This window comes from Candidatus Phytoplasma asiaticum (assembly GCF_015100165.3).
GTDB classification, from domain to species: Bacteria; Bacillota_I; Bacilli_A; order Acholeplasmatales; family Acholeplasmataceae; genus Phytoplasma; species Phytoplasma citri.
Genome location: NZ_CP097206.1, coordinates 519042 through 576712, shown reverse-complemented (window position 1 = coordinate 576712; position 57671 = coordinate 519042). Strand labels below are relative to the sequence as shown.

The following is a 57671-nucleotide window of genomic DNA, read 5'->3' as shown; positions in this document are numbered from 1 at the left end:
CGTCTCGGTCCGTTAATGTTTCGTCGTGTTTTACCTTTCCCCTTTTTAACCAATTATATTCATGTCCGTATTCTTTGGCTTTCGCTTGGGGAATCTGGATTTGAACTTGGCAGTTTAAGGAATTCTTTGTGGATTTCCTTGTACGGTTTTTATTGGCGGGATTTACCTTTACCATGTAGGATAGAAACCTAGTTCCTTTGCTGGCTTTAACAATCTTTGACTTATTCTTACTGATAGTAAGTTTTAAATCTTTTTCTAGCCATTGTGTGACTTGATTTTTAATCCTTTCGGCTTTGTTATACTCGCCTTTGACACCAATGATAAAATCATCAGCGTAACGGATGTATTCGACTCTAAGTTTTGGATTTAGATTAAGAGAACTATCAATCCTCAGTTGATGGTGCTGGTTTTTAAGCCATGCTTTCCCATAATCTGGGTTACCCTTCTTAATTGGTTTCCCTTCCTTAATTAGTTCTTCCATTTTCAGGTCGATGTAATGTAAGTATACATTCGCCAGCAAAATGGACATTATTCCTCCTTGGGGAGAACCGGATAAGGATTCGTATTTGACCCCATCTTTCATGAAGCCGGCTTTCAACCATTTGTTAATGGTTGAGAGGACTTTATTCTTTCTGATGAACCGATTTAAGGTTCTTATGAGAATCTCATGATTGATGGTATCAAATTAGCTTTTTAGGTCGATTTTGATAATGTAATCAATTCTTTTAAATCTTGGTTTGACGCGTTTGATCGCATCATGGCAAGATTTTTTGGTTCTGAATCCAAAGCTCCATTCTGAAAAAATATTTTCAAAATAGGGAGTTAAGAGATGTTTGAGACATTTTTGTATCAGCCGGTCCCTAATAGTAGGTAATCCTAGGGGGTTTGGTTCTTTTATTATCATTAGGAATGAGAATTCTTTTAACTGGTTTGGGGTTATAACCATTATTGACGTATTCCTGATGGTATCTTTCTAGTCTTTCTAGATTAATCCCATCAATGGTTTCATTGTCAACACCTGGCGTGCCCGCCCTTTTGTTAGCAGCAATTTTATTAAATGCTGTTAACGTATTATAAAAGTTATTCATTCCCTGCTGTAATTCTCTTTTTAAAGAGTAACCGTTTGATGAACGATGTTGAATTCTCTTCAATGTTCGCGAAAGTTTAGTTTCGAGTGAAACAGTTGTTGACATAATATCAACCCCTTTCTTGATGCCACTGAATAAATAGTAAATTACTTTCTTCTTTCGCCCTATAAGAGTGATTAACTCTCTTCTCGGTAAGCCATTCCAAATTTAGGTTTACCCTTACGACTACTAAAAAGATTCTTTATCCTTGACCATCCGGGCTTTTATTTCCGGATTAGTAAATTTAATTACTTCGTTTTAGGATTATCCAAGTTACACTAAATTTCGACCTTAATTCTTTAGGGGAAGTATCCTCTTTAGCGAGGCTGATTCCAGGTTTTCTTTAGTTGATAAACTACTCCGTACTTTTGGTATATACTAGTAGACTCTGGACTGTTCGTACAAGCAACTTCCGAAACAGGTTTTGTAATTACATCGGGTTTTCCTTCTTAGGCCATCTCAGGCTTGTCCATGGAATTATTAGGTGGCGGAGTCTTATTGATTAATTTGCTTTCGTCGCAACCCGCTTTTATGGTTTGCTATAATTTGACATTCTTTCGTTTGCCAAACCAACCATATCCTTTCAGAGATTATCGGCTCTGGCTATTGGTTAGATAGCGCGAAATTTAGGCCTCTTTGGCGCCCAATAATTTAATATTGTTAATTTGTTTGTTAGTTCTTTGACGATGACAAACCTGACAAAGGGTTATGGTTTTTTATTCATAATGTTTCTTCAACGATAATCTCTAACGGTTTCGGCATGATGAAATTCTAGGAATTTATTTTCTTAATGGCAAACTTCTTATTTTGATGCCATTAGCCTTTCAGTTAATTTAGTTTTTTCTTGGAAGAGATTGGGATTGATAATTATCTTGGTTAATTTCTTTTGATAATTTCTCATTCCTTGAATTCTTTTCCAGGATAAACTCTCCCATTACTCGAAATATGGAATAATTCTTCGGATAATGTTTTCGTATGTCTTGATGATTTTTGATGGTTTCTGATAGATTAGGTTTTGGTCAGGTATTGTTTCCCTCCTTTTGTTCTACTAACCATAATTATGGAAATATTCTTTGAAGATCTCTCGGGGTAACAGTATATTAACTTTCATATTCAAAGAATTTTTCTTTTAGGATTTTCTAAGTTATTCTAAATATTATTAAATCCGGGGGATTTGGGAATATCAACCGGAAATTTAAAAAAAAATCTAAAATTTTGATTAATCATCATTTTTCTTCGGGTCAAAAAAATTAACATTTATATTAAGGGTATATAAAGTTTAAAGTTTATCTTTAATTAAAAAAACCTTTTACAAAGCTAATACGTTACGCGTTAATTAGCTCTGTGCTAAAACCTCCCCATATAAAATATCTCTGTTATGTGAAAACTTTATCGTTAAAAAAAATAAATAAATTTATGCAAAATATTAAATAATTTTAGAAATACAGAATGATGATAATCAAAAAAACTCAATAACTTATGTCAAAACATGAGTCTTTTAAATAAGTTACATTATGATAAAAGTTGAATGATGGGAACTTTGGTTTTCTGATTTAGATTCGAATTTCTTTTTAATAAAAAACAATTTAATGATAAATTTATTTATTGAAACAGGAACAAATTATGGATATAAATTATTCCTATTATAAAATTTGGGTATATGAAAGAAGAAAATTATTGTATGTTAAATATCGAAGAAATTCAAAATATTTTTAATTTATCTTTGGGAGAAGGAATTGATTTTATTGAATTTTTTTTCGAAGATACTTTGTCTAACTTATGGAAAGTTATTGATCAAAATGTAGTAAGTTCTATAGAACATCATATTTATGGTTTAGGTATTCGATTATTAATTAATAATCAAGAAATTTATTTATATACTAATGAAATAATTTATCAACATATTGTAGATTTAATTTTGAAATATAAAAATTTATTAAAAAATAAAACTAAAATTTTTTCTAAAAATTTTGATTTTGAACCAAATATCTCACAAAAAATTTGTGATGATATCACTTGGCAACAAAAAATTGATAAAATGCTATATTGTTCTCGTGTAATTCGTCAGACAGACTCTCGAATAATTAAAAGTTTAGTGAATTTAGAAGATAAATTCCAAAAAGTTTGGATAGTAAATAGTCGAGGTATTTCTCGTTGTGATAATCGTTATTATGTTAATTTAAGTTTAACTTCTGTGGCTCAAAATGATTCTAATATACAAGAATTTAGCAGAAGTTTCGGAAAAGGGTCTACTGGATTTTTTTTAAATTCTTTAAATTTACAAGAAATATCTCAACAAGTAGCAAAACAATCTGTTGAAATGTTATCGGCACAAGAAATTAAGGCTCAAATGATGACTGTTGTGATTAATAATGGTTCAGGCGGAGTTATTTTTCATGAAGCATGCGGACATTCTTTAGAAGCAACATCAGTTGCTAGAGGATTATCACCTTTTTCTAATAAAATTGGCAAAAAAATAGCTTCTTCTCTGGTGACCGCTGTGGATCATGGTTGTATACCTGGAGCTTGGGGGTCAACCAAAATTGATGATGAAGGTAATTTGACGCAAAAAAATCTTTTAATTAGTAATGGTATTTTGAAATCTTATTTAGTAGATATTCGTAATGGTTATAAATTAAATATACCACCTACAGGTTCTGGTCGACGAGAATCTTATAAGTATCCTCCTACTTCGCGTATGAACTCTACTTATATTGCTGCAGGACCGCACGATCCTGAACAAATTATTAGAGACACAGATTATGGTTTTTATGCTAAATATTTGGGAGGTGGAACTGTTGATCCCAATACAGGAGAATTTAATTTTATGGTTAATATTGGTTATTTAATTAAAAATGGTCAACTTACGACTCCTATTAAAGGTATGATGTTGATTGGCAAAGGACAAGATATTTTATTGAAAATTGATCGTGTTGGCAAAGATGTTCAATTAGCGCAAGGTTATTGTGGATCTATTTCAGGAGATGTTCCTGTAGATTTAGGGCAACCAACTATTCGTATAAAAGAAATGTTTGTTAGTGGCAATTGATTAAAGGTGAAGATATGATTAATTACCAGAAATGGTTTCAAAAAAGTAAATTACAAGGTTTAGATGGATTAGAGATTGTAATATATGAAAACAAAAAGTTTAGTATTAATTTAGAAGATGGACATATAGAACAATTTACAGCTAATCATTTAACTAGTTAGGGCGCCAAAGATGCCTAAATTTCGTGTTATTTAACCAATAACCAGGGTCGATAAACTCTGAAAGGGTATGGTCGGTCAGACAGATGAAAAAATGTCAGATTATAGCAGACTATAAAAGCGGGTTGCGACGAAAGCAAATTAGTCAAGAGGACTTCGCCACCAAATAATTCCATGGAGAAGCCTGAAATGGCCTAAGAAGGGAAATTGAGGTAATTTAAAGACCTGTTCGAAAGTTGCTTAAACGGACAGTCCAGAGACTACTAATATAGATAACTAGTATTGAGTAGTTTATCAGATAAAGAAACCTGGGATCAGCCTCGTCAAAGAGGATACTTCCCCTAAAGAATTAAGGTAGAAATTTAGTGTAACTTGGAGAATCCTAAAACGAAGTAATTAAATTTACTAATCCGGAAATAAAAGCCCGGACGGTCAAGGATAAAGCATCTTCTTAATAGTCGTAAGGGTAAACCTAAATCTGGAATAATTTAGTTAATCGTCTTACCAAGAAGAGAGTTAATTACTCTTATAGGGCGAAAGAAGAAAGTAATTTATTATTTATTCAATGACATCGAGAAGGGAGTTGATAAATTATGTCAACAACGGTTTCACCAGAAACTAAACTTTTGCGAACATTGAATAAAATTCAATATTGTTCATCAAATGGTTACTCTTTAAAAAGAGAACTACAGCAGGGAATGAATAACTTTTATAACACGTTAACGGCATTCAATAGAATTGCCGCTAACAAGGGAGCGGGTACTCCAGGAATTGATGATAAAACCATTGATGGGATTGATCTTGAAAGATTAGAAAGATACCATCAGGAATACGTTAACAATGGTTATAACCCGAAACCAGTTAAAAGAGTTTTTATTCCCAATGATAATAAAAAAACCAGACCCCTGGGCTTACCTACCATCAAGGACAGGTTGATACAAAAATGCCTGGAACAACTCTTAACTCCTTATTTTGAGGGAATTTTCTCGGAATGGAGCTTTGGATTCAGAACCAAAAAATCTTGTCATGAAGCCATCAAACGCGTCAGACAAAGATTTCAAGGAATCGATTACATTGTCAAAATCGACCTAAAAGGTTACTTTGATACGATCAATCACGAGATTCTCATGAGGACCTTAAATCAGTTCATCAGAAAGAATAAAACCCTCTCAACTATTAACAAATGGTTGAAAGCCGGTTTCATGAAGGACGGTATTAAGTACGAATCTTTATCAGGTTCTCCCCAAGGAGGAATTATTTCCCCTTTGTTGGCGAATGTATACTTACATTACATCGACCTGAAAATGGAGGAACTGATTAAAGAAGGGAAGCCGATTAGGAAGAAAAATCCGGAATATCGGAAAGCATGGTTTAAAAACCAGCACCATCAACTGGGGATTGATAGTTCTCTCAATCTAAATCCAAATCCAAGAGTTGAATATATCCGCTACGCTGATGATTTATCATTGGTGTTAAAGGCGAGTATGACAAAGCTGAAAGGGTTAAGAATCAAGTCACGCAATGGCTAGAACAAGATTTAAAACTTACGATCAGTAAGAACAAGTCAAAGATTGTTAAAGCCAGCAAAGGAACTAGGTTTCTATCCTACTTGATAAAGGTAAATCCCACCAATAAAACTCGTACAAGGAAATCTACAAAGAATTCCTTAAACGGTAAAGTTCAAATTCAAGTTCCCAAAGCAAAAGCCGAAGAATATGGATATGAATACAATTGGTTAAAACAGGGAAAGGTGAAACACGACGAAACATTAGCGGATAGAGACGAATTAGAAATAATCCGTACCTATAAAACAATTGTCCGAGGAATTACCCGATACTTCTGTTTAGCTAACAATCTAGGTGTTTTAACCCATTTAAATTATCTAGCTGAAGATAGCTGTTTGAAAACATTGGCAAGAAAACAAAAAACGTCAATTGCCAGAGTTCGAAAGAAACTCAATAGAGGTTCAACTTGGGCTATTTCTTACCTCAGTAAAAGGGAAAATCCAATACGAACCATGGGAAGTTCACTCTTGGAATAAAATTAAAAAAATGCGTAACTATAAGGAAAATCCGGATGTTATCATTAATAAATATATATTCCATGGTCGTACGAATCTAACTGACCGTTTAAAGGCGGAACGTTGTGAAAACTGCGACAAAACAACCCAACTTCAAATTCATTACGTTGGGACGATTCGTAACGCGCATCGCCACAGGATCATGAATAAAAGTACCGAGGTATTGTGTAAGGTTTGTCATCGGAAGATAACCAAACAACAAATACATGATATCAGAAAAATAAGAACAATAAGAATAAATAGCTAATCAACCGTGAGGGGAAATTAGTTCTCGAAAGAGAGTAAATTATGGAAAGCGGTGTGCTTGGAAACTTGCTCGCACCGTTTGGACGGGGGCTGATCGTAAATAAAAAAGCAAATACAAATCGCTGGATAAAACGCGATTAATCTATCCGTATTCTTATTTATGGTTTATTTAAAAATAAAAAAAATTCTATTTATTTGGAAAAAATAGATGATTTAAATGATGATGTTGTAATAGATAAAATTTTAAATCGTTTAAAAGAAAAAATAAGGATTTTAACTTTTAATGAACAAGATTTTTTGTTTTCAGGATCTCCACAATATAATACTATTACAGAAGATAATTTTAATTTTGATTCAATACCTTGCGATAATAAAATTAAATTATTGCAAAAATTTTATCAACAATTATTAGTTAGTCAGTATTTTACTAAAAAATGTAATTTATTGTATAGTGAAATTTTTTGGTGTCAAAAAATAGTTAATTCTTTAGGATTAAAATTACAACAACGCAATAGTTATGCTTTATTAGAAGCTAATTGTATTTTTGGGGGCGCCAAAGAGGCCTAAATTTCGCGCTATCTAACCAATAGCCAGAGCCGATAATCTCTGAAAGGATATGGTTGGTTTGGCAAACGAAAGAATGTCAGATTATAGCAAACCATAAAAGCGGGTTGCGACGAAAGCAAATTAATCAATAAGACTCCGCCACCTAATAATTCGATGGACAAGCCTGAGATGGCCTAAGAAGGAAAACCCGATGTAATTACAAAACCTGTTTCGGAAGTTGCTTGTACGAACAGTCCAGAGTCTACTAGTATATACCAAAAGTACGGAGTAGTTTATCAACTAAAGAAAACCTGGAATCAGCCTCGCTAAAGAGGATACTTCCCCTAAAGAATTAAGGTAGAAATTTAGTGTAACTTGGGGAATCCTAAAACGAAGTAATTAAATTTACTAATCCGGAAATAAAAGCCTGGATGTCAAGGATAAAGAATCTTTTTAGTAGTCGTAAGGGTAAACCTAAATTTGGAATAATTTAGTTAATCGTCTTACCCAGAAGAGAGTTAATCACTCTTATAGGGCGAAAGAAGAAAGTAATTTACTATTTATTCAGTGGCATCAAGAAAGGGGTTGATATTATGTCAACAACTGTTTCACTCGAAACTAAACTTTCGCGAACATTGAATAGAATTCAACATCGTTCATCAAACGGTTACTCTCTAAAAAGAGAGCTGCAACAAGGAATGAATAATTTCTATAACACGTTAACAGCATTCAATAGAATCGCTGCTAATAAAGGAACGGGTACGCCAGATGTTGACAATGAAACCATTGATGGGATTAATCTAGAAAGACTAGAAAGATACCATCAGGAATACGTCAATAATGGTTATAACCCCAAACCAGTTAAAAGAATTCTCATTCCTAGCGATAATAAAGGAACCAGACCCCTGGGGCTACCTACTATCAAGGACCGGCTAATACAAAAATGTCTCGAACAACTCTTAACTCCCTATTTTGAAAATATCTTTTCAGAATGGAACTTTGGATTTAGAACCAAAAAATCTTGTCATGACGCTATAAAACGCGTTAAACAAAGATTTAAAGGAATTGACTACATCGTCAAAATCGACTTAAAAGGCTACTTTGATACCATCAATCATGAGATTCTCATGCGAACTTTAAATCGGTTCATCAGAAAGAATAAAGTCCTCTCAACTATTAACAAATGGTTGAAAGCCGGCTTCATGAAAGATGGGATCAGATACGAATCTTTATCAGGTTCTCCTCAAGGAGGAATCATTTCTCCCTTGTTGGCGAATGTATATTTACATTACATCGACCTTAAAATGGATGAACTAATTAAAAAAGGAAAGCCAATTTGGAAGAAGAGCCCAGAATATGGGAAAGCATGGCATAAAAACCAACACCATCAACTGGGGATTGATAGCTTCATCAATCTAAACCCAAAGACAAGAGTTGAGTACATCCGCTATGCTGATGATTTTATCATTGGCGTTAAAGGCGAGTATGACAAAGCTGAAGGGATTAAGAATCAAGTAACGCAATGGTTAGAACAAGATTTGAAACTTACCATTAGTAAGGACAAATCAAAAATTGTGAAAGCTAACAAAGGCACAAGGTTCTTATCCTACATGATAAAGGTAAATCCCACCAATAAAACTCGTGAGAGGAAAACTGCAAAGAATTCCTTAAACGGTAAAGTTCAAATCCAGATTCCCAAAGCGAAAGCCAAAGAATATGGACACGAATATAATTGGTTAAAAGTGGGGAGGGTGAAACACGACGAAACATTAGCGGATAGAGACGAATTAGAGATAATCCGGACCTACAAAGCAATCGTTAGAGGAATTATCCAATACTTTTGTTTGGCTAACAATCTCGGTGTTTTAACCTATCTAAACTATCTAGCTGAAGATAGCTGTTTGAAAACACTGGCAAGAAAATGGAAAACATCGATTGCCAGGGTACGAAAGAAACTCAATAGAGGTTCAACTTGGGGGATCTCCTATATTAACAAAGGGAAGACTCAATACGAACCATGGGACGTTTACTCTTGGGATAAAATTAAAAAAATGCGTAACTATAAGGGAAATCCGGATATTACCATTAATAGATATATATTCCAAGGTCGTACGCACCTTAACTGACCGCCTGAAAGCGGAACGTTGTGAGAACTGCAATAAAACAACCCAACTTCAAATTCATCACATTGGGACAGTTCGCAACGCGAACCGCCAGAGTATTATGAATAAAAGTACCAAGGTATTATGTAAAGATTGCCATCGCAAGATAACCAATCAACAAACACATGATATCAGGAAGAATAGAACGATAAGAATAAATAGCTAATTAACCGCAAGGGAAAATTAGTTCTCGCAAGAGAGTAAATTATGGAAAGCCGGATGCTTGGAAACTTGCTTGTCCGGTTTGGACGGGGGCTGATTGTAAATAAAACAGCAAATACAAATCGCTGCATAAAACGCAATTAATCTATCCGTATTAATAATCAAATTCAAGAAGAAGTTGATAAATCTTTTCCTGTTAAAAAATTCGAAGATTTTGAACTTTCTATGTATGTCAAAAATATATTAACATTAGGAGAAAATCAAATTGGTGCTAAAACTTTACCATCTAAATTTTATCGTGTAGTTTTTTCAAATGAAGTTTTTGCGGAATTATTATCAAATTTTCAAAATGTTTTTAGCGCTTTATATGTTTATCGGAATTTAAGTAAATATCGACATAGCCAAGGTAAATTAGTGGCTAATCCTAAAGTAAATATTATAGATGATCCTTTTATTTCGACAGCTTTTTTTAATCCGGTTTTTGACGATGAAGGAGTCGCTTGTCGAGCTAAACATATTATTACTAAAGGAATTTTAAATAATTTTATTCATAATTTGCAAACTGCTAAAATTTTTAATGTATTACCGGAAGGGAATAGTTTTAACGGTTCTATTTCTATGAGTAATTGTTATTTAAAATCAGGGAATAAATCTTTATCTGAATTATTATATGCCGTTAAGAATGGTATTTATGTTAATTCTATAGTAGGTTGTCATGCAGGTATAGATGAGATAAGTGGTTCATTTAGTTTGCAAGCTTCAGGTTTTTGTATTCAAGATGGTTTTATAAAAAATCCTTTTAATATGGTGGTTATTTCTGGTAATTTTTTTGATTTATTAAACAATATTCAAGATATTGCTAATGATTTTAAATTTCAAATTTCTGGATTTGGTAGTTCTAGTGTATATGTTGGTTTTTTAAATATATCAGGTAGTTAAAATTCTATATATTATATTTAAATAAAATAAAAAAAACTATTTATAGCTTTTTAAGGCTATAAATAGTTTATTTATGTTAAGTTATTTTTTTATTTATGCGTTGTTTGTTAAATCTGAGATAGCTTTTTGTACTTTTTGTGATATGTAAGTATTTGTAAGTATTTTTGTAATTGAATCTGAGTAAGTAGGATCTGCTTTATCGTCAATTAATTTTATGACTTTTGTTACATAATAAGTTTGTATTTCATTAGGTAATATACTTGAGTAATATGTACTTGGTAAATCTGCATCGCAATCAAACACAGCGAATTTAGAAAAATCTGGATCATTGTAATCCCATTCTTGGATTCCGAAAATGTCTTGGAATACTGTGGTTAAGAATTCGCTTAATGCTCCTTTAACTGCGGGTGATATTTTTTTACTATCTTTTATTATCAAATATTGAGTTAAAGATAAAACTTTTTCTTTTTTATCATTAGATGCTTTTGAAAATTGGTCGAAATATAAACCCTCATCATAAGCTTTTATAGACATTTTGGCATTGTTTATAGTGAAAATGGTTAATAAACAAGCTAAACTAACTGAGAAGAATAAAATACTATTTTTTATAATTTTTAACAAAAAAATAGCCTCCTTTTTTTAATTTTAATTCTTCTAGTATTATTTTTATCTATGGACAATTTAATTTTAACATTTTTTATTTTTAAAGTAAAGAAAATTATTATTTTGTTGTTGCGATTTAATAAAATTTTTTCCAAAAAGGCTAATTGTTATTTGATTATTTTTATTGTAAATAATATAGTTATTTTTAAAAGCTTGTTCTATACATTTGTTAAAAATTTTATTATTCCATTGTAAATCTTTTTGTATAATGGTTAATTGTTTTTTAAATGGTTGATTTTGATGATTTTCTAAATGAATTAATAAATTTAACATTAATAAATTTTTTTTCTGTTTATGATTTTGTATAATTGTCATTATTATACCTTTTCTTTTTTCACAAATTAAAACTAATAAGAAATGTATTAAGGTAATAATAGCTATTAAACTAGCTATTGGTATATCCCATAAGATTCCTAAAAAGTATCCTAAATAAGTATTTATTAAACTGATCCATAAAGATAGCAAAAAACCAGACAATAAATTAGATGTTAAGAGAATAGCGGTCATAGCTGGCCCTATCATACAAGATATTACCATAATAGAACCAACAATATCAAAACAAACAACTACTGTTACAGAAACTAAAGTCATTAATAAGTAATTAATAATTATTGTAGAAAATCCTAATAATGCACATAAGCATGGGTCAAAAATAAAAATTTTAATTTCTTTAAAAAATAAAAAAATATAAATTATATTAATGATAAGAATCGGAAATATTTTATATATTTGTTTTATATGAATTAATTCTACATTTCCTAAAAATACTGCATCTGTATCTATATGTACGTTACGTGTATAATTATTGATTATAATAATAGCTATGGAAAATAAAAAAGTTAAAATTATGTTAATAGCTCCGTCTGATGAAATTTGAGCATGTTTTTTTAGTATTTCTGTGAAAATAACAGTAATTAAACCGGTTAAAATAGCTCCTATAATTAATAATGGTGAATTTAAGTTTTTAGTTATTAAAAAAGCTAAAACGATACCTAATAATACTGTATGACTGATAGCATCCACTGTCATAGTCATTTTTTTTAAGACTAAAAAAATACCTAAACTAGCTAAAGCTAGGGAAGTTATGGTTAAGATTAAAAATACATCCCATTCAAATTTTGTAGCGATTTTATTTAAAAATTGTATTATCATTTATTAACATTCCTTATTGATTAATTTTTGAATAACTTTTTTACCTTTTGAAGTAATCATAATTTGTTTATTTATACAAATAAGATATTTTTGTTGGAATAAAAATTTTTCTAAATTAAGATCTTCGCTACATTTATTTTTTAAATAAATATTAATTAATGATTTGAATTTTTTAAGATTTTTGAGATATTTTTTTTGTTTTATATATTTTGTAATTAAACTTTTTTTTGGAGCTAATAAGAGTGTAGCTATGATTAAAATATCAGTAATTATGATAATAATAGGTCCTGTAGGCATATTTGGTATTTGGTAACTAATAAAAATACCTATTAAGCTTACGATAGCAGTTATTATGGCTGATAAAATAGCGTTAATATTAAGTTTATTACTAAATTTTAGAGAAATGATTCCAGGTAAAGTTATAAATGAACTAGTTAAAACAACCCCCATTAATTTCAAACTAATTATAATAATACTTATTAACAATATATTTAAAATAAAATTGATTAATTTAATATTAAAGCCAATACTACGCGTAAAGATCGGATCAAAGATAAATATTTTAAATTCTTTCCATAAAATTATAATAATTATGCTAGTAATAATAGTAACTATTGTTATATAAATGACATTATTATAAGAAATAAGAGCTATTTGTCCTAATATAAATTTTTCTAAAACAGCAATTTTGTTATTGGCAGATATTTTTTGAGCTAGAGATATTAAAATATTACCTAATCCGAATAAAGAGGATAAAATTAGTGATAAAATTGCATCTATTGGCAAGCTAGAATATTTTTTGATTAATTCTATTAATCCTATGGCCATTATTGAAGATATAAAAGCTCCTATCCACAAAACCCATTCATTTGTTTTTTGAGTCATCAAATACATTACTACAATTCCAGGCAAAATGGTGTGCGCGATAGTGTCACCTAATAAACATTGTTTGCGAAAAATCATAATAATACCTATGATTCCCGAAGCACAACCCAATAAAGAAGCACCTGTCAAAAGCTTTATATTAGTATAGTTCCAAAACGTTGTAATATTCATAATATTTTTGTTATTTTCCGTCCTTTCGAAGTATTTCGAAAAGTTTTATTTATATTATCTAATGTAAAACATTTTATAGTTTCGCCACTTGCTATTTTATATAAATTAAGCAAAATAATATGATCAAAATATTGTTCAACTGTTGTTAAATCGTGGTGTATTGCGATAATTGTTTTACCTTCTTTTTTTAATTTTTGCAAAATGGAAATGATTTTTTTTTCTGTTTGTATATCGATCCCTTGTAGAGGTTCATCTAATAAATAAATTTCTCCTTGTTGTGCTAATGATCTAGCTAAAAAAATTCTTTGTTGTTGTCCTCCCGATAATTCTGAAATTTGACGGTTTTGAAAAGATAACATATCTACTTCTTTTAAAGCTTGTTTAGCAATGTTTTTATCTTTTTCGGTTGGCCTTTTGAACCATCCTAGATGTCCGTATCTTCCCATTAAAACTATATCTAGAACTGTTGTAGGAAAATTCCAGTAAGCTTCATTTCTTTGCGGAACATAAACTATTTTTTTTTGTAGATGTTTATATGGTTTGCCAAAAAATAAAATTTCTCCCGAGAGCTTTGGAATTAATTCTATTATAGTTTTTATTAAAGTTGATTTACCGGCTCCGTTAGGGCCTAATATAGCGGTAAAAGATCCTTTTTTAATTTCTAAATCTATATCCCATAGAACAGGTTTTTGATATTGATAAGAAACAGTTAAATCTTTTATTTGAATTGCTATTTCTGACATTTTCATTTTATGTTAACTCCTGACTAATAATATCGATATTATGCAAAAAAGCTCCTATATAACTGGACATTTTAAAATATTGATTTGTTTCTGGCAATTGTTTATAATTTAAATCTTCTCGGGTACCTAACGAATCAGAATATAATTCTTGGTCACTAATTTTTATTTTAAAAACAGGTTTACGATTGGTTACTGCTTCTATTAAACTATCGAGATAGTTATGTGGAACCGAAGATTCTATAAAGATAGCTTTAACTTTGTATTTTATTATAATGTCAGCTATTTTTTCGATATCACGAGGAGAAGTTTCGGTTTGTGTTGATATTCCTTGTATAGAATATAATCCTTTAAATTTATTTTCTTTAGCTAAATAAGAAAAAGCATCATGAGCTGTAATAAGTATAATATCTTTATTTTCGAATTTTTTTTTAGTATTTTCTTTTAAATAATTTAATTGTTTCATATATAAATTAAAATTATTTTCTAGTAATTCTCGATCTTGTGATTTAGATAATTTTGATTTTAATTTTTCTTTTAAATTTTTTAATACTTGTTGCCATAATTCAATACTAAACCAAATATGAGGATCTTTTTGGTTTGTTGTTTCATCTATAATTAATTGATCATCTTTAATAGCTTGAGAAGCGTACCATATGTTAGATTTAGGAGTGATTAAAGGAAAGGAATCTATCATTTTAGATTCTAAGTGTAATCCGTTAGTTATAATTAAATCAGCTTTTTTTATAGCTATTCTGTCGGATTGTTTCATTTTATAATTGTGAGGATCTACGCCTGGTCCCATTAAAACATAAGTTTTAATATTTTCGATTTTTTGATATTTTTTATCTGGTGGATTTTCTTTTTCATCTACATTTCCTATTAAATGATTAACTAAATCATCTAATAAATTAGTTGTAGAAGTGATAATTATTTCTTCATCTATATTTTTATTAGGATAAACTGAAATTGAGTAAAAAACAATATAACCGGTTATTATAGTTATGAAAAACATAAATATAAACCAAATACGATTATTTTTAGGTAAAAAATTTTTCATTTTTAATCTGAACCTAAATTTAATTTTTTAAATTTAATAAACCTTTCTAAATTTGATTATTAATTTTGTGTTACAAAATTTATATTTAATTTAATTTTTTTTATATTATTAATTTTTTAGATATTTTCATTGTATATTATTAATTCTAAATTTATTAAATTTTTAAAAAATGATTTTGATTATATCAATTTTTATATTATTATTTGTTTAAAATATTAAAATATCCGTTTATACTATTATAGTTTATAGTTATTTTGAATTAAAAATAAAACTATAACATTTTTTTAAAATAATTTTAACATATATCTATGTTAATGTCAAATTTCATTATATTATCATTTTAGAATTTTATTATGTTTAAACATTTATTAATTATCAAAATATATCCGGAAATAATTATTTTTATAAATATATAAGGGAATATTATTTTTCAATTTTGGAGTTATTTTTGAAAATTATTAGACTATAAATATGGTATAATTTAATTGTTCTATAATTTATAATTTTTATGTAATATTTGGAGAAAAATTCTTTTAAATTATTCTAATAAATTTTTATTTAAAATCAATAACTCGGTAACTTTATTATAATTTTTTAAAAAAATAAAAATGTTTTTTCAAATTTTCTTAAAAAATTTCATATTATAATTAAAATATCTCATTTATACAATAATATTCTGGGAAAAATAATTATTTTTTTCGTTTTTATTTTTGTTTAATTAAAAATATTGTTAATAGATAAGAGGTTAAAAAATGATTTTAAAATCTAAAAAAATAAATCATTTTTCTGGTTTTATAGTTGTTTTATTAATTATTTTTTTGTTTTTTGCTATAATTTCTGTTATCAATTTTGTATCTAAATTGTATTATGCTAAAAAAAATTTACTAAATAAATCTTGGAATGAATCATATTTATCTAAACATATCGATAAACCTCAAGTAAATCTTGATAAACCTGATGAATCTTTAGATAAAAATGTTAAAAACTTGAATAAAATAAATGAATCATCTATTTTAATTAGAAAAATTAATGGAATTGATATTGAATTTAAGTTTTTAGGTTATGTTAACGATATAGATGCAAAAGGTAATACTAATATCATGTATGAGGATGTTGATAAAAATTTTAGGCTTAATCGTTATGTTAATGTTAAGACTGGGCAAGAATTAGAAGAAAGCTTATATCAAAATTTTCCTCAAGAAAATAAATGGAAATTATTAAAAATCGAATATTTCCCTGTTCAAAAAAAATATTTAGTTTAAAACAGATTATGAGATTTTAGAAATTTAAATATTAATTATATAATTTTTGGCTATTTTAAAATAGCCTTTTTTCATTTGAGATAGATTAAATTGTATTTATATAAATTATTTATATAAATAAGTTTTTCATATTTTAAAAGAACAATTAATTTCTTATGAATTAAAAAATAATATAAATTTTATGGAAATTATTAATATATAATTATAAATGATAAAATATTTTAAATTTAAAAAATATTTATCGAAATCGATGGATTAAGGCCTAAATTTTCTGCTATTTAACCAATAGTCATGGTTGATAAATCCTTAAAAAGAAGATAGTCAGTTTTGCAGACGAAAGAATGTCAGATTAGAGCAGACCATAAAAGCGGGTTGCGACGAAAGCGAATTAGTCAAAAAGACTTCGCTACCAAATAATTTCATGGAGAAGCCTGCAACGGTCTAAGAAGAAAATGATTTAATTTCGAAATCTGCTCGGAAAAAGGTATTGTGTAAAGATTGCCATCGGAAGATAACTAACCAATAAATACATGATATCAGAAAGAATAAGAACAATAAGGATAAATAGCTAATTATCCACAAGGCAGAATTAGTTCTCGAAAGAGAATAAATTAGGGAAAGCATTGTACTTGGAAACTTGCTCACACCTTTTGGACAGGGGCTGATTGTAGATAAAATAGCAAAAATAGAAAATAAAATTGCTGAGTAAAACGCAATTAATCTATCCGTATATTAAAAATAATTAGTTAATTATGTAAATTTAATTCATTGTTAATTTTTTTTGATTTTGTTATTATTATATTTAAGAGTTATTTTTTTTACAATAATTAATTATAAAACAATAAATAGAAAGGTTTTTTAAATATTTATTAAAATGATTAGACGAGATAAAAATTTTATTTTAACCAATATTATTAATGTTTCTAAAACTCAAATGAAAAATAATTATTTTACAAGTGATTATTCTACTAGATTAGGCATTGTTATTAAAACTTTGTTTTTGCTTATGATTAGTTTATTTAGTGGTCTATCGTATTTTTATTTTTTATCTATTTTTTCAGTACCTATTCAGTTAAGTGTGTCTTTTTTGTCTATATCTATATTATCTTTTTTTGGTATAATTTTGGGTTTGGCTTTTTATAGTGGTTTTGTTAAATATAATAGTTTGAAAAAAGTTTCTATTTTATCTGCCTTATTTCAAGGAATGTTTATGGGTAGCTTTTTTCGTTTAGTAAATATTAATTATTCGGGTTTGTTATTTATTTTGGCATTTGCTTTAATGTGTGTTTGTGTTTTGTTTGTGTTTATGAATCTTTTATATTCTTTAGGAGTTGTAAAAGTTAATTATAAATTAAAATTTTTTCTAATTATATTAACTATCTTGTTAATGTTTTTTGTGAGTATAAATGCTTTTATAAACAATAGTTTTTTAGGATTCTTAATTTCTATTGTTAGCATTTTGATTGGTTCTTTAGAGTTGTCTAGAAATTTTGCTGCAGTAGAATGTTTAATTAAAAAACGTTTAGATAAACAGTATGAGTGGGCTTTGGCTTTTTCTTTTCACATAATTTTAATTCATTTATTTCTAGATTTTGTTGTTTTGTTGTTGAGATTTATCAATTCTCTAAGAAAATAAAAGATAAATTATTTAATAATTTATAATATTACTAACATTTCAATATTCATTACTTCGGATAGGTCGCCAAAGAGGCCTAAATTTCCTGATATTTAACCAATATCCGGGACCGATAAATTCTGAAAGGATATGGTTGGTTCGATAAACGAAAGAATGTCAGATTAGAGCAAACCATAAAAGCGGGTTGCGACAAAAGCAAATTAGTCAAGATGATGCCGCTACCGAATAATTCGATGGAGAAGCCTGTAATGGCATAATAAGGAAAATTGATGTAATAATAACAATCTAGCTATGTTGACCTATTTAAATTATCTAGCTGAATATAGCTGTTTGAAGATACTGACAAGGAAACAGAAAACTTCAATTGCCAGAGTTCGGAAAAAATGCAAAGATAGGTTTGACTTGGTGTGTTTCTTATCTTAATAAAGAAAAAACCCATTACGAACCGTGGGTTGTTTATTCTTGGGACAGAATTAAAAAAATGTGTAATTATAAGGGAAATCCGGATATTAGCATTAATAGATTTATATTCCAAGGTCGTACGAATTTAACTAACCGTCTAAAAGCGGAACGTTGTGAGAACTGCGACAAAACAACCCCACTGCAAATTCATCACATTGGGATGATTCGTAACGCGCATCGCCACAGGGTCAGGAATAAAAGAACAAAAGTATTGTGTCAATATTGTCATCAGAAGATAACCAATTAACAAATACACGATATTAGAAAACAAGAACAATAAGAATTAAATAGCTAATCAACCGTGAGGGGAAATTAGTTCTCGAGAGAGAGTAAATTAGGGAAAGCCGGATGCTTGGAAACTTGCTTGTCCGGTTTGGACGGGGGCTGATTGTAAATAAAACAGCAAAGATAAATCGCTGCATAAAACGCAATTAATCTATCCGTATTATTATAAAAACTATCGGTAAGGAATTCTTGTTTGAGCTAATAGCCAAAAAAAGTAAAAACCAGAATAAAAAAACAGGAATATTTATGATTGGAGATTATAGAAAAGATATAAATTATTTTTAATCACGATATCTTATTAGCTAGAACTATCATCATCAAGAGCATTATTCAATAATATTTGATATTAAATAATCTAAGAAACAAAGAATGATTATCAATAAACAGCTATGATTGGTAATATTGAATTAAGTCTTTAACCAAGGCAAATTATATTAAGATGAATGCAAGGAAATTTGCTTTTCCGGTTATTGTTTGTAATAGAAAACCGTTTGTTGAAACGTAAATAATCTATTTATATTAGTAAAATTATTTTTATTTTGTTTAGATGAGGCGTTTTTATTAATTGATATCGCAAAAAAATTCTGTTATTGAAACAAAATTAATTTATTATTGTTGTTTAATTCATAGATACATTGTTTATTAATAAGTTAATTTGAATAATTTACTAAAAAATTGTTAAAATTATTATTATTAATTTAATTTATATAAAAAAATAAAAGGAGTAAATATTAAATGGCCAAATGTTATTTAACAGGTAAAGCTATTTTATGCGGTAATAAACGTAGTCATGCTATGAATGCTAATAAAAGAAAATGGAAGGCTAATTTACAAAAAATTCGTATTATTGATGATAATGGTAAAATTAAAAAAGTGTTTATATCTGTTCGTGCTTTAAAAAAAATGAATTTGCAAAGAATATAATTTTTCGTATATTATAAGTGTTTTTTATTTTTAATAAACTTAATAGAATTAAAATGTTTTGGATTAATTAAGGATAAGGCTAATTATTTTATACAATTTTCAAGATTTTTGATCTTGTTTTTAAGATATTAGGTTTCACTTTTTGTATTATTTCCTGCAAAATATTAAAATTAATAATAATCTGTTAATATGATAGATCAATTTTTTTAGTTGATCTTTTTTTATTTTTTTGAAAAGAAATAAAAAAAATCTTTTTTTATATTTTATTTTGATCTCGATTATAAAAAATAAAAAAATTTAAATTATTAAAATTCAAAAAATAACAACTTAAATTAGCTTATATTAATGATTAAATTAGATTAAAAAATGTAAAGAAACATACTAAAAATACTTTCAAGATAATTTTTCTTTAGTGATGAAAAATTTAAAAAAATATTCAGAAATAAATTATGAAATTACTAAAAAAAATAATTTACAAATTCATTTTTTTTAACTTTTAACTTAATTTTCTTTATACAATTATCTGAGCTTAGGAATAAATAATCAAAAATAATTATAAGTTAAAAAAATGATATAAATCGAAAAATAGATTAAATCTTTTATTATTTTTTTAATTAATTTTGTTTAAGATGATTCTTTTTAATTAATATTAACCGAGTTATGGCTGATTTCAAAACAAATGATAAATGTAAATAAATTTATTTCTCTTGAGAAAAAAACTAAAAAGATATATCTTATTTATTTGTTAAACAAACTTCAACTTTATCCGGTTTAATTAAACAATTTTAATTGGGATTCATCATTAAAAATAATTAAAATTTATTAAATTATTTTCAAAATTCGATTTAATGCTTTATGGGTATTTGATTTTACACTTAAAAATTTCAAATTTAGTTATGATGGTGGTCGTTAATTGTTGATTAATCATCATTTTTTTGATCCAAACGGGATTTATTCTCCATCATTATTTTGTAGAATTAATTTATTGTCTCTAATATCGAGTACTTCATTAATTTAATTTCTTATGCGGTTTAATTATATTAAAAAAGCCATTTCGGATACCAAAATGGCGATTTTTACATGAAAGATTTTTGGATGTTTTACAAAGTGTTTTAACGATAACAAATTAATAATATTAGCGGGGTTCGTTTGCAGTTAGTAATATCCTTTCTTTTTTTATCATAAATTTTTTCTTCTAAACTTATTGTAAAAAATACTAACAAAAAGGGATAAATGTAAATTCTCTAAATATTCAAAAAACTTGATATTTTGAATACTTAGAAGTGGGCGCCAAAAGAGGCCTAAATTAACCAATAGCCAGAGCCGATAAACTCTGAATGGAGATGGTCGGTTTGACATGCGAAAGAATGTCAAATTATAGCAGACCATAAAAGTGGGTTGCGACGAAAGCAAATTAGTCAAGAAGATACCGCCACCGAATAATTCGATGGACAAGCCTGAGATGGCCTAAGAAGGAAAATTGATGTAATAGTATAACCTGTTCGGAAGTTGCTTAAACGGACAGTCCAGAGCCTACTAATATATAACTTCGGTATTGAGTAGTTTATCACATAAGAAAACCTGGAATCAGCTCTCCAGAAAGAGGATACTTCCCCTAAGGAATCAAGGTAGAAATTTAGTGTAACTTGGAGAATCCTAAAACTAAGTAATTAAATTTACTAATCCGGAAATAAAAGCCCTGATGGTCAAGGATAAAGAATCTTTTTAGTAGTCGTAAAGGTAAACCTAAATTTGGGATAATTTAGTTAATCGGCTTACCGAGAAAAGAGTTAATTACTCTTATAGGGCGAAAGAAGAAAGTAATTTATTATTTATTCAATGGTATATCAAGGAAGGAGTTGATATACTATGTCAACAACTGTTTCACTAGAAACTAAACTTTCGGGAACATTGGATAAAATTCAATATCGTTCAGCAAATGGCCACTCCTTAAAAAGAGAACTTCAGCAAGGAATGAATAACTTCTATAATACGTTAATAGCATTTAATAAAATTGCTACTAACAAAGGGGCGGGAACACCGGGTATTGATAATGAAACCATCGATGGGATTAATCTAGAAAGACTAGAAAGATACCATCAGGAATATGTCAATAATGGTTATAACCCCAAACCAGTTAAAAGAATTCTTATTCCTAGCGATAATAAAAGAACTAGACCCTTAGGGCTACCTACCATTAAAGATCGGTTGATCCAAAAATGCCTGGAACAACTCTTAACTCCTTATTTTGAAAATATCTTTTCAGAATGGAATTTTGGATTTAGAACCAAAAAATCTTGCCATGACGCTATTAAACGTGTTAAATAAAGATTTAAAGGGATTGACTATATTATCAAAATTGACTTAAAAGGTTACTTCGATACTATCAATCATGAAATTCTCATGCGAACCTTAAATCGGTTCATCAGAAAGAATAAAGTCCTCTCAACCATTAACAAATGGTTAAAAGTCGGCTTCATGAAAGATGGGGTCAAATACGAATCTTTATCAGGTTATCCTCAAGGAGGAATCATTTCTCCCTTGTTGGCGAATGTATATTTACATTACATCGATCTTAAAATGGATGAACTAATTAAAGAAGGAAAGCCAATTTGGAAGAAGAGCCCAGAATATGGGAAGGCATGGTCTAAAAACCAACACCATCAACTGGGGATTGATAGCTTCATCAATCTAAACCCAAAGACAAGAGTTGAATACATCCGTTACGATGATGATTTTATCATTGGCGTTAAAGGCGAGTATGACAAAGCCGAAGGGATTAAGAATCAAGTAACGCAATGGCTAGAACAAGATTTGAAACTTACGATCAGTAAGGATAAGTCAAAGATTGTTAAAGCCAACAAAGGAACAAGGTTTTTATCCTACATGATTAAGGTAAACCCCGCCAATAAAACATGCGAAAGGAAAACCACTAAGAATTCCTTAAACGGTAAAGTTCAAATCCAAATTCCTCAAGCGAAAGCTGAAGAATATGGATATGAATACAATTGGTTAAAAAAGGGGAAGGTGAAACATGTGATGAAGCTTTAGCGGATAGAGACGAATTAGAAATAATCCGGACCTATCAAACAATTGTTAAAGGAATTATCCAATACTTTTGTTTGACTAACAATCTCGGTTTTTTAACCCATCTAAATTATCTAGCTGAAGATAGCTGTTTGAAGACACTGGCAAGAAAATGGAAAACATCGATTGCCAGAGTTCGAAAGAAACTTAATATAGTTTCAACTTGGGCTATTCCTTATCTCAATAAAAGGAAAACCCAATATGAACCATGGGTTGTCTACTCTTGGGACAAAATCAAAAAAATGCGTAAATACAAGGGAAACCCTGATATTACCATCAATAGATTTTTATTCCAGGGTCGTACAAATCTAAATGACCGCCTAAAAGCGGAACGTTGTGAGAACTGCGATAAAACAACTCAACTCCAAATTCACCACATTGGTACAGTTCGCGATGTGAGCCGCCATAGTGTCATGAATAAAAGAACAAAGGTATTGTGTAAAGACTGTCATCGAAAAGTGACAAATCAACAAATGCATGATATCAGAGAGAATACGAACGATAAGAATAAATAACTAATTAACCGCAAGGGGAAATTAGTTCTCGCAAGAGAGTAAATTATGGAAAGCCGAATGCTTGGAAACTTGCTTGTCCGGTTTGGACGGGGGCTGATTGTAAATAAAACAGCAAATACAAATCGCTGCATAAAACGAAATTAATCTATCCGTATTATCAAATATACTTTGCAAAAATAAAACTAAAATACTAAAATTTCTATAATCAGGAAAAGATAACAAAAAAAGAAATACTAAAGAAGATTAAGGTTCGATAATTAATGTTTCTTGTATCTGAGTTTGAATAATATTGCAAAAAATTTCAGATTAATGTTAGAGAAATGTAGGATTATTTTAATCAGTAATTTTTTTAAAGAAAGACATGAATTGCAGACAAATAACAATTGTAATTAAATAGCGTAGCTAAATTATCTTGTCATGATAACGTCAATTTGTTAACTAAACAATGATATTTTAAATAATTTAATTTTAATAAAATAAAGAACGATAATAATTAAAAATTAACCAGTGGTTTCATAAAATTATTCTGCGTAAGAAGGTCACTTTTGGAAAAAAATCCGGATGATTGGAACGGTTTAGATTGTAAAAATCTCTTTATAAGAGATAGCAAAATTTAGTTATTGAAATGCGAAATAATCTATCCCTCCCATCCTATATTAATAATAAAGGATTAATGATTTCTGAAAATGGATTAATTATTATTAAAATCATAAAAATAGATAAAAATAAAATTGAATCAAAGCGATCTAATAATCCTCCATGTTCCGGAATTATTGTGCCAAAATCTTTAATTTTTAAATTTCTTTTAAATTTTGAAACTATAAGATCTCCTATTTGGGCTATTATACTATTTATTATGGTCAATATCAAGAAAACAATTAAAAATGATGTTTTAAATGAGGTTTTAGTTAAATAATTAAAAATAATGTTAATAATTATAACAGTAAATAATATTCCGAACCAAAATCCTTCTTTAGTTTTTTTTGGGCTAATATCAGGACATAAAAGTTTTTTTCCCCAAAAATAACCTCCTAAAAATGCAAAACTATCATTGGAAACAGAAATAATAAATAAATATAAAAGTATTTTTTTGTTAATCAAGATCAAAGTGAATATAGAAATGCTACCTAATAAAATATATATAAAAATTGCCATATGTTTAAATAATTCGTTATACAATGAATAGTCATTATTTTTATTATATGGTAAATAATTATATATTAAATTAATGCATAAAAAAATAGTTATTATAATCAAATTATTATAATTATTATCATTAAATACAAAATAATATAATCCTTGTATTATTAAAAGATAATGCAACATGAAACTTAATTGTTTTGTTTTTAAATTTTTTTTATTTATAAAAGAAATATATAAAAGAAAAATAATCGCAAAAAAGATAAACAAGATTATTGAATCGTTATTTGTTAAATTTGTTTTTTCTAAATAAAAAATTTTTTTTATGTAGCTGTGTAATAAGATAGAATTATGTGTTATTTTAATGATTTGATTATTATATAAATGATTTAAAATTATCTTTATTAAATAAAATCCATAAATAAAATTAAATATATAAAAAAATAATATATTTAAAATATTTTGTCTATTTTGAGTTATTATTGTTTTTTTTTGAATTTCTGGAATTTTAAATTGTTTAATGACTTCTCGAAAAGATAAATATATAAAAGTTATAAGTGATAAAACACAATTGTAAAATAAAAAATTAGTATCGTTTTTTTGGTCTATATATGTTAAAATAATTAACCATATAGTGGTTATTGTGAGTATTTTAATTCCTATAGATATTTTTTTTTCATTAATTTTCATATAAATTTTATTTATACAATTATTATTAATAATTTAACAATTCTTTGTTTTTTTTATGAGTTAATTCGTCTATTGATTGGATAAATTTATCATGAATCATTTGTACTTTTTGAAGTATTTGTGTTTCTAAGTCTTTATTAACTTTTATTTTTTTAATTTTATCTTTATTTTGTCTTCTGATATTTCGAATACCAATTTTAGCTTCCTCAGCAGTTTTTTTAATTTTTTGAGTCAATTTAATACGTTGCTCTTCAGAAGGTTTGGGAAAAATTAATTTGATAATGTTATTTTCAGTTTTCGGATTAATACCTATGTTTAATTTTAAAATAGCTGTGTTAATACTTTCTATCAAATTGTTATCAAATGGTTTTATATGCAATTGATTACCTTCATAAACATAAATAGAACTAAAATGTCTTAAAGGTTGCATTTGGTTATAATAATTGATATATACTTGATCTAATATTTGTGGATTAGCTATTCCTGTTCTTATATATTTGAATTTTTCATTCATAATTTTAATTTGAGATTTCATTTTTTCATTAATTTCATTTAGTATAATTTCTATTTGATTATTATAATCTTGCATTTTAATTCTCCTTAGAAGTAATTAAAGTTCCTATTTTTTCTTTTAAAATTATTTTCTTAATATTACCTTTTTGATTCATATCGAACACTATAATATCTATTTGATTTTCCCAACATAAAGAAACAGCTGTAATATCCATAACATTTAATCTTTGCGATATAATTTCTTTATGCTCTATTTTTTCTAAAAAAATTGCTTTTTGATTATGTTTAGGATCGGAAGTATACACACCTTTAACATTATTTTTTGCCATTAAAATTATGTTAATGCTTAATTCGGCAGCTCTTAAAGCGGCTGCAGTATCTGTAGAAAAAAAAGGTACCCCAATACCTCCGCTTAAAATAATAACACGTTGTTTATTTAAATGATGATCAGCTCTTTTTTTGATATAAGGTTCAGCTACTGCAAGCACTTGAAAAGATGTCATTACACGAGTTTCAACTTTCAAATTTTCTAAAGCATCTTGTAAAGCTAAAGCGTTTACAATAGTCCCTAACATCCCCATATAATCAGATTGATCTCTTTTCATTCCAAGAGTTTGTCCAGTAATACCTCTCCAAATATTACCTGCGCCGATAATGATAACAATTTGTACACCTAAATCTTTAATTTCTTTAATTTCCTTAGCAATTTCTTTTACTTTTTGTGGATCAATAGTTACTTTTTCTCCTTTTAATGCTTCTCCACTTAATTTTAAAAGAATTTTGCTTAACATTAAAATCTCCTATTTGACTAAAATTATATATTTATGTAAATTGATAAATTTTTATTAAGTATTTTTTGAAAATTTGAAAATTTATTATTTAATATTAATTAGTGTATTAAAATAAATTTTTTTAGATATATTTTTAATCATTTAAAGCAAAACGATAAAACATAATAATATCTGTATTGTTTTTTTGTAAATATTTTTGAACTTTAATTTTAGAATTATTGTACATATTTTGTTGTAATAAAATCTCTTTTGATTGAGGATTTGATTCTGTAATATGAATAGGCAAATGTTTTTCGACATTTTGACAAGGTTTAGTTATATGTATTAAGGTTGAAATTTTACCATTTTGATGTATATAATGACCAAAACTTTCTTCGTTTTTTTTATAAATCACTTGTATTCGTTTTAATCTTATTTGTTCTTGAAAAAGAGTCATTTTTTGACTTATTATTTGTTTTACCGTTTTTCCTTGAAAATTATAATTTAAAAAATCATTTAAGTTTTGAATATTATTAGGAGCTTGTAACAAAATTTGTTCTATATTTTTTATTAATTCTATAAATTTTATATTTTTAGATGCAAAATCTGTTTTTATGTTTATTTCAAAAATTACAGCTTTATTTTCCTTAAATGCTACATGAGTAGCGCCTTCTAACAAAGGTTCTTTAAAAAATTCAGGATATTCTATATGTTTTTCTTCATTTAATAATTTAATAGCTTCTTCTATATTGCCTTGAGTTTTTGTTAAAGCTTTTGCGCAATCAAGTATACTAAAATTAGTAATTTCTCTTAATTTTTTAACTTTTTCTATCATTTCAGGTTTCATATTTTTAATTAAGCTCTTTTATTTTATTTTTTATATATTATTAATTTGTATAAAGTATTACAAGAAATTATTTTTTTATTTTCTTGTATTAATGTTAAGAATATTATTTTTAAAATTTATAATGTTATTCTTTTTGGTTAGAAATATTTTTTTCTTGGTTAAAAATATTTTTGTCTTGGTTAGAAATATTTTTGTCTTGGTTAGAAATATTTTTGTCTTGGTTAGAAATATTTTTGTCTTGGTTAGAAATATTTTTGTCTTGGTTAGAAATATTTTTACTCAATTCATTTTTTTGATTTGCGGATTTTATACCTTCTAAAGCAGCATTAGCTAAAATAGAAGTTATTAATTTAACCCCTTTAATAGCATCATTATTCGCAGGAATAACATAATCCACTAAATCCGGATCACAATTGCTATCTATAATACCGAAAATAGTAATATTTAATTTTTTGGATTCTGCAATAGCTATAGAATCTTTTTGTGTATCTATAATAATAATAGCTTGGGGTAGTTTATTCATATTTTTAATACCACCTAAAATTTTCTCTAATTTATTTCTTTTTTGAGTTAATTTTGCTATTTCTTTTTTAGTTAAATGATTCCATAACCCTTCTTCTTCTTCTTTATAAAGGTTTATTAAATAGTTAATTCTTTGGTTAATAGTGCTAAAATTAGTAAATATACCGCCTAACCAACGTTGATTAATATAATATTGTTGTGCTCTTTGAGCTTCTGTTTTTATAATATCTTGTATTTGTTTTTTAGTTCCTAAAAAAAGAATTTTGCCACCTGAAGAAACTATTTCTACAATTTTTTTATAAGCGATATCTATATGTTCTACAGTTTTTTTTAAATTTATAATATGAATTTTATTTCTTACTGTAGGAACTCCATCATTTTTTAAGCAAAAAAGATATTTTTTAGCTTTATAATGTGTTTTTTTTGCTGAATGTCCGAAATGTATTCCGGCCTCTAATAATTGTTTAATATTTGTTACACTACCCATATTTTTTTATGTTATTCCTTTATTAAATTTGTAATTTTTTGATTTATTAAAATTTTATATTAAAAAAGGGTATTATTTTTATTTGGTTTTGATCCCTAATTTCCAATCGTATTTTTTTTTATTAACCTTAACATTTTAACATATTTTATATTTTTTGGCAATTGTTTTAGTTAAATTTATTTAGTACTACCGAAACCATTTTTTCTAATTTTATTTTCATTATTATCATTTTGAACAAGTAAAAAATTTTGAAATATTCCTTGGGCGATTCTTTCGTTTTTATTGATAATAACTGTTTGATTCGAAAAATTGTATAACGAGATTAGAATATGTCCTTCATTTTCGGAATTATTATAATAATCGCTATCTATTACTCCTACATTATTTGTTAACATTAATTTTTTTTTTATAAATAAAGAAGATCTAGAATAAATTAGTAAAACTTGATTGGAAGGCAAAAACACTTTTAATCCTGTTGGTATTATTGCTAGTTGTTGTGGTAAAATTTTTGTTTCTATAGCAGATGCTAAATCATATCCTGCACTATATTGAGTTTGTCTTTTCGGTATTTGAATATTATTTTTTTTGTAATAACTTACTACTTCAAAAAAACTTTCATTGGACATTTATTTATTTTTTCTCTTTCTTTTTGATGATAAATGATAAATAATTTAATTTTTATTTTTTTTCATTTTATCATTTATTATATTGTTATAATAAAAAAACTTTCTATGTAATTCATTATCAGATATATAAGTATAAATTTGAGTTGTTTTCAAATGATTATGCCCTAATAATTCTTGTACTATTCTTAAGTCTGCTCCATTATTGAGCAAAACAGTGGCAAAAGCATGCCTAAACATATGTGGTGATATTTTTCCTTTATATTTATTTTTTAAACAGATTTTTTGGATAATATAACTTATACCTTTAGTAGTGATTTTATTGCCATATTGATTAGTAATTAAAAATAATATTCCTTTGTTATTTTTCTTATTAATAAATTTAGGTCTTATATGATTTATGTATTTTTTTAACATACTGGAAAGTTTTCTATGTAAAGGTATATATCTATCTTTGGAACCTTTACCATTAATTAAGATTTGATTAGTCAAAAGATTTATATTTTTGATAGTTAAATTAACTAGTTCTTGTGCTCTTAAACCACAACTATAAAGTAAATCTATTATTAAATAATTTCGATAATTTGTAATATTATCATTTATATTTATAGAATTTAGTAATTTTTGTATATTATGGGGTTCAATAATTTTAGGTATTTTGTGATTTAATTTAATATTAGGTAAAGATTTAAATATGTTAGTTTGAACACTATGTTTATCTTTTAAAAAATTATAAAAGGTTCTTAAGGTAGAAATTTTTCTTTTAATAGTTGCATTTGCATGTTTTTTAGAAGTTAAATGAATTAAAAATAGACGAGATAAATTGTCATTTTTTAATTCATTAATATTAAAATCTATTTTTGTTTTATTACAAAATAATACAAATTCTTTTAAGTCAGAAGTATAATTGATTATTGTTGATAATGAATAATTTCGTTCAATTTTTAAAAATGTTTGAAAATCTTTAAGTAATTTTAAATCCATTATTTGAACTCACTTTTTAAAATTATTTTTTAGTAATATATTTCTATTATTTTATTTATGTCATTTTAACTTTTTATAATTTTTAATTAAATTTAATTTTTATTTATTTTATAGATATAAATATTTTCATTTTTATTTATTCTTTTTAATAAAATAAATTAAATTGCTTATTATAAGAAAATAAATTATTTTAAAGCTGATATTAATAATTTTATATTAGTTTTTCAATTTTTTTAATATGTTATGAAAAATAATTTATTTATTATTCATAAAAAAAGGATATTTTACAATTTTTAGACAAAAAAATATATTTATTGTAATATATTACTGTTAATATTTTGTTACAATTTGTTACAATTTTAAAATATAGATTTTAGAATTCAAATTTTTATTCTTAATGAGTAAAAATTTTAAATATTTAAATTTATTTTTATTAGGAAATTTTAAAAAAATTAAAATTTAAAGGTTAATGATGATAATGAGAATTTTTAGGAAATTTCAATCTTAAAAAATAATTAGTTTTTTTAAATTTATAATTTAAGCATAAATTTTAATTTTTTCAAAAATAATTGTTTTTTTGTAAATCGAAAAGATCTGATTTTTATTTTTTTATCAGATTAAAGAAAAAGGATTTTGAATAATGTCAATATCAGAACAAAAAATAGATGGTCTTCTTTTTAAAGAAATGGTTATTAATGGTACTATTAATTTAAAAAAAAATTGTCAAAAAATAAATAATTTAAATGTTTTTCCTGTTCCGGATGGTGATACAGGCACTAATATGTATATGACTATGGCCGAAGGCATTCGTCATATTTATTCGTTAAATGAAAATTCTATTATTGAAGTTTCTCGTGTTTTAGCTAATGCTTTGATTATGAATTCTAAAGGTAATTCAGGTGTTATTTTGTCGCAATTTTTTAGCGGATTTTCTAATAAGTTAATTAAGTTAAAGAAGAATTTTATTAATATAGAAGAATTTATTCAATCATTAATTAGTGGCTATCGACAAGCTTATTCTTCTATTTTTTTTCCTGTAGAAGGTACCATTTTAACAGTGTTACGTGATTCTATTGAAGCTATTAATAATCAAAAAAATTTTAACAATATGGAAGAATTATTGAATAAAATTATTGAATATGCTAAAAAATCTTTAGCAAAAACTCCTGAATTATTGCCTATTCTGAAAGAGTCTAATGTTGTAGATAGCGGAGCAGCTGGTTTAATTTATTTTTTTGAAGGTATGTTATTATGTTTTAAAGATTCAAATATTTCTTTAAAGGAATTTTATAACGATTTTATCATTTCTAAGGAAGTTGAAGTTTTTGATGACAATAATATTAATAAAACATCTTATATAAATTGTTCAGAAATCCTTTACTGTTATTGTACAGAGTTAGTTGTTAATTTATATAATTCAAAAGAATTTGATTTGTTGAAATTTCGTAAAAAAATGAGCAAATTTGGCAATTCTTTAATAGCTATAGTTAACGAAAATTTACTTAAAATACATATTCATACTAATAAACCTGGATTAGTGTTAACAAATTTATTAAAATACGGTTTTTTAATTAAATCTAAAATTGATAATATGAAAGAACAAAATAAAAATTTTCTTAAACAACAAAAAAATTATAATAACAAACAAATTGTTCAAAAAAATTATATTTTGATAGCTATTGTGCCTAATGAAACGATTTATAATATTTTTAAAAAAGATTTTAAAGTAGATCGTATTATTATTATTGAAAATAGAAAATTTATCTGGGATTTTTTTTGGAAAAATTTCAAAGAAATTTTAAATCAGGTTGAATGTTATAATGTGATTTTATTTCCTAATGATTCCGAAATATTAGCTAATATTGATTTAATTACAAAAAGTTTTGCTAATTTAAATATTAGTGTTATCAACACTAATAATATTGCTCAAGGTTATAATGCTCTTGTTTCTTTTGATGAAACATTATCTTATGATGAAAATATTTTTAATATTAGTGATAATATTACAAATAATTTAGTAGGTAAAATTTTATTTAATCCAAATTACAATTTATCAGAAAATTCCGTTTTTGAATTTAAAGCTTTTGTAGATTCTATTTTTTTTAAAAAACATAATAATTTAGACATTTTAATTATTGAATTATTAAAAAAAATGATTACAAAAACAACTCAATTAGTTACTATTTTTTATGATCAACAGTTAGAAAAACATTCTTCTTTGATAGGTTTGGAAAAATTTTTATCTAAAAATTATAGTGATGTAGAGATTAATAAAATTATAAATAATGATCATTTACACTATTATTTAATTTTAGTTGAAAATTAATTTTATTATATTTAAATATCTTTAAAATATCTTTTTTATCAAAAAAGATATCTAATGCGGATATGGCGGAATGGGTAGACGCGCATGTTTGAGGGGCATGTGAGAAATTTTCTCTTATGAGTTCGAATCTCATTATCCGTACCATTTAATTATTTATTTATTTTTAAAAAATTTTATTTAAAATTTTATATTATTTTAGTTTTTTAATTAATATAATATGATAAACTACGTTATACTATATTTTTTTGAAAAAAATTATAAAAATTAAAAATGATTAAATTTTTTTAGTTTATTAAATATAAATATAAATTTTCATACTGTTATTTAATTTTATATTTATATATAATTGAATTTATAAATTTTAATTTTTTATTTTAAAGTGGTTTTTCCGAAATAACCACTTTTTTAATTTTAAAGATTATGAGATAATTTGAGAATCTAAATTATTTTTTGATAAGAAAGAGGTAATCTGTTTGCAAAATAAAAATTTTTTAAAACATATTGATCAAATAGCTCAAGAATATGATATAACTCGTGAACAAGTTACTAATGCTTTAGAGAAAGCTTTAATATCTGGTTGTAAAAAGACTTTTCAAATCAAAAAATGTAGAGTTTGTTTTGGGTCAAATTATGATAAAATTACCTTGTATAAACAATATATAGTTGTCGATGAAAAATGTGATGTTTCTTTATTGAAAGAACAAGATTATGTTTATTTAGAAAAAGCTAAAGAACTTAATTCTTCTATTAAAGTAGGTGAAATTTTAGAAATTGAAGTAGATCCTAAACAAGATTTTAATTTTTATGGTAGTCGTGACTTTAAAAATAAATTTAATGAAGAATTATTGAAATTTCAAAGAGAAAATATGTTTAATTTTTTTAAACAATATGAAAATAAGTTAATGATTGCGGAAGTAATTGAAGAAAAATTTAAATTTTTTATTTTGATGTTAGATAAAAATTTTAAAACTTGTATTTTTAAAAAAGATTTAATGTTGAATGATCATTTTAATATTGGTGAAAAAATTTTTGTTTTAATTACAGAAGTTCGCAATAATACGCCTAAACATCTTCAAATTTGTGTTAGTCGTATTAATAATCAATTTGTTGTTGAATTATTAAAATATTTTATTCCGGAAATTCGAGATGGTCTTGTTCAAATTATGGCTATTGCTCGTATTCCTTCTAGTCGAGTTAAAGTCGGATTATCTTCTCATGATAAAAAAATAGACCCTATCGGTGCTTGTGTTGGTGAAAAAGGTTATAGAATTAAAAATATTTTAAACATTTTAAGAGGTGAAAAAATAGATTTATTTAAATGGAGTTTAGATATAGAAAAATTAATTATTAACGCTTTAAAACCTGCTAAAATTATTCAAATTGTAAATTTAGATTTTGAACAAAAAATTGCTTTAGTTTCTGTAGCAGATGATCAAGTAGCTTTAGCTATTGGTAAATTAGGACAAAATCTTAAGTTAGCGATGCAAGTTACTCAATGGCAAATCGAAATTCAAACTAATTAATAATTTTATTTATTTTATTTACTGATAAAATTTTTAAATTATCTTTTTATTGTCAACTTATAGATATATAGTTAATATATATTAAAAATTCGTTAAATATAAATCTAGGGGGAGAAAAAAATAATTTATATGCAAAATAAAAAGAAACAAGAAGATCATCAAAATGATGATAAATCAAGTATTTCGTTGATAAGTGATTATGTTTATAATTCTGATCATACTATTAGGGAGTTAGCTGAAATTTGGAATTTTTCCGAAAAATTTTTAATCGGGACACTCGGAAAATTAGGAATAAAATGCAAAAAAAATCAATCTTTAACAAGAGATTTGATTGAATTATTAGGTTTAAAGTTGAATATTAATATTATTGATGATTTTATAGTTAATGAAGAGAATATAATTAATAAAACACCAATAGAAAATTTAATAAAGCGTTCTCCTATTGTGACAATAATGGGTCATGTAGATCATGGTAAAACCACTTTGTTAGATGTAATTCGTAAAACACGTTTGGTTGATCAGGAAGTTGGCGGTATTACTCAAAAAATAGGTGCTTACGAAGTTGTTTATAATAATCGAAAAATTACTTTTATAGATAGTCCTGGTCATGAAGCTTTTACTCAAATGCGTAGTAGAGGAGCTCAAATAACCGATATTTGTGTTTTGGTGGTAGCTTGTGATGATGGTGTTCAAGCCCAAACTTTAGAATCTGTTTCACATGCTCAAAAAGCTAATGTTGATATCATTATAGCTCTTAATAAAATAGATAAAATTCCTAATCAAAAAGAACGTATCATGTCAGAATTGTCTGAATATAATTTGATTCCTAAAGAATGGGGCGGAGATACTTTTTATATAGAGATTTCTGCATTAAAAGCTCAAGGTATTGATAATTTATTAAAAACTATTTTGTTAGTAAATGATAAACATCCTAGAATCATTAGTTATAAACAAAATGTTCTAGGAACAGTTTTAGAGGCTAGTTTAATCAAAAATAAAGGTTCTGCGGCTACTGTTATTGTTAATCAAGGAGTTTTAAAAATTGGAGATATTGTTGTTGCTGGTCATGCTTATGGCAAAATTAGATCTTTAGAAAATGATATTAAAGAAAATATTCAAAAAGTTTTTCCATCACAACCTGCAGTTATTTATGGTTTTAAAAAAATTCCTCAAGCCGGTGATTTATTGATAGTTGCGACTAATGAAAAAATAGCCAAACATATTATAGAAATAAGACAACAAAAATTTCAAGCACAAAAACATCAAGAAATTAAACAAAATGTAGAACAAAATTTTATGGAAGATTTATTACAAGAAAATTTGTCCCATTCAGTATTGAATTTTGTTTTAAAAACAGATACACAAGGTATGATTGAGGTTATAACAGAATCATTGAAAAATTTAAATTTTCATGGTGTTAAAATTAATTTTATTAAAATGGCTACTGGAGCGATAACAGAGAATGATATTATGTTAGCTAATACTTTTCAAGCTATTATTATTAATTTTAATAATTTAGTAGATCGTAATATAATAAAATTAGCTGATAGTTTAAAAGTAGAAATAAGAAATTACCAAATTTTATATCATTTAGTCGAAGATATTGCTAAAAAATTAAAAACTTTGTCCAAGCCTATTTTAAAACTTAAATTTACAGGAAAAGCTGTTATTATTCAAGTTTTTTATAGAAGTGATAAAAATAATATAGCCGGCTGTCGAGTTATAAATGGTGTCATTTATAACGAAGCTTCTGTTCAAGTGAAACGTCAACAAAAAATAATTTATCAAGGAAAAATTATTTCTTTAAAACATTTAAAAAATAATATTGATTGTGCTAAAAAAGATAGCGAATGCGGTATTGTATTTAAGGATTTTAATGATTTTCAAATAGATGATATAATAGAGGCGTCTCGAATGGAGGAAGTAGTTAATGAATAATTTAATAGTAGGAAGAATGTCTAGTATTATTCATAGAGAATTAGTAAGTATTGTTAATAGAGTAATACAAAATTCCCAAATAGGTTTTATTAGTATTACAGATGTTAAACTTAATAAAGATTTTTCTTTAGCTAAAATTTTTTATACTATTATCGATAAAAAACCTGAAATTTTAAATTTAGCAAAAAATACTTTAGAAGAAAATAAAAAAGTTATTCGTAAAGAATTAGCCATTAAAATAAGAAAAAAAATTTGTTATATTCCTGATTTAATATTTAAATATGATTATGAGTTGTTACATGGCCAACGTATAGAAGAATTATTAAATAAATTAAATAAATAAAATTACTGATCAATAGATTATCTTTTTTATATAATTATGATTTTGAAAATTTATATATTCAAGTTTTAAATTATTAGAGGCTATTTTATATGTTTGCTGAAGTGTTAATTGATTTATCATTAAATTCTTCTTTTTCATCTTTTGATTATATTATTCCTGAAAAAATGAGAAATTTAGTCCAAGCAGGTACTAGAGTTATTATTCCTTTTAGAAGTACTGTACGTTTAGGTTATGTTCTTTCTATTAAAGAAAATAGTATATTTGCTAATAAAGAAATAATAGAAGTTCTTGATTTAGTACCTTTTCTAAATCAAGAATTTTTTTTATTAATTGATGAATTGCTAAAAGTTCCCTTTAATTCCAAAATTTCTGTTTATAGAACGGTTTTGCCTAAAGATTTATTAACTTCTTATGTTCGTAAAATTTCTATTTTAAAATCTAATTTGGTACCATCGGAATTGGAAAAGTATTTAATCGATAAAAAATTTTTGTTAAATGTTAAAAATAATTTTCAGATTTCTCTTTTAAGAAAATTAAAAAGAGAAAAAATTATTGCAATGTCTATTGTTCCTAGAAAAGAACTTTCTCAATTATCTTATGATCATATTAAATCTTTAATTTCTCAAGAAATAATACAAAATAATTCTTTTAATTTAAATTATCAAACAAGTTCCCCAGATAAACAAGAAATGTTAAAAATTTCTTTAACCAGGCAGCAACAAAATATTTTTAATAAATTTTTACTAGATCAATATAAAACTTATTTATTAATTTATTCTTTAGAATCTGATAAATTAAAAATCTATTATAAATTAATTCAAGAAAATTTAGTTAAAAAAAAACAAATTCTTATTTTGGTTCCTGAAATAATTTTAATTGAACATTTAGTTAGAAAGATCAAAATACAATTTCCTGATATTAAGATATTTGTTAATCATGGTGGTATTAAAAATAATTTTAAAAATTCTAAATTAAAACAATTAAATGTGGATTTGATAATAGGAAATAATATTGCTATTTTTTCTCCTTTTATAAATTTAGGGATTATTATAATAGATGATGAGCATCATGAATCTTTTATTGAAAAAATAAAAATGCCTTATTATGATGTGAGAGAATTAGCTCAAATAAGAGCTAATTATAATCGAATACCATTGATTTTATCCAGTTTATCACCATCATTAACAAGTTATTATCGAGCTAAAATATTAGGTGAATATATTTGGTTAAATTTACAAAATACCCAAAATAAATATGATATTCAATTAATTGATATGAAAAAAGAATTACAAGAAGGTAATATATCACCTTTATCTTTTGCTTTAACCGAATTATTAATTGAAAATACTAAATTAAAATTAAAAAGTTTATTATTTGTTAATATTAAAGGTTTTTCACGTTTGGTTTTGTGTTTGCATTGTGGTTATATTCCTAAATGCTCTAATTGTGGTTGTATTTTACATTATTATATTGATCCTAAAATATTAAAATGTTCTTGTTGTGGTTACAAAGAGGAATTTTCCGAACATTGCTATTTATGCCAACAAAAAACTATTTCTAGTATGTTTTCAGGTATTTTATCTATTGAAAATTTTTTAAAACAAAAAATACCTGAATCTTGTATTTATTGTATAGATTCAGATAATATTCGAAATTTTAATATGAAAGAGTATGAAAATATTATATCTAATTTAAATAATAATAAAATAGATATTTGTTTAGGTACTACTATGATAATTAAAAATGGTCTTTCTTGGCCAACGAATTTATTAGGAATTGTTTTATTTGATTCATTATTAAATATAAATCATTTTACAGCCTCAGAAAAATCTTTTCAAATTTTAGTACAATTAATATATAATATGCCTAAAAAATCTCGTATTATAATACAAACTTATAATACTAATAATTATATTTTAGATTCTATTGTAAATAATAATTTTGAATTTTTTTATGAAAAAATTTTGCGAGAACGCCAAATTAATAATTATCCTCCTTTTATGTTGATTAGTAAAATTTTAATTATGCATCCGAGTATTATGAAAGTGCAAGATATAGCTAATAAAATTAAGATTATTTTGAAAAACAATTTGTCAATTGATATAACTGTTTTAGGTCCTTCTATAGCTAAACGTTATTTTCAAATTATAAAGAAAAAAATTTTCTATCGGGTATTTTTGACTTTAAAATATAAACATTGGCCTTTAAACTTGGATTTTTTAAAAAAAGATTCTTTTGATAAAAATACTCATATTATATTTGATCGTTTTGATACTTTAACAGATCTTGATATTGTTACTTTTTTTTAATTTTTATTATTTTATATATATTCATTTGTTTTATTAATGATTTAAAATTTATTTTTTATTTTTAATATTAAATTTATTCTCTTTACCTTGATATAGATTAATAATATTTTTTTTATGTTTTATGAAAATTAAAATAGTTATAATTGCTATCATTATAGAGTTATATAAATTTTTTTTTGTTATATATAAATTAATATTAGTAATAATCGTAGCAATTAAAGAAGCTAAAGAAGCGTAACCAGTTAATTTTATTAAGATTGCAAAAATTATAATACCTAGAATCCCGATCCAAAAATGAATTCCTGAAATTACTCCAACAGAAGTTGCTATAGCTTTTCCTCCTTGGAAACGATTAAAAACAGAAAACATGTGTCCTAAAATAGCACAAACCCCTAATATTATTGTTTTGTCTTTGGGAAATAAACTTAAATTATAATTTTTAAAAATAAAAACAGGTAAAAATCCTTTGAGAAAATCTAATAAAAAAGTTAATAAACCATATTTAAAACCTAAAATTCTTGTAACATTGGATGCTCCAATATTTTTAGATCCTAATAAATTAATTTTTTTATCATTATAAATGCCTATTAATAAACCGAAAGGAATAGATCCTATAAGATAGCATATTATACAAATGATAATATTTTCTAAAGATAATTGAAACATATTTTTTGATTCTCTCTTTTATATTCATTTGAAAAAAGCTTTTATTATTTTAATTTTTATTCAAAATTATTTTAATTAAAAATTATAAAAAATATTTAATTAAATTGAAAAAAATTTAAATAATTTTCAGAATAGGTTATAATTTTTTTATGTTAAAAAAATATTTAATACTACAAGTTATAAAAACATGTTTTGGCAGAAAAAAAAAAATATTTATTTCCATTACTTTATTACGTTTAATATTGTTTACTTTTTGTTTTGTTTATTGTAACGTGTGGAATGATATATTTGATTTTAAAAAGCAATTTTGTCGATGGTTTCGTTTATGTTTTGTTATTATTGTAAAACATGTTATTGCTTTTTTTGTTCTAATATATGCAATGTATTGTGTTATTGTTTAAATTTAAACAGAAAAGATAATATTTTCATTGATATGAAAATATTAAAAAAATTTATTTGAATTCAGAAAGAAAAAAATAAAGATCAACAATATATTAATAGTTGATCTTTATTCAATTTAAAACTAAATTTTCATTAATAATTGATTTCGTATAATAAAAAGAAATTTTATATCATGTAGATACTACGAAAAGCTATATTTGCGATGACATATACCAAAGGCCCTGTTAATCTAGTGGCTATCATTGCAAAAGGTAATAAATTCATTCTATGAGATATGGTCATTACTCCTACATTACCTGCTCCACCAATACTGTAAGATGAAATTCCTGATGTTAAAGCTGTTTCTAAAGGATAAAATCCTAATTTTGGCGCCATGAAAAATGTAATTAAAGTAGCAATCAATAAAGAAGCGTATACAATTATTAAAATACTTGGATTTAAAACTGTTTCTTTTAATTGTTGGAAATTTGTAGTTAATCCTAAACCTACCAATACAGCACTTGTGAAATTTTCTGTCATGAATTTGCCAGATTGAGTAACAGCATTTTGGTTTTCTTGAGACATTAGGTCAAATATTTTAATTATTAATAATAAAATTATCATATAAACCATTGGGTCCATTTTACCAAATAATAATTGATTTATCATGCTTCCTACAGAATAAAGTGCAAAAATAATTAACCATCCCATACATATTGTTTTAAAATCTTTTATTTCTTGTATTTTGGCGGTTTTTATTTGATCTTTTGGATTCGAATTAGAAGAAGATTTTTCTAATTGACCTTGACCACTATATTTGCTTTTATCAAATATAATATAAAGCAAACCTGCTATAAAAATACTTAGTGTACGAGCTAGAACTAAAGGGCCTAGAATAGCAGTTCTAATAGTTGAAGCTTCAGCTTGAAAAGCTTCTTTATAAATTCCATTAGCAAAACCGTTAATTCCTAAATTAGTACCTCCATTAGTTAAAGGCACAAATACAAAAAATATTGAATCTAATATAGGACCTTTACTAAGTTTTTGAAATATTTCTGGGCATTGATAATTTAATAAATATCCTAATCCGCCAATAGTTACACAACATATAAAAACACTAAAAATTGTCAAAGGAACAAATTTTATTAAAGATCTTTTTAATAGTTGTCTATCTACACTTAAAAGACTGCCTGCTATAACAATAGTTATAAAAAATTGTGAAAAATTAATACCTATTCCATATTCATTATTAGGTTTATTAAAAAATCCTTTATCGATATGTTCAGCTAGTTGTTTTGGTATCCATCCTTTAAAAACTAAATAAGATGGTATAAAAATACAAAGTAAAAAACCTAAACCTAATTTATTTAAACCGGGAACTTTAGAACCTATATAGCTTAAAGTGATGCCTAACATAGTTATTAAAAATAAAGGAGTTAATAAAGGATGATAGAATTTATTAATTTTATCTGGATAATGAGCTATGCAAAAAATATTTAATCCTAATATCAAAAGTAATGTTGAAAAAAAAATGGGTTTAAAACCGAATATTTTAGTATTACTTTCTTTTTTTTGATTATTTGACATTTATTAGAATACCCCTTTCTTTTTTTGTAAAATTATATTTTATATTTCCAAATTGAATTGTTATTTTAATAAATATCTATTAAAATTCAATTTTATTAATTATTTTACTTGATATTTTATTATAATGTTTAGCGACTTAAGGAAGCAATATAATATCAAGATTAAATTTTTTGTATTTTAAGTGAAATTTATGGAGTTGTAAAATATTACAATGTTTAGATTTTAATTTAGGAATTTTTATTCCCTAAAAATATCCAACATAAGTCTATTTTAGCATAAATAAATTAAAAAAAATTTAAATTTTTTTGTTTTTAAATATATAATAGAGACAAATTTAAGTTATTTTTTTTACAATTTTGTTAAAATAATCTTACTATGTTCTTGAAATTATAAATAATAATAATTTTTATATAATTTAATATTTAATTTATATCTTTAAGTTTTAAAAAAATAATTATATATTATTATAATGAAAATTTCTCTTTCTTTGGTTTATATAAGATTTGTTATAATTTTTTTATTATTTGAATGTTGAATCAAATTATTGTTATTCAAATTTTATTTATAATTTTTAATAAATTTTTTACTTTCAATAATTAAAAAAAACAAGAATTAGGAAGATAATGTCAGATGAAAAGAATATATTTTTTTGATATAGATCAAACTCTTTATCATAATAAAAAACAAATAATTTTACCGCAAACCAAAAAATTAATTTTAGATTTAGCAAGTAAACCAGGTATTATTTTGGGTATTGCTACAGGAAGAAATTATCGTAATTTAAATGTTTTGGGAGATTTGATATCTTGCTTTCATTATTTTGTTATTATGAATGGCGCTGTTACTATATCTAAAAAAGACGGTATTATTGATGAAAATCCTATTCCATCTGAAAATATCGAATGTTTTGTGAACAAAATTAAAAATTTTAATATTTTATTAGCAGGTGTTAATATCGACAAAGAAGTAATTTTATATAATCCTAATTTATCAGATAAATCTTTGATTCGTTATTATCAAAAAGAATTAAATTATGTTTTAGATTATGATTTAAAATTAATGTCTAAGATCCATTTTATGGTTGCTTTAGGTTCGGATGTTAAGAAAATTAAAAATTTTAAGAATGATTTAAGTTTTTTAAATATATGCTTTTGGAATAGTCATGTAGATTTAACTGTTGATTATGTTAATAAATCTTATGGTATTGCAAAAATTAAATCTAAATATCCTGATTATCAATTAATTTGTACAGGAGATGGTAGTAATGATGTTGAAATGTTATCTTATGCTGATATTGGTATAGCTATGGGTAATAGTTTATATCCGCGTACTAAAGAAGTAGCTAAATTTATAGCTCCTCATATTGATTCAGATCAATTATATGATTTTTTTAAAAAAAATATACTTATTTAAATATAGATCAAAAATTTTTTTAAAAATTTTTTTAAATTTATGGTGATTTTTAAAATATGTTATATTTGGATTAAATTTAGGATTTTTTAATTCAGAATATTTTTAGGAAGCGAAATTATGGATCAAAAAACACAAGAGTTGCAAATATTTTCTCAGAAATTTAAAATTTTGAAAGAAAAGGAAAAAGATATTTTTTCCCGCATTATTAATAAATTATTTCAAGTTAATTATTTAACTTCTCAAAAAAATTCTGATTTAAATGATTATAGATTTATTTTATTACATCAAGAAATGTTTATTTATTTTTTGAAATTAATTGATTTTGAATTGGAAATTCATAAACATGATGAAGTTATTTTTCTTAAAAATGTTCAACAATTGAATAAATTAAGAATTAAAAAAGAAGAAAGTTTATTATTATTTTTGTTTAGAATTTTATTTCAAAAAAAGAAAGAATTAACGCCCTTAAATAATAAAATTGAAATTTTTTTACAAGATATTTATCTTGAATTAAAAAGTATCGGTTATGCCGAAATTAACAAATTAACTAAAGAAAAAATAAAGAATTCTTTAATTTTATTTAAACAATATAATATTATTGATTTCTCTGATTATAATCATTATTTGCCTAATGATTTGGTAATTCGTATTTATCCAACTATTTTGTATTTAATTAATTTGGGTATGCTGCAATATTATCAAGAATTATTTACTACGGATGTGAAAAATTAAAATGAAAAAATTGACAAAAATACAATTAGTAAATTGGCATTTTTTTGGTTTTCAAGTTATTGATATCGAAAATAATGCTTTGGTTTCCGGAGAAAATGGTTCTGGCAAATCTACTTTATTGGATGCTTTACAATATGTTTTAATAGGAGAACGTAATCATGTTAAATTTAATATAGCAGCAAATGTTAATGCTAAACGTTCTTTAGAGAGTTATATGCGTTGCAAAATTGGAGCAGAGAATAAAGAATTTTTAAGAGATCAAGATGTTATTACACATATTTTATTAGAATTTTATGATAATATTAACAAAAAATATAGTATTTTCGGTTGCGCTTTAGAACTTTCTCGTAGTGGCCAATTAAAAGAAAAATTTTATTTTGTAGAAAATATGAAGTTTATTAATAATATGTGTGTAGAAGATGATCAACCCAAAACTCATAAACAACTTTTTCTTTTTTTAAGAAAATATGTTTCTGATTTTAATTTTTTTGATACTAAAAAACAATATCAAAACGCTATAGGCAATTATTTGAATATTAATGTGAGCAAATATATCCAAATGTTACCTAAAGCTTTAGCTTTTAAACCACTTAATTTGCAAAATTTTGTTTTTGAGTTTCTGTTAGAACCTAATCCTATAAATATTTCGAGTTTAAAAAATAGCTTTAAACAATTGAAAAAATTAGAATTTCAAATAGAATTTGAAAAAAATAAATTATTTCATTTATCTAATATTATAGATGCTGATAAAAAATTTATTCATTTAAAAGAGCAGATTCAAATTTATCAATGTCTTGTATACAAGGTAAACCTTAAAAAAAATCATTTTGATTTGGATTGTTTTCGTTCCAAAAAAGAAGCTGATGAACTAAATTTGCAAAAAATATTATTTAAGAAAGAACAAATTAATTTAACTATAGAAAATTTAAACAATGAATTATCTGTTTTGAAATCTAATGATAGGAATTTGTTGTTAAATAATCTTCAAAAAGATTTAGTTTTTTATCAAAATATTGAACATACTTTGCAGGAAAAAATTAATTTATTTCGACATCAAATTAATCAAGAATTAATTAATTTAAAACAGCTACAAAATTTATCTTTTTCTGAAATTTATTTAGATAGTATCAATTGCATAAGTGATTTTTTAAATTTAGAATTGTCTGAAATTAAAATCAATTTACCCAAATTAAAATTTATTTTGGAAAAATTATGGCATTCGATATCAAAAGAAATAATTAATATTAATATACAAAAAAATGACTCTAATAAAATTATTTTAGATTTACAGAAAAAAATTTCAGATAAAGAGAAAGATTGTCGTATTCTTTCTTCTGTTATATCTGTTTATCCTCGTCATATACAAAATTTAATCGAAATTTTAAATAAAAAATTAAGTGATTTTTATAGTTTTTCAGTCAGTATTTATCCTTTATGTGAATTAATAGATATTAATGATAATTTATGGAGAAACGCTATAGAAGGTTTTTTAGGAAATAGAAAATTTAATTTATTGATAGAAGAAAATTATTTTGATCAGGCATTAAAAATATATAGCAATTTACCGCAATCTGCAGATCATAATTTTTATGATATAGGATTAGTTAATGTAGCAAAAATACCTTTAATTCAAGATAACTTTAACAGTTTATCAAATAAGATATCTTCTAATAATGAAAATGCTTTAAAATATATTCGTTTGCTTTTGTCAAATATTATATGTGAATTAGATTCTGTAAATTTAAAAAAACATAAAACAGCTATCACTCCTGATTGTTTGGTTTATAGCCAATATACTTTGAGAAAAATTAATCCAAAATTTTATCAATTTCCTTATATTGGTAAGAATTCTATTAAGATGCGCAAAAATTTTATTCTATCAGAAATTCAACAATCTAATTCTTTGTTATTACAGCATCAAAGTTCATTAAATAAACATCAAGAAATGATCAATTTATTGAATAAAAGTAAATTATCTAATATTTTAATTTCTGATAATTTTAATTTATATTCGGAATTATTCTCTATTAAGGAAAAAATACAAAATGTTTCGCAACGAATAACTCAATTAAGTTCTGATTTAAATTTGCGAGATGTCCAAGATAATTTAGTTGCCCTTCTGGATCAAAAAAAGAATCATAATGAACAATTAGAAAGAATTTTTTTTAAAATAGCAGATTTAAAAAATAATTTGAATAATTACGAATCAGAAATTCAAAAGATTCAAATTAATTTGTCTGAATTAAATCAAAAATTAAATTTTTTAATAGACAAAAATATTTCTACATCTATAGAAGAGAAAATAAATGTACATTTATGTAATTATCATCAAAAATATAATGATAATTATGATTTAATTTTAAATAAAATTCATGATTATTTAAAAAATATAGAACAGCAAAAATTAAATCAACAAATAGATTTAATAAATCAAATGCAAATTTATTTACAAAAATATAATATTTCTAATATTGAAGCCCGATTAGAAAGTTTAGAATATTTTTATCAAGAGTATAATTTTACAAATTCTCAAAATTTATCAGATTATGAACAAGAAGCTAAAGAATTAACTAATAAAACTGAAATAATTTTTAAAGAAGAATTTATTAATAAATTAAAGGAAAGCATAGATAATACTAAACAACAAATTCAGAAGTTAAATCAATTATTAAGTGATAGACCTTTTGGTAATGATAGTTATCAAATACTTATTAAACCTTCTAATGATCCGGATTACAAAAAATATTATGATATAATTTCTAGTTATGATAATAATGATTCTAAAAATAAGTTATTTGAAAGAGGTTTAATGTGCGAAAATATTTTGTTAGATGAATTATTTGATAAAATTATTTCTTCGGAAGAAGGTTATGAAGAAATAGCGGAATCTTTTTTAGATTATCGTAATTATATGACTTATGATATTCAAATAAAAGACATGAACAATAATTATTCTTTGTTTTCTAAAATTTTTCGTGAAAAATCTGGAGGTGAAACTCAAGTACCTTTTTACATTATCATGTCTATTTGTTTTGAACAGTTAAATAGTGCTAATGATAATCAAGGTTGTTTGGTTTTGTTTGATGAAGCTTTTAATAATATGGATGAAGCTAGAATAGAAGGCATGATGCGTTTTTTTAATTCTTTAAAGATTCAATTTATTATGGCCATTCCTCCGCAAAGGATTGTAGATATTTCTCCTTATGTGCAAACTAATTTAATTATTATTAAAGATGATAATCATGTTGTTGTTGAAAATTTTAAAAGAAATGTATTAAATCTTTAATTTTTTTATACAATCGTTTTTATTTTTAACTATCTTAATTATTAATTAATAAGTTTTTTGATGTTTAGTATTATTTTTTTGATTTCATTATATTTAATTAAAAAAGTTATTATTTTAGACATTTGATATTTATTCATATTTTTTATTTTTTGTTCATCAAATAAAATGGAAAAATTAATTTTTTTATTTTTTTGTCTTAATTTTAATAAACGTAACAAATAATTTTTTTGTTTGGATGTGTAATGATGTGTATTCCAATATTGAGTTTTATACACTGATTTGTCAGTTTCATGTAAATTTAACCAATCGTTAGCAATAGCGAAACAATTATCTTCGTTTCCTTTAAATAAACATTTAGCTGTTTTGGGTTCTTTTTTTCCACCAATAGCTATGTAGATATTTTTATAATGAGTTATATAAGCCCAAGTATGGAAACCTGCTATATAATGTTTTTTATTATTAGCTAGATCATACCATTCAAAATTTGAATTTTGTAATACATCATATTTTTTCATTTTAATATCTTTGACGAATTGTATTTCTTTAGATTCTCTGGAATTAAATTCTGTATTGGTAGAATTTGTTTTATTTAAATGTTTTTTATTTGGATTTTCATATGGAGATAAATATTCAAATAAATTAGGATTATTTTGAATAGATGTTCCAAAATCTAGTATAATACAATCTTTTTTTGTGATATGAGGATATTTATTGTGATTTTTTAAAAGTCTTAAACCTCGGCCAATCATTTGTTCTATTGTAGATTTAAACGAACTTGGGCGCAATAAGACCACGCACGAAACGATTTGGCAATCCCATCCTTCTGTTAATACATTAACATTAACGATAACTTGAATTTTTGTTTTATCGAATTTTTTTAATACAATATTTCTTGTTTCGCTGTTATCGTTTCCTGTAATTAATTGAGCTTTAATGCCAGCCTTTTTAAATGCTTCTGTTACATCATGAGCATGTTTGATGTTTGCGCAAAAAATTATAGTTTGACGATTTTGAGCATATTTTTTCCAGTGATCAATTACTTCCGAATTAATAGCAGTTGTATTTATAATATCTGCTACCTTGTTTAAATTATATTCTTGATTTTTTTTATATAATTGAAATATTTTTTCTTTAATACCAACATCTCTAATAAAAACTTCTGGTTTTACTAAATAACCAGCTTTAATTAATTCTTTTACTGTAATTTGGGCTGTAATTTCTGGAAAAATTTCTTTTAATTTTTTTTTGTCACCTCTTATAGGGGTAGCTGTAACACCAAGAATTTTACATTGAGGATTAAACTTGAGAAAATTATCGATAATTATTTTGTAGGTATTGGCTGCAGAATGATGAGCTTCATCAATAATTAACATATCTATATCAGGTTTTTCTGGAAGATTTTTGGCTAAAGTTTGCACCATAGCAAAAATTACTTGAGCATTCCATTTTTTTATTTTTGAGTTAAAAAAACATGTGGTTATATTTGGATTAATGATTTCAAAGGTATTTTTATTTTGTTGCATTAACTCTTCTCTATGAACTAATACACAAGCTTTATTAATAGATTTTATTTGTAAAAAATGTTTTAAAATGAAAGAAAACATAACTGTTTTTCCTGAACCTGTTGGGGCTACAAGTAAAGTAGTTTGTTTATTCTCAAAAACTTTAATAATTTTATCAGTAAGTTGTTTTTGTATTTTGTTAAGTAGCATAAAAAATATTTCCTTTTTTATTATGTTAACATGCATATTTTTATTTAATTATTAACATTGATTTATTCGATATAATAATTATAATTAAATTTAAATTGATTATTTTGAGTTAAAAATAATGTATTTATTAATATGTATATAATTATTTGAGATATTTGAGATATAAATATTATTATTTTTTAGGTTAATAATTATGAAATTTTTATTTTGTTATAATTAGTTATCATGTTAATCAGAAGCGAATAGATTTTTTTCCTTAAAATTTTATCTTTTCTCGTAAACATAAAATTGTTTTAATTAGGTTTAAATAATTTAAATATGGGGAAAAGATAAAAAACATATTATTCGAACAAAATAAAATGATTAAAAATGTTAATTAGTATTAACAACCTGAAATTAATTGATTATTTTTTTCATTTTATCAGGAGATTTTTTTAATAAAAAAAGGATTTTGATGTTGTAAAATCGTTTTTATTTGGCTAAAAAAGTTTTCAATCAAGACATTATCGACATTATCACGGTGATTAGCTTTTTGAGGCATACTCATTAAAAAGCCTTTTTTATTAAAACTTGTTAAATTTTTTGTGTTTGATAAACTGCTTCTTGATCCGAGTTTATGATGCAAGGTTTTTTTAATTTAGAGATTTTTTTGATTGTCTTTAAAAATAAATCTTGATTTTGTTTATCGGAAAGATGAAAGGAAATAATTTGATTGTTACAAGAATCAATAATAAAAGAAAAATAGAGAAATTCTTGATTATTTTTAAAATAATTACAGTAAAGAGTTTTCGAAAAGTTTTGGTAGTCATAAAATCTTGATTTATTCAATTAGGAATGATTAGGAGATTATTTTTTAAATTACATTAAGTAAAATTTTTTTTAATTTTTAACCGATAACTAATATCATTTTTTTTCATAATAGTATAAACTTTTTTTTAGTAATCTTCTCGTTAAAAGTTTTTTGGTATAAATTGGTGATTTTGTGATGCTCATAAAAACATTGATAATGGATAAAAGAAGGATATATTCTGTTCTTTATACATTTAATTAGTTTTTTTCCTAATAACTTTGTTTATCTTGGATAATAAAAAAATTAATATATTTTAAATCTTGAACATAAAGTTTGGAATTTATGAATGGAAATTTTATCAATTAATTATTTAATATAATCTTTTGGTTGGTTTAGATATTTAAATTTGAAAAATATCTGATTGTTAATAAAAGGATTAAAAGGGTTAATGCGAAATTTATCTAGTGGAAAAAATGAATTCTTATTATTCTTTAATGGCTATTAAGATTTAAAGATCGACAAAAAGATTTTTATTTTGAAGTCGTTAATCAATTTACGTGAATCAATTTTTTGGTAAGTATTTTTAGAATGAATGGCAATGGTCAACTTAATGAATTCGTTTTTTCCAATTTGTAAATGGTTTAATTTGGTAGGAATATTGGCTTTATTAATTCTATTTTCAATTGTTCTAATTTATTTAAATAAATTCATTATTTGATTTACTAAATAAAAAACGAATTAAATTCATTTATAATATATCTCTAAATTTTTTTATTTTTTTAAAAAAATAAAAAATAAAGTTTTTTTATTATTCAAATAAAAAAAATATAAGATTAAGATATCTTTTTATTTCTTTAAAAAAAACAAAACAATATCCAACTAAGAAAGTTTATTTTTATTAATGATTGGCAGATTATTAATTTTAAGAATTAGTGTGAATATTTGATAATTATAAATATAAAAAATATTTTAAACGTTATTTAAAATATATTAATTAAAAAATTTCATGAAAAGAATTTTAAGTTCTGAAAAATTATTATAATATTTTTTTAATATCTTAAATTTGCATTTTTCTTATTTTTAAGTTACGATAAAAAAGTAGTATTTCAATTAATATAGAATTTTTCCATTTTTAATATAAATCTTATGATTTTATATCGGGCGCCAAAGAGGCCTAAATTTCGTGCTATCTAACCAATAGCCAGGGTTGATAAACTCTGAAAGGAGATGGTCGGTCTAGCAAACGAAAGAATGTCAGATTAGAGCAGACCATAAAAGCGGGTTGCGACGAAAGCAAATTAGTCAAGAAGACGCCGCCACCAAATAATTCTACGGGCAAGCCTGAGATGGCCTAAGAAGGAAAATTGATGTAATAAGAGAACCTGTCTCGGAAGTTGCTGAAACGGACAGTCCAGATCCTACTAATACATAACTTCGGTATTGAGTAGTTTATCATAAAAACCTGGAATCAGCCTCCTAAAGAGGATACTTCCCCTAAGGAATTAAGGTCGAAATTTAGTGTAACTTGGAGAATCCTAAAACTAAGTAATTAAGTTTACTAATCTGGAAATGAAAGTCTGGATGGTCAAGGATAAAGAATCTTTTTAGTAGTCGTAAAGGTAAACCTAAATTTGGAATAATTTAGTTAATCGGCTTACCGAGAAAAGAGTTAACGACTCTTATAGGGCGAAAGAAGAAAGTAATTTACTATTTATTCAGTGGCATCAAGAAAGGGATTGATATACTATGTCAACAACGGTTTCAATAGAAACTAAACTTTGGCGAACACGGGATAAAATTCAATATTGTTCATCAAATGGCTACTCTTTAACAAGAGAACTACAATAAGGAATGAATAACTTTTATAATACGTTAACCGCATTTAATAAAATTGCCGCTAACGAAGGGGCAGGAACACCAAATGTTGACAATGAAACCATTGATGGGGTTAATCTAGGAAGACTAGAAAGATACCATCTAGGAATACGTCAACAATGGTTATAATCCGAAACCAGTTAAAAGAATTCTCATTCCTCATGATAATAAAAGAACCAGACCCCCTAGGTCTACCGACTATCAAAGATCGATTAATACGAAAATGTCTGAAACAACTCTAATTGACCGCTTAAAAGCGGAACGTTGTGAGAATTGCGACATAAAAACTTCACTGTAAATTCATCATATTGGGACAATTCACAATGTGAATCGCCAAAAGATTATGAAAGAACAAGATTTTTGTGTAAAGTTTGTCATCGGAAGATAACCAACCAACAAATACATGATATCAGAAAAATAAGAACAATAAGAATAAATAAATAGCTCATGAGTCGCAAGGAAAAATTAGTTCTCGAAAGAGAGTAAATTATGGCAAGTGGTGTGTTTGGAAACTTGATCAAACTGTTTGGACGGGGGCTGATTGTAAATAAAATAGCAAATATAAATCGTTGTATAAAACGCAATTAATCTATCCATGTTTTTATATTATTTTTAAATTAATTTTGTTTCGATTATGATGCAATTAATTTTTTAGATTTATGTTATTTTATTTTTTGTAAGAACATGTGTTTTCGTTTTTGCTTTATTAATTGATTAATTTATTTTATTATCATCGGATTGTAATAATATATTTTTTGGTTATTATTTTATATAATTTTATATATAAAAAATAGAGACATGTATGCAATTATTTGTATTTCTTTTGGGTTATTCATGCTTTTTAGTGACTAATATGTTGAAATATTAGTCACTTTTATATTTATTTATTGTTTTTTTATGACTCTATCTAAAAAACTCCATTTATTTATGTTTTAATTATCTTTAATTTTAAAATATTAAAAATTTTATTGAAAAAAATATTAATTTATAGACAAGAAAGGTAGGTCTGAAATATTTTTAAATGAAGAAAAATAGTAAATTTATACAAATTATTATTTCATTAATTTTTATTTTGATTATGTTATTTTTATCTTTTTTTTATAAATCGATGTTAAATGATATTTTTTTTCTCTATTTATTTTTGATTTTGAAAATTATATTAGGTTTATTATTATTAATTTTTAGTATTTATTTTTTTATTTTAGCTGAAGATTTTATAGTAGGTGGATTAGAAAGTAATTTGCTTTTTTTAGACAAAGTTTTTTTTTATAATCGCTTTAATAAAAGACAAAATTATTGGTTTAGTAATCCTTTAGGCATTATCATTTCTCGCTTAATTATTATGTTATTTTTTGGTTTTTGGTTACCTAATACTTGCTTTTTTCTCATAACTACTGTTTTTTTTAATTTAATTTTTACTTGGTCTATTAAATTTTTATCTAAAAATTCTGTTGATAAGAGTTTTTTTATTAATTTATTACCAGTTTTTATTAAGAAAAATAAGTTATTAAAACTTTTAGTTATTTCTTTAATTATAAGTTTTTGTATAGGAATTGGTTGTGGTTTAATTTTTTCTAGTGGCTCTTCTACTGGCGGAACTGACATTATATTTTTGCTATTAAATCAAAAATTTAATTTGAATTTACATTATATTTTATTTTTTGTGGATGGAATTATTATATTAATTTCTTTTTTTATAGATTTGTTCCGTTATCAAAATATGAGAAATTTTATTATTACTAAATATTTTTTTTCTTTTTTTATTTTAATATTTGTTGTTAATTTAATTTCTTTATTCACAGGATAAATTAACTTATATTAAATCTAAAAATATAATAATTAGAAATTTTGATTTTAGATATTTTTTGATAAATAATTTTTATAAAATTCTTAAAATATGTTAATTTTATAGATTTGCAAATAATAAAAAAAGATTTATAATATAGTAGTAATTTTAATTTTTTATTGAATTATTAGTCATGATCGGTTTTTAAACATAATTTTTTTTAAGATTTTGATAAAATATTTTTTAATTTGAGATTAATTTTTAAAGTAAATGTAAAAAAGCAAAGTGGGATATGGTTATTTATGAATAAAACAAAGATTATTTGCACTTTAGGACCTTCCTGTTATTCTGAAACAATTTTGAAAAATATGATTTCTAATGGTTTAAGTGTTGCTAGATTTAATTTTTCTCATGCTGATTATGATGTTAGTAAAAAAATAATTTCTATTATTAGAACTATTAATCAAGAATTAAATAAATATGTAGCATTAATGTTAGATACTAAAGGTCCTGAAATTAGAACTCATAATTTTGATGGTAATGTTTTAATAAATAAAGATTCTTTAGTGAGAATTTCTTCAAAAGAAGTTTTAGGTAATAGTAAAATTTTTTCTGTAACTTATTCGAATTTTTATAATGAATTACATATAGGTGATTTTATTAATATTGATGATGGTTATTTATCTTTGCAAGTGATTGAAAAGGATGATTTGACAAAAGAGTTAATCACAAAAGCCCAAAATACTCATTTAGTTAAATCTCGAAGAGGTGTTAATGTTCCTGGTGTTAAGTTAAATATTCCTTTTTTGTCGGAAAAAGATAAAAAAGATATTTTGTTCGCTATTGAACAAAATTATGATTATATCGCGGCTTCTTTTGTCCGAAATGCTCAAGATATACAAGATATTAAAGATCTTTTGGAATCGAATAAATGTGATAATCTTAAAATTATTGCTAAAATAGAAAATCAAGAAGGTATAGATCATATAGATGAAATTTTAGATATTTCGGATGGTATTATGGTTGCTAGAGGTGATTTGGGAATTGAAATTGATGGTACTTTAGTTCCTTTATATCAAAGCGAAATTATTGATAAATGTCTTCAGAAAGGTAAACTGGTAATTGTAGCTACTCAGATGTTAGAATCTATGCAAAAAAATCCCCGCCCTACTAAAGCCGAAATTTCAGATGTTTTCAATGCGGTTCGAGAAGGTACAAGTGCTACTATGTTATCTGGCGAAAGTGCCTCAGGAAATTATCCTTTAGAATCTGTTCGATATATGTATAATATTAATAAAAGTGCGGAAAAATTTTTAGATTATGATGTTTTTTTGAATTATTATGAACCTAAAATTTGGAGGGAAAAATTTTTATTAGGTGCAATTGAATTAGCTAGCATTATAAATGCTAAAGCTATTTTAGTAAATAATTTTTCAGATGCTTGTATTATTTCTAAGTTTCATTCTGCTTTTCCAATATTAGCTGTAGTTGCAAATCTTAAAGAAGCATCTTGGTTATCTTTGTATTTTGGTGTTATACCGGTTTTAAACTTCGATGAATTGAATGCCAAAATGATTGATTATCAAATAGAAGCCAATCAACTAATTGAAGTGAATGTATCTCAAATTTTGATTAAATAATTTGAATTTTTTTATGATTTTATTAAATTAATTTAAGTTAAATAATTTAATTATTAAATGTAATATTTATTATTATTTAGAAAGTTAAATAAAGGAGTTATAATTTTGTTTAAAAAGATAGATGATTTTTTATATAATGTAGAACAAAAACCTATGTTTCAAGTTTTAGACGAAAAAGGTTTTGTAATTAATCCTGAATTTGAACCTAATTTATCAAATGAAGAATTATTAAAAATGTATGAGTTTATGGTTTTTACTAGAGAAACAGATACAGCAGCCTTTCAATATCAGCGTCAAGGACGTATGCTTTCTTATGTATTAAATACAGGTCATGAAGCTTGTCAGATAGGTCTTGCTGCGGCTTGTTCAGATAATGATTGGATTTCTCCTTATTTTCGTGATTTAGGAATGTTTTTATATCGTGGTGTTTCTGTAGAAAATATTTTGCTTTATTGGTATGGTAATGAAAGAGGTTCAGCTATAGATTCTCGAAAACGTATTTTGCCTGTTAATATTATTATTGGTAGTTCTATAAATATAGGTGCTGGATTAGCTTTAGCTAGTAAATTAGATAATAAAAAGGATGTTACAGTAGCAACTATTGGAGATGGCGGTACTGCGAGTGAAGAATTTGCAGCGGGTTTGAATTATGCAGCGGTTTTTCAAGTTCCTTTAGTAGTAGCTATTCAAAATAATCAATATGCTATTTCTACTCCTAGAAAAGTAGCTTGTTATGCTGAAAGTTTAGCTCAAAAAGCTATTGCTTTTGGTATACCTGGTATAAGAGTTGATGGTAATGATATTTTAGCTGTTTATGCTGCTTCCAAACATTTTATTGAATCTGCTAGAAACGGAAATGGCCCTTCTTTAATGGAATTATATACATATCGTTTATTAGGGCATACTACCAACGACAATCCTTCTTTATATCGTTCTAAAACTGAAGAAGAAGAATGGTTTAAAAAAGAACCTATTTTAAGATTTCAAAAATATTTAATGAATAAAAATATTTTAACAGATGATTTGATTAATAAAATTAAAAATAATGTTATTGAGAAAATCAAAGAAGCTCATAAATCTATTTTAACTTACGCTAATATAGTAGAACCAAGAGAGGTTTTCGAACATACTTATGAAAATATGACTTCTCAATTAAAAAATCAGTTGCATGATTATGAATTATTTTTAAAATCAACAGAAGAAGGGAAATAAAATTATGGCTTTTATAAAAATGAATATGTTAGAAGCTATTAATCATACTTTAGATTATGCGTTAGAGAATATTCCGAAAGTTATTTTGTTTGGAGAAGATGTTGAACATTTAGGTGGCGTTTTTAGAGTTCTTAGAGGTTTATATAATAAATACGGGGGGTCAAAAGTTTTTAATACTCCTATTTCGGAATCTAGTATTTTAGGTAGTGGCATCGGATTAGCTTTAGCGGGTTTTCGTCCTATAGCGGAAATACAATTTGAAGGTTTTATTTTTCCAGCTTTACAAGATTTATTTTGTCATGCTGTGAGATTACGTAATCGTACTCGTGGAAATTTTACAGTTCCGATGGTAATTCGAACTACAATACAAGGCAATATTAAAGCTTTAGAACATCATTCTGAATCTATTGAAGGTATGTTAGCTTCTTTTCCAGGATTACATGTAGTAGTCCCATCTAATCCTATTGATGCTAAAGGATTATTGATATCTGCTATAAAATGTAATGATCCTGTGATTTTTTTAGAACCAAAAGTTTTATATCGTGCTCGTAGAGAAGAAGTTCCTGTAGAACCTTATGAAATAGAAATTGGTAAAGCTCGAGTAGTTAAAGAAGGTTCTGATGTTACTATAGTAGGATGGTCATCTGCTATTCCTGTGATTTTAAATGCTATTGAATCTTTGCAAAAAGATAATATTTCTGTTGAATTAATTGACTTAAGAAGTATTATTCCTATAGATCAAGAAACTATTGTTCAATCTGTGAAAAAAACTGGTAGGATAGTAGTAGCTCATGAAGCTACTAAAACTTATGGTCCGGCAGGAGAAATAATTACTTTAGTAAATGAATATGCTTTTGATGCTTTAAAAACTGCTCCTGTACGTATTACAGGCCACGATATTATAACTCCTTTAGCTAGAGGAGAATATCATCAAGTTTTAAATCCTACTAAAATTATTTATTATATTAGAAAAATGTTTAATAAGTTATAAAAATGATTTTATATTTTAAATATTATAAGTATTCTAGTGTTTCGGATATATAAATAAAATAATAATAAAAATAATAATTGTTTTTTATTATGCACAAAATCAAAAAAGAAGTAGGTTTAATTGTTATGAAACATAAACAAAAGTATGAATTTAAATTTCATGATTTAGGTGAAGGTTTACATGAGGGAACTATAACTAAATGTCTTTGTAAAGTCGGAGATAAAGTAAAAGAAGGTCAAGGATTATTTGAAATTGAAAATGACAAGTTATCTGATACATTACTTTCTCCTGTAGATGGCGTTATTTTAGAAATAAAATGTTCTCCTTCAGATCAAGTAGAATTGGATCAAGTTTTAGCAGTTATAGAAATAGATAACGAAGAATAAATATATTTATAAATTTAAATAATACAAGGGGATGAAATATATGTCAGATGTAGATAAAAAAAATAATAAATTTCAAGATGTTGACAGAGTAGAAGTTCAAAAAATTTCTAATTTACGTAAAGCTATATCAAAACAAATGTCTATTGCTAAAGCAATTATTCCGGATGTTACTTTAATGGAAGAATTTAATATGAATAATGTTGTTGATTTAAGAGCTGAATTAAAATCTAAAAATTCCACATCAAATATAAAACTAACTTATTTAGCTTTTGTTTCAAAAGCTTTAGTTAAATTATTAAAACAATTCCCTATTTTTAATTCTACTTTTGACGATCAAAAAGAAGAAATTATAATTAAAAAATATATTAATTTAGGTATAGCTGTAGATACTGATGATGGTTTAATGGTACCTAATATTAAAGATGCTGATAATTTAAATATTTGGAAAATTGCAGAATCTATTCAAAATTTATCCCAACGTACTCGAGATAAAAAATTAGTTTATAAAGATATTAATGATGGAACTTTTACTTTAAGTAATTGGGGAACTTTTGGGGTTTCTTATGGAACTCCTGTTATTTATTTTCCTCAAGTAGCTATTTTAGGTATGGGTGTAATGAAGTTAAAACCTGTTGTTTTGGAAGATGGTAATATTGGAAAAGCCTACATGTTACCTTTGTCTTTAAGTTTTGATCATCGTATTATAGATGGCGGTATAGCATCTAGATTTTTAAGTTCTTTTAAAGATTTATTTAATAATCCATCGGTTTTGATTGAATAATTATAAAAATGTTTTGTTGAAGATATTATTGTTTATTTGATGAATTTTATATAAAGTTATAATTGTGATTTTGATTTTATAATCTATAAAAATATAATATTAGCATT

Annotated in this window: 39 protein-coding genes, 1 tRNA gene and 4 pseudogenes (1 of these 44 only partly in view); 28 read left to right on the top strand and 16 right to left on the bottom strand. The window is 25.0% G+C overall.

What is annotated here, in order from left to right; all coding sequences use genetic code 11:
• Positions 1–1193: pseudogene (locus tag H7686_RS02450) on the bottom strand (reverse transcriptase domain-containing protein); it reaches 542 nt to the left of the window's first position.
• A gap of 1594 nt (positions 1194–2787) precedes the next feature.
• Here H7686_RS02450 and H7686_RS02445 point away from each other — a divergent pair.
• From H7686_RS02445 to H7686_RS02420, 6 genes and pseudogenes are all read left to right on the top strand, one after another.
• Positions 2788–4176 carry a TldD/PmbA family protein gene (locus tag H7686_RS02445; protein ID WP_249175864.1) on the top strand — a complete coding sequence of 463 codons (1389 nt, stop codon included), beginning with the start codon at positions 2788–2790 and terminating at the stop codon, positions 4174–4176.
• A gap of 14 nt (positions 4177–4190) precedes the next feature.
• Positions 4191–4337 carry a hypothetical protein gene (locus H7686_RS02440; RefSeq protein WP_193622083.1) on the top strand — a complete coding sequence of 49 codons (147 nt, stop codon included), beginning with the start codon at positions 4191–4193 and terminating at the stop codon, positions 4335–4337.
• A 590-nt stretch (positions 4338–4927) separates the two neighbouring features.
• Positions 4928–6661: pseudogene (locus tag H7686_RS02435) on the top strand (reverse transcriptase domain-containing protein).
• Between the two features lie 194 nt (positions 6662–6855).
• Positions 6856–7227, top strand: coding sequence for a hypothetical protein (locus tag H7686_RS02430; protein WP_193622084.1), 372 nt, complete (start codon positions 6856–6858; stop codon positions 7225–7227).
• Between the two features lie 572 nt (positions 7228–7799).
• Positions 7800–9534: pseudogene (locus H7686_RS02425) on the top strand (reverse transcriptase domain-containing protein).
• Positions 9535–9755: 221 nt separating this feature from the next.
• Positions 9756–10469, top strand: a complete 714-nt coding sequence (locus H7686_RS02420; RefSeq protein WP_304513382.1) for a metallopeptidase TldD-related protein — start codon at positions 9756–9758, stop codon at positions 10467–10469.
• Positions 10470–10562: 93 nt separating this feature from the next.
• Here the strand turns inward: H7686_RS02420 and H7686_RS02415 are convergent, their stop codons facing one another.
• The 5 genes from H7686_RS02415 to H7686_RS02395 form a co-directional block, all read right to left on the bottom strand.
• Positions 10563–11090: a hypothetical protein gene (locus H7686_RS02415; RefSeq protein ID WP_212304259.1), complete on the bottom strand. Its 528-nt coding sequence runs from the start codon at positions 11088–11090 to the stop codon at positions 10563–10565.
• A gap of 66 nt (positions 11091–11156) precedes the next feature.
• On the bottom strand, positions 11157–12284 hold the full coding sequence (locus H7686_RS02410; RefSeq protein ID WP_212304261.1) for a metal ABC transporter permease: 1128 nt from the start codon (positions 12282–12284) through the stop codon (positions 11157–11159).
• Between the two features lie 3 nt (positions 12285–12287).
• A complete protein-coding gene (locus H7686_RS02405) occupies positions 12288–13340 on the bottom strand; it encodes a metal ABC transporter permease (protein WP_193621690.1) in 1053 nt (350 codons plus the stop codon).
• Positions 13337–14089, bottom strand: coding sequence for a metal ABC transporter ATP-binding protein (locus tag H7686_RS02400; protein ID WP_193621691.1), 753 nt, complete (start codon positions 14087–14089; stop codon positions 13337–13339). The genes H7686_RS02405 and H7686_RS02400 overlap by 4 nt, the downstream gene beginning before the upstream one ends.
• Before the next feature lies 1 nt (position 14090).
• Positions 14091–15140 carry a metal ABC transporter solute-binding protein, Zn/Mn family gene (locus tag H7686_RS02395; protein ID WP_193621692.1) on the bottom strand — a complete coding sequence of 350 codons (1050 nt, stop codon included), beginning with the start codon at positions 15138–15140 and terminating at the stop codon, positions 14091–14093.
• 752 nt (positions 15141–15892) lie between these two features.
• On the opposite strand from H7686_RS02395, the gene H7686_RS02390 reads away from it, so the two are divergent.
• From H7686_RS02390 to H7686_RS02365, 6 genes and pseudogenes are all read left to right on the top strand, one after another.
• Entirely contained in the window at positions 15893–16402 is a 510-nt protein-coding gene (locus H7686_RS02390) for a hypothetical protein (RefSeq protein WP_193621693.1), read from the top strand.
• 874 nt (positions 16403–17276) lie between these two features.
• Positions 17277–18038 carry a Bax inhibitor-1/YccA family membrane protein gene (locus H7686_RS02385; RefSeq protein ID WP_193621694.1) on the top strand — a complete coding sequence of 254 codons (762 nt, stop codon included), beginning with the start codon at positions 17277–17279 and terminating at the stop codon, positions 18036–18038.
• 291 nt (positions 18039–18329) lie between these two features.
• Complete coding sequence (locus H7686_RS02380; RefSeq protein ID WP_444517538.1) at positions 18330–18461, top strand: hypothetical protein; 132 nt, start codon at positions 18330–18332, stop codon at positions 18459–18461.
• Complete coding sequence (locus H7686_RS02375) at positions 18436–18747, top strand: hypothetical protein (RefSeq protein ID WP_444517537.1); 312 nt, start codon at positions 18436–18438, stop codon at positions 18745–18747. The genes H7686_RS02380 and H7686_RS02375 overlap by 26 nt, the downstream gene beginning before the upstream one ends.
• A 773-nt stretch (positions 18748–19520) precedes the next feature.
• Positions 19521–19709, top strand: coding sequence for a 50S ribosomal protein L28 (gene rpmB, locus H7686_RS02370; protein WP_193621696.1), 189 nt, complete (start codon positions 19521–19523; stop codon positions 19707–19709).
• Between the two features lie 1869 nt (positions 19710–21578).
• Positions 21579–23311 (top strand): annotated as a pseudogene (locus H7686_RS02365) (reverse transcriptase domain-containing protein).
• A gap of 651 nt (positions 23312–23962) precedes the next feature.
• On the opposite strand, the gene H7686_RS02360 reads toward H7686_RS02365, so the two are convergent.
• From H7686_RS02360 to H7686_RS02330, 7 genes are all read right to left on the bottom strand, one after another.
• Complete coding sequence (locus tag H7686_RS02360) at positions 23963–25141, bottom strand: phosphatidate cytidylyltransferase (protein WP_193621697.1); 1179 nt, start codon at positions 25139–25141, stop codon at positions 23963–23965.
• Positions 25142–25166: 25 nt separating this feature from the next.
• Complete coding sequence (locus H7686_RS02355) at positions 25167–25730, bottom strand: ribosome-recycling factor (protein WP_193621698.1); 564 nt, start codon at positions 25728–25730, stop codon at positions 25167–25169.
• 1 nt (position 25731) lies between these two features.
• Positions 25732–26451, bottom strand: a complete 720-nt coding sequence (pyrH, locus tag H7686_RS02350) for a UMP kinase (RefSeq protein ID WP_193621765.1) — start codon at positions 26449–26451, stop codon at positions 25732–25734.
• A 127-nt stretch (positions 26452–26578) separates the two neighbouring features.
• Entirely contained in the window at positions 26579–27271 is a 693-nt protein-coding gene (gene tsf / locus H7686_RS02345; protein WP_193621699.1) for a translation elongation factor Ts, read from the bottom strand.
• Between the two features lie 124 nt (positions 27272–27395).
• A complete protein-coding gene (gene rpsB, locus H7686_RS02340; protein ID WP_193621700.1) occupies positions 27396–28280 on the bottom strand; it encodes a 30S ribosomal protein S2 in 885 nt (294 codons plus the stop codon).
• Positions 28281–28456: 176 nt separating this feature from the next.
• Positions 28457–28906: a dUTP diphosphatase gene (gene dut / locus H7686_RS02335; RefSeq protein ID WP_193621702.1), complete on the bottom strand. Its 450-nt coding sequence runs from the start codon at positions 28904–28906 to the stop codon at positions 28457–28459.
• A gap of 45 nt (positions 28907–28951) precedes the next feature.
• Entirely contained in the window at positions 28952–29887 is a 936-nt protein-coding gene (locus H7686_RS02330; RefSeq protein WP_193621703.1) for a tyrosine-type recombinase/integrase, read from the bottom strand.
• A 640-nt stretch (positions 29888–30527) separates the two neighbouring features.
• On the opposite strand from H7686_RS02330, the gene H7686_RS02325 reads away from it, so the two are divergent.
• From H7686_RS02325 to priA, 6 genes are all read left to right on the top strand, one after another.
• Positions 30528–32213, top strand: coding sequence for a DAK2 domain-containing protein (locus H7686_RS02325; protein ID WP_193621705.1), 1686 nt, complete (start codon positions 30528–30530; stop codon positions 32211–32213).
• Positions 32214–32269: 56 nt separating this feature from the next.
• A tRNA-Leu gene (locus H7686_RS02320) sits at positions 32270–32357 on the top strand.
• A gap of 329 nt (positions 32358–32686) precedes the next feature.
• The gene (nusA, locus tag H7686_RS02315) at positions 32687–33736 is read left to right on the top strand and encodes a transcription termination factor NusA (protein ID WP_193621706.1); all 1050 of its coding nucleotides are present in this window, start codon (positions 32687–32689) and stop codon (positions 33734–33736) included.
• A 129-nt stretch (positions 33737–33865) separates the two neighbouring features.
• On the top strand, positions 33866–35674 hold the full coding sequence (gene infB, locus H7686_RS02310; RefSeq protein ID WP_193621708.1) for a translation initiation factor IF-2: 1809 nt from the start codon (positions 33866–33868) through the stop codon (positions 35672–35674).
• The gene (rbfA, locus tag H7686_RS02305) at positions 35667–36017 is read left to right on the top strand and encodes a 30S ribosome-binding factor RbfA (RefSeq protein ID WP_193621709.1); all 351 of its coding nucleotides are present in this window, start codon (positions 35667–35669) and stop codon (positions 36015–36017) included. Before infB ends, rbfA begins: the two co-directional genes overlap by 8 nt.
• 89 nt (positions 36018–36106) lie before the next feature.
• Positions 36107–38326, top strand: a complete 2220-nt coding sequence (priA, locus tag H7686_RS02300) for a replication restart helicase PriA (RefSeq protein WP_193621710.1) — start codon at positions 36107–36109, stop codon at positions 38324–38326.
• 48 nt (positions 38327–38374) lie between these two features.
• On the opposite strand, the gene plsY is transcribed toward priA, so the two are convergent.
• Complete coding sequence (plsY, locus tag H7686_RS02295; protein WP_193621711.1) at positions 38375–38992, bottom strand: glycerol-3-phosphate 1-O-acyltransferase PlsY; 618 nt, start codon at positions 38990–38992, stop codon at positions 38375–38377.
• A gap of 567 nt (positions 38993–39559) precedes the next feature.
• Positions 39560–40960 carry a 2-hydroxycarboxylate transporter family protein gene (locus H7686_RS02290; protein ID WP_193621714.1) on the bottom strand — a complete coding sequence of 467 codons (1401 nt, stop codon included), beginning with the start codon at positions 40958–40960 and terminating at the stop codon, positions 39560–39562.
• A 630-nt stretch (positions 40961–41590) separates the two neighbouring features.
• Here H7686_RS02290 and H7686_RS02285 point away from each other — a divergent pair.
• The 3 genes from H7686_RS02285 to H7686_RS02275 all read left to right on the top strand — a co-directional run bounded on the left by H7686_RS02285 (position 41591) and on the right by H7686_RS02275 (position 46391).
• Positions 41591–42373, top strand: coding sequence for an HAD-IIB family hydrolase (locus H7686_RS02285; protein ID WP_193621716.1), 783 nt, complete (start codon positions 41591–41593; stop codon positions 42371–42373).
• 117 nt (positions 42374–42490) lie between these two features.
• Positions 42491–43105, top strand: coding sequence for a DUF4194 domain-containing protein (locus H7686_RS02280; protein WP_193621717.1), 615 nt, complete (start codon positions 42491–42493; stop codon positions 43103–43105).
• A 1-nt stretch (position 43106) separates the two neighbouring features.
• On the top strand, positions 43107–46391 hold the full coding sequence (locus H7686_RS02275) for an ATP-binding protein (RefSeq protein WP_193621719.1): 3285 nt from the start codon (positions 43107–43109) through the stop codon (positions 46389–46391).
• A gap of 41 nt (positions 46392–46432) precedes the next feature.
• Here H7686_RS02275 and H7686_RS02270 read toward each other — a convergent pair whose 3' ends face one another.
• Entirely contained in the window at positions 46433–48103 is a 1671-nt protein-coding gene (locus H7686_RS02270) for a DEAD/DEAH box helicase (RefSeq protein WP_193621721.1), read from the bottom strand.
• A gap of 2641 nt (positions 48104–50744) precedes the next feature.
• Here H7686_RS02270 and H7686_RS02265 point away from each other — a divergent pair.
• The 7 genes from H7686_RS02265 (at position 50745) to H7686_RS02235 (ending at position 57564) form a co-directional block, all read left to right on the top strand.
• A complete protein-coding gene (locus H7686_RS02265) occupies positions 50745–50897 on the top strand; it encodes a hypothetical protein (RefSeq protein WP_193621723.1) in 153 nt (50 codons plus the stop codon).
• Between the two features lie 892 nt (positions 50898–51789).
• Positions 51790–52575, top strand: coding sequence for a YitT family protein (locus H7686_RS02260; protein ID WP_193621724.1), 786 nt, complete (start codon positions 51790–51792; stop codon positions 52573–52575).
• Between the two features lie 281 nt (positions 52576–52856).
• Complete coding sequence (gene pyk, locus H7686_RS02255; protein ID WP_193621726.1) at positions 52857–54194, top strand: pyruvate kinase; 1338 nt, start codon at positions 52857–52859, stop codon at positions 54192–54194.
• Between the two features lie 153 nt (positions 54195–54347).
• Entirely contained in the window at positions 54348–55406 is a 1059-nt protein-coding gene (gene pdhA / locus H7686_RS02250) for a pyruvate dehydrogenase (acetyl-transferring) E1 component subunit alpha (protein WP_193621766.1), read from the top strand.
• Positions 55407–55410: 4 nt separating this feature from the next.
• Complete coding sequence (locus H7686_RS02245; protein ID WP_193621727.1) at positions 55411–56397, top strand: alpha-ketoacid dehydrogenase subunit beta; 987 nt, start codon at positions 55411–55413, stop codon at positions 56395–56397.
• Positions 56398–56486: 89 nt separating this feature from the next.
• Positions 56487–56783 (top strand): biotin/lipoyl-containing protein, encoded by a 297-nt coding sequence (locus H7686_RS02240; protein ID WP_249175818.1) that lies wholly within the window; start codon positions 56487–56489, stop codon positions 56781–56783.
• 40 nt (positions 56784–56823) lie between these two features.
• The gene (locus H7686_RS02235) at positions 56824–57564 is read left to right on the top strand and encodes a dihydrolipoamide acetyltransferase family protein (protein WP_193621729.1); all 741 of its coding nucleotides are present in this window, start codon (positions 56824–56826) and stop codon (positions 57562–57564) included.
• Positions 57565–57671: the final 107 nt, after the last annotated feature.

Bases quoted from the DNA above. Each gene is read 5' to 3' on its own strand.
- H7686_RS02360 (WP_193621697.1), bottom strand. From the start codon at position 25,141: ATGAAAATTAATGAAAAAAAAATATCTATAGGAATTAAAATACTCACA.
- priA (WP_193621710.1), top strand. From the start codon at position 36,107: ATGTTTGCTGAAGTGTTAATTGATTTATCATTAAATTCTTCTTTTTCA.
- H7686_RS02285 (WP_193621716.1), top strand. From the start codon at position 41,591: ATGAAAAGAATATATTTTTTTGATATAGATCAAACTCTTTATCATAAT.
- infB (WP_193621708.1), top strand. From the start codon at position 33,866: ATGCAAAATAAAAAGAAACAAGAAGATCATCAAAATGATGATAAATCA.
- H7686_RS02265 (WP_193621723.1), top strand. From the start codon at position 50,745: ATGAATAACTTTTATAATACGTTAACCGCATTTAATAAAATTGCCGCT.
- rpmB (WP_193621696.1), top strand. From the start codon at position 19,521: ATGGCCAAATGTTATTTAACAGGTAAAGCTATTTTATGCGGTAATAAA.
- H7686_RS02325 (WP_193621705.1), top strand. From the start codon at position 30,528: ATGTCAATATCAGAACAAAAAATAGATGGTCTTCTTTTTAAAGAAATG.
- H7686_RS02240 (WP_249175818.1), top strand. From the start codon at position 56,487: ATGCACAAAATCAAAAAAGAAGTAGGTTTAATTGTTATGAAACATAAA.
- H7686_RS02390 (WP_193621693.1), top strand. From the start codon at position 15,893: ATGATTTTAAAATCTAAAAAAATAAATCATTTTTCTGGTTTTATAGTT.
- tsf (WP_193621699.1), bottom strand. From the start codon at position 27,271: ATGAAACCTGAAATGATAGAAAAAGTTAAAAAATTAAGAGAAATTACT.
- H7686_RS02330 (WP_193621703.1), bottom strand. From the start codon at position 29,887: ATGGATTTAAAATTACTTAAAGATTTTCAAACATTTTTAAAAATTGAA.
- rpsB (WP_193621700.1), bottom strand. From the start codon at position 28,280: ATGGGTAGTGTAACAAATATTAAACAATTATTAGAGGCCGGAATACAT.
- rbfA (WP_193621709.1), top strand. From the start codon at position 35,667: ATGAATAATTTAATAGTAGGAAGAATGTCTAGTATTATTCATAGAGAA.
- dut (WP_193621702.1), bottom strand. From the start codon at position 28,906: ATGTCCAATGAAAGTTTTTTTGAAGTAGTAAGTTATTACAAAAAAAAT.
- H7686_RS02410 (WP_212304261.1), bottom strand. From the start codon at position 12,284: ATGATAATACAATTTTTAAATAAAATCGCTACAAAATTTGAATGGGAT.
- H7686_RS02380 (WP_444517538.1), top strand. From the start codon at position 18,330: ATGTTGACCTATTTAAATTATCTAGCTGAATATAGCTGTTTGAAGATA.
- H7686_RS02400 (WP_193621691.1), bottom strand. From the start codon at position 14,089: ATGAAAATGTCAGAAATAGCAATTCAAATAAAAGATTTAACTGTTTCT.
- H7686_RS02440 (WP_193622083.1), top strand. From the start codon at position 4,191: ATGATTAATTACCAGAAATGGTTTCAAAAAAGTAAATTACAAGGTTTA.
- H7686_RS02275 (WP_193621719.1), top strand. From the start codon at position 43,107: ATGAAAAAATTGACAAAAATACAATTAGTAAATTGGCATTTTTTTGGT.
- H7686_RS02405 (WP_193621690.1), bottom strand. From the start codon at position 13,340: ATGAATATTACAACGTTTTGGAACTATACTAATATAAAGCTTTTGACA.
- H7686_RS02385 (WP_193621694.1), top strand. From the start codon at position 17,277: ATGATTAGACGAGATAAAAATTTTATTTTAACCAATATTATTAATGTT.
- H7686_RS02290 (WP_193621714.1), bottom strand. From the start codon at position 40,960: ATGTCAAATAATCAAAAAAAAGAAAGTAATACTAAAATATTCGGTTTT.
- pyk (WP_193621726.1), top strand. From the start codon at position 52,857: ATGAATAAAACAAAGATTATTTGCACTTTAGGACCTTCCTGTTATTCT.
- H7686_RS02260 (WP_193621724.1), top strand. From the start codon at position 51,790: ATGAAGAAAAATAGTAAATTTATACAAATTATTATTTCATTAATTTTT.
- H7686_RS02245 (WP_193621727.1), top strand. From the start codon at position 55,411: ATGGCTTTTATAAAAATGAATATGTTAGAAGCTATTAATCATACTTTA.
- H7686_RS02445 (WP_249175864.1), top strand. From the start codon at position 2,788: ATGAAAGAAGAAAATTATTGTATGTTAAATATCGAAGAAATTCAAAAT.
- H7686_RS02280 (WP_193621717.1), top strand. From the start codon at position 42,491: ATGGATCAAAAAACACAAGAGTTGCAAATATTTTCTCAGAAATTTAAA.
- H7686_RS02235 (WP_193621729.1), top strand. From the start codon at position 56,824: ATGTCAGATGTAGATAAAAAAAATAATAAATTTCAAGATGTTGACAGA.
- H7686_RS02420 (WP_304513382.1), top strand. From the start codon at position 9,756: ATGTATGTCAAAAATATATTAACATTAGGAGAAAATCAAATTGGTGCT.
- H7686_RS02355 (WP_193621698.1), bottom strand. From the start codon at position 25,730: ATGCAAGATTATAATAATCAAATAGAAATTATACTAAATGAAATTAAT.
- plsY (WP_193621711.1), bottom strand. From the start codon at position 38,992: ATGTTTCAATTATCTTTAGAAAATATTATCATTTGTATAATATGCTAT.
- pdhA (WP_193621766.1), top strand. From the start codon at position 54,348: ATGTTTCAAGTTTTAGACGAAAAAGGTTTTGTAATTAATCCTGAATTT.
- H7686_RS02395 (WP_193621692.1), bottom strand. From the start codon at position 15,140: ATGAAAAATTTTTTACCTAAAAATAATCGTATTTGGTTTATATTTATG.
- H7686_RS02270 (WP_193621721.1), bottom strand. From the start codon at position 48,103: ATGCTACTTAACAAAATACAAAAACAACTTACTGATAAAATTATTAAA.